This is a genomic window from Paraburkholderia phenazinium, from assembly GCF_900100735.1.
Classification (GTDB): Bacteria; Pseudomonadota; Gammaproteobacteria; order Burkholderiales; family Burkholderiaceae; genus Paraburkholderia; species Paraburkholderia phenazinia.
In genome coordinates this window covers 225,647-282,436 of sequence record NZ_FNCJ01000008.1, presented here as the reverse complement: position 1 = coordinate 282,436, position 56,790 = coordinate 225,647, and the positions used below count along the sequence as shown (strand labels likewise).

53 protein-coding genes and 1 pseudogene (2 of these 54 only partly in view) are annotated in these 56,790 nt (G+C 62.2%); 37 read left to right on the top strand and 17 right to left on the bottom strand.

Annotated elements, in window-relative coordinates; translation table 11 throughout:
• The 3 genes from BLQ92_RS19865 to lra1 form a co-directional block, all read left to right on the top strand.
• Positions 1–976, top strand: the 3' portion of a protein-coding gene (locus BLQ92_RS19865) for an MFS transporter (protein WP_090686240.1). 353 nt of this gene lie to the left of the window's left edge; only the last 976 of its 1,329 coding nucleotides appear in the window; its start codon lies beyond the left edge, outside the window; its stop codon occupies positions 974–976.
• Positions 977–1,022: 46 nt separating this feature from the next.
• Complete coding sequence (gene rhmD / locus BLQ92_RS19860) at positions 1,023–2,201, top strand: L-rhamnonate dehydratase (protein WP_090686239.1); 1,179 nt, start codon at positions 1,023–1,025, stop codon at positions 2,199–2,201.
• A gap of 76 nt (positions 2,202–2,277) precedes the next feature.
• Positions 2,278–3,060, top strand: a complete 783-nt coding sequence (lra1, locus tag BLQ92_RS19855; RefSeq protein ID WP_090686238.1) for an L-rhamnose 1-dehydrogenase Lra1 — start codon at positions 2,278–2,280, stop codon at positions 3,058–3,060.
• 11 nt (positions 3,061–3,071) lie between these two features.
• Here the strand turns inward: lra1 and BLQ92_RS19850 are convergent, their stop codons facing one another.
• Complete coding sequence (locus tag BLQ92_RS19850; RefSeq protein ID WP_244106483.1) at positions 3,072–4,109, bottom strand: LysR family transcriptional regulator; 1,038 nt, start codon at positions 4,107–4,109, stop codon at positions 3,072–3,074.
• A 202-nt stretch (positions 4,110–4,311) separates the two neighbouring features.
• Here BLQ92_RS19850 and BLQ92_RS19845 point away from each other — a divergent pair.
• From BLQ92_RS19845 to BLQ92_RS19805, 9 genes and pseudogenes are all read left to right on the top strand, one after another.
• Positions 4,312–4,506: pseudogene (locus BLQ92_RS19845) on the top strand (L-rhamnose mutarotase); the annotation flags it as partial.
• A gap of 32 nt (positions 4,507–4,538) precedes the next feature.
• The gene (locus tag BLQ92_RS19840) at positions 4,539–5,432 is read left to right on the top strand and encodes an amidohydrolase family protein (RefSeq protein ID WP_090686237.1); all 894 of its coding nucleotides are present in this window, start codon (positions 4,539–4,541) and stop codon (positions 5,430–5,432) included.
• A 77-nt stretch (positions 5,433–5,509) separates the two neighbouring features.
• A complete protein-coding gene (locus BLQ92_RS19835) occupies positions 5,510–7,039 on the top strand; it encodes a sugar ABC transporter ATP-binding protein (RefSeq protein WP_090686236.1) in 1,530 nt (509 codons plus the stop codon).
• Entirely contained in the window at positions 7,036–8,103 is a 1,068-nt protein-coding gene (locus BLQ92_RS19830; RefSeq protein WP_090686235.1) for an ABC transporter permease, read from the top strand. Before BLQ92_RS19835 ends, BLQ92_RS19830 begins: the two co-directional genes overlap by 4 nt.
• Positions 8,096–9,109, top strand: coding sequence for an ABC transporter permease (locus BLQ92_RS19825; RefSeq protein ID WP_090686234.1), 1,014 nt, complete (start codon positions 8,096–8,098; stop codon positions 9,107–9,109). The genes BLQ92_RS19830 and BLQ92_RS19825 overlap by 8 nt, the downstream gene beginning before the upstream one ends.
• Before the next feature lie 100 nt (positions 9,110–9,209).
• On the top strand, positions 9,210–10,217 hold the full coding sequence (gene rhaS / locus BLQ92_RS19820; protein WP_090686233.1) for a rhamnose ABC transporter substrate-binding protein: 1,008 nt from the start codon (positions 9,210–9,212) through the stop codon (positions 10,215–10,217).
• Between the two features lie 172 nt (positions 10,218–10,389).
• Complete coding sequence (locus BLQ92_RS19815) at positions 10,390–10,629, top strand: DUF2442 domain-containing protein (protein WP_090686232.1); 240 nt, start codon at positions 10,390–10,392, stop codon at positions 10,627–10,629.
• A gap of 333 nt (positions 10,630–10,962) precedes the next feature.
• Positions 10,963–12,270, top strand: coding sequence for an MFS transporter (locus BLQ92_RS19810; RefSeq protein WP_090686231.1), 1,308 nt, complete (start codon positions 10,963–10,965; stop codon positions 12,268–12,270).
• Positions 12,271–12,378: 108 nt separating this feature from the next.
• Positions 12,379–13,203, top strand: a complete 825-nt coding sequence (locus tag BLQ92_RS19805) for an NAD-dependent epimerase/dehydratase family protein (protein WP_090686230.1) — start codon at positions 12,379–12,381, stop codon at positions 13,201–13,203.
• A gap of 5 nt (positions 13,204–13,208) precedes the next feature.
• Here the strand turns inward: BLQ92_RS19805 and BLQ92_RS19800 are convergent, their stop codons facing one another.
• Positions 13,209–14,159, bottom strand: a complete 951-nt coding sequence (locus tag BLQ92_RS19800) for a GlxA family transcriptional regulator (protein WP_090686229.1) — start codon at positions 14,157–14,159, stop codon at positions 13,209–13,211.
• 140 nt (positions 14,160–14,299) lie between these two features.
• Between BLQ92_RS19800 and BLQ92_RS19795 the strand changes: the two genes are divergently transcribed.
• The 10 genes from BLQ92_RS19795 to BLQ92_RS19750 all read left to right on the top strand — a co-directional run bounded on the left by BLQ92_RS19795 (position 14,300) and on the right by BLQ92_RS19750 (position 25,630).
• Positions 14,300–15,109, top strand: coding sequence for an SDR family NAD(P)-dependent oxidoreductase (locus BLQ92_RS19795; RefSeq protein ID WP_090686228.1), 810 nt, complete (start codon positions 14,300–14,302; stop codon positions 15,107–15,109).
• A 168-nt stretch (positions 15,110–15,277) separates the two neighbouring features.
• Positions 15,278–16,330 carry a LysR family transcriptional regulator gene (locus BLQ92_RS19790; protein ID WP_090686227.1) on the top strand — a complete coding sequence of 351 codons (1,053 nt, stop codon included), beginning with the start codon at positions 15,278–15,280 and terminating at the stop codon, positions 16,328–16,330.
• A gap of 149 nt (positions 16,331–16,479) precedes the next feature.
• Complete coding sequence (locus BLQ92_RS19785; RefSeq protein WP_175772963.1) at positions 16,480–16,914, top strand: MarR family winged helix-turn-helix transcriptional regulator; 435 nt, start codon at positions 16,480–16,482, stop codon at positions 16,912–16,914.
• 75 nt (positions 16,915–16,989) lie between these two features.
• Positions 16,990–18,096 carry an HlyD family secretion protein gene (locus BLQ92_RS19780; RefSeq protein ID WP_090686225.1) on the top strand — a complete coding sequence of 369 codons (1,107 nt, stop codon included), beginning with the start codon at positions 16,990–16,992 and terminating at the stop codon, positions 18,094–18,096.
• A gap of 18 nt (positions 18,097–18,114) precedes the next feature.
• A complete protein-coding gene (locus tag BLQ92_RS19775; protein WP_090686224.1) occupies positions 18,115–19,689 on the top strand; it encodes a DHA2 family efflux MFS transporter permease subunit in 1,575 nt (524 codons plus the stop codon).
• An 8-nt stretch (positions 19,690–19,697) separates the two neighbouring features.
• Positions 19,698–21,134 (top strand): efflux transporter outer membrane subunit, encoded by a 1,437-nt coding sequence (locus BLQ92_RS19770; protein ID WP_090686223.1) that lies wholly within the window; start codon positions 19,698–19,700, stop codon positions 21,132–21,134.
• 346 nt (positions 21,135–21,480) lie between these two features.
• Positions 21,481–22,650 (top strand): quaternary amine ABC transporter ATP-binding protein, encoded by a 1,170-nt coding sequence (locus tag BLQ92_RS19765; protein WP_090686222.1) that lies wholly within the window; start codon positions 21,481–21,483, stop codon positions 22,648–22,650.
• On the top strand, positions 22,643–23,545 hold the full coding sequence (gene choW / locus BLQ92_RS19760) for a choline ABC transporter permease subunit (RefSeq protein WP_090686221.1): 903 nt from the start codon (positions 22,643–22,645) through the stop codon (positions 23,543–23,545). Before BLQ92_RS19765 ends, choW begins: the two co-directional genes overlap by 8 nt.
• A 101-nt stretch (positions 23,546–23,646) precedes the next feature.
• A complete protein-coding gene (locus BLQ92_RS19755) occupies positions 23,647–24,660 on the top strand; it encodes a GlxA family transcriptional regulator (RefSeq protein ID WP_090686305.1) in 1,014 nt (337 codons plus the stop codon).
• A 28-nt stretch (positions 24,661–24,688) separates the two neighbouring features.
• Positions 24,689–25,630 (top strand): choline ABC transporter substrate-binding protein, encoded by a 942-nt coding sequence (locus tag BLQ92_RS19750; RefSeq protein ID WP_090686220.1) that lies wholly within the window; start codon positions 24,689–24,691, stop codon positions 25,628–25,630.
• A gap of 112 nt (positions 25,631–25,742) precedes the next feature.
• On the opposite strand, the gene BLQ92_RS19745 is transcribed toward BLQ92_RS19750, so the two are convergent.
• From BLQ92_RS19745 to BLQ92_RS19735, 3 genes are all read right to left on the bottom strand, one after another.
• Positions 25,743–26,891 (bottom strand): CmpA/NrtA family ABC transporter substrate-binding protein, encoded by a 1,149-nt coding sequence (locus tag BLQ92_RS19745; protein ID WP_090686219.1) that lies wholly within the window; start codon positions 26,889–26,891, stop codon positions 25,743–25,745.
• A 10-nt stretch (positions 26,892–26,901) separates the two neighbouring features.
• On the bottom strand, positions 26,902–27,477 hold the full coding sequence (locus tag BLQ92_RS19740; protein WP_090686218.1) for an ANTAR domain-containing response regulator: 576 nt from the start codon (positions 27,475–27,477) through the stop codon (positions 26,902–26,904).
• A 288-nt stretch (positions 27,478–27,765) separates the two neighbouring features.
• Positions 27,766–28,995 carry a Fic family protein gene (locus BLQ92_RS19735; protein WP_090686217.1) on the bottom strand — a complete coding sequence of 410 codons (1,230 nt, stop codon included), beginning with the start codon at positions 28,993–28,995 and terminating at the stop codon, positions 27,766–27,768.
• A gap of 300 nt (positions 28,996–29,295) precedes the next feature.
• On the opposite strand from BLQ92_RS19735, the gene BLQ92_RS19730 reads away from it, so the two are divergent.
• From BLQ92_RS19730 to BLQ92_RS19710, 5 genes are read left to right on the top strand one after another with little or no spacing between them, the layout of a single operon-like run.
• Positions 29,296–30,507, top strand: a complete 1,212-nt coding sequence (locus BLQ92_RS19730) for a CaiB/BaiF CoA transferase family protein (RefSeq protein WP_090686216.1) — start codon at positions 29,296–29,298, stop codon at positions 30,505–30,507.
• Between the two features lie 40 nt (positions 30,508–30,547).
• Positions 30,548–31,996 (top strand): MFS transporter, encoded by a 1,449-nt coding sequence (locus BLQ92_RS19725; RefSeq protein ID WP_090686215.1) that lies wholly within the window; start codon positions 30,548–30,550, stop codon positions 31,994–31,996.
• A 10-nt stretch (positions 31,997–32,006) separates the two neighbouring features.
• The gene (locus BLQ92_RS19720) at positions 32,007–32,852 is read left to right on the top strand and encodes a citryl-CoA lyase (RefSeq protein ID WP_090686304.1); all 846 of its coding nucleotides are present in this window, start codon (positions 32,007–32,009) and stop codon (positions 32,850–32,852) included.
• Entirely contained in the window at positions 32,849–33,754 is a 906-nt protein-coding gene (locus BLQ92_RS19715; protein WP_090686214.1) for an SMP-30/gluconolactonase/LRE family protein, read from the top strand. The genes BLQ92_RS19720 and BLQ92_RS19715 overlap by 4 nt, the downstream gene beginning before the upstream one ends.
• Positions 33,755–33,809: 55 nt before the next feature.
• Entirely contained in the window at positions 33,810–34,649 is an 840-nt protein-coding gene (locus tag BLQ92_RS19710; protein WP_090686213.1) for an IclR family transcriptional regulator, read from the top strand.
• Between the two features lie 41 nt (positions 34,650–34,690).
• Here the strand turns inward: BLQ92_RS19710 and infA are convergent, their stop codons facing one another.
• From infA to BLQ92_RS19695, 3 genes are all read right to left on the bottom strand, one after another.
• Positions 34,691–34,963: a translation initiation factor IF-1 gene (gene infA, locus BLQ92_RS19705; protein WP_042325066.1), complete on the bottom strand. Its 273-nt coding sequence runs from the start codon at positions 34,961–34,963 to the stop codon at positions 34,691–34,693.
• Positions 34,964–35,118: 155 nt separating this feature from the next.
• On the bottom strand, positions 35,119–35,400 hold the full coding sequence (locus BLQ92_RS19700) for a hypothetical protein (protein ID WP_090686212.1): 282 nt from the start codon (positions 35,398–35,400) through the stop codon (positions 35,119–35,121).
• A gap of 522 nt (positions 35,401–35,922) precedes the next feature.
• Positions 35,923–36,141, bottom strand: coding sequence for a hypothetical protein (locus BLQ92_RS19695; RefSeq protein WP_090686211.1), 219 nt, complete (start codon positions 36,139–36,141; stop codon positions 35,923–35,925).
• A gap of 126 nt (positions 36,142–36,267) precedes the next feature.
• Here BLQ92_RS19695 and BLQ92_RS19690 point away from each other — a divergent pair, with 126 nt between their 5' ends.
• The 3 genes from BLQ92_RS19690 (at position 36,268) to cysC (ending at position 37,674) form a co-directional block, all read left to right on the top strand.
• On the top strand, positions 36,268–36,459 hold the full coding sequence (locus BLQ92_RS19690) for a DUF1653 domain-containing protein (protein ID WP_090686210.1): 192 nt from the start codon (positions 36,268–36,270) through the stop codon (positions 36,457–36,459).
• Between the two features lie 50 nt (positions 36,460–36,509).
• Positions 36,510–36,704 carry a YqaE/Pmp3 family membrane protein gene (locus tag BLQ92_RS19685; protein WP_090686209.1) on the top strand — a complete coding sequence of 65 codons (195 nt, stop codon included), beginning with the start codon at positions 36,510–36,512 and terminating at the stop codon, positions 36,702–36,704.
• Between the two features lie 379 nt (positions 36,705–37,083).
• A complete protein-coding gene (gene cysC, locus BLQ92_RS19680; RefSeq protein ID WP_175772962.1) occupies positions 37,084–37,674 on the top strand; it encodes an adenylyl-sulfate kinase in 591 nt (196 codons plus the stop codon).
• 173 nt (positions 37,675–37,847) lie between these two features.
• Here cysC and BLQ92_RS19675 read toward each other — a convergent pair whose 3' ends face one another.
• From BLQ92_RS19675 to BLQ92_RS19665, 3 genes are all read right to left on the bottom strand, one after another.
• Positions 37,848–38,150, bottom strand: coding sequence for a 2Fe-2S iron-sulfur cluster-binding protein (locus tag BLQ92_RS19675; protein WP_090686208.1), 303 nt, complete (start codon positions 38,148–38,150; stop codon positions 37,848–37,850).
• On the bottom strand, positions 38,147–39,310 hold the full coding sequence (locus BLQ92_RS19670; RefSeq protein ID WP_090686207.1) for a VIT1/CCC1 transporter family protein: 1,164 nt from the start codon (positions 39,308–39,310) through the stop codon (positions 38,147–38,149). The genes BLQ92_RS19675 and BLQ92_RS19670 overlap by 4 nt, the downstream gene beginning before the upstream one ends.
• A gap of 128 nt (positions 39,311–39,438) precedes the next feature.
• Complete coding sequence (locus tag BLQ92_RS19665) at positions 39,439–41,409, bottom strand: sigma-54-dependent Fis family transcriptional regulator (protein WP_425194970.1); 1,971 nt, start codon at positions 41,407–41,409, stop codon at positions 39,439–39,441.
• A 247-nt stretch (positions 41,410–41,656) separates the two neighbouring features.
• Here BLQ92_RS19665 and BLQ92_RS19660 point away from each other — a divergent pair, with 247 nt between their 5' ends.
• On the top strand, positions 41,657–41,848 hold the full coding sequence (locus BLQ92_RS19660; RefSeq protein WP_090686205.1) for a DUF2964 family protein: 192 nt from the start codon (positions 41,657–41,659) through the stop codon (positions 41,846–41,848).
• Between the two features lie 292 nt (positions 41,849–42,140).
• Positions 42,141–42,431: a DUF1488 family protein gene (locus BLQ92_RS19655; protein ID WP_090686204.1), complete on the top strand. Its 291-nt coding sequence runs from the start codon at positions 42,141–42,143 to the stop codon at positions 42,429–42,431.
• 113 nt (positions 42,432–42,544) lie between these two features.
• Here BLQ92_RS19655 and BLQ92_RS19650 read toward each other — a convergent pair whose 3' ends face one another.
• From BLQ92_RS19650 to BLQ92_RS19630, 5 genes are all read right to left on the bottom strand, one after another.
• Positions 42,545–43,846, bottom strand: a complete 1,302-nt coding sequence (locus tag BLQ92_RS19650; protein WP_090686203.1) for an NCS2 family permease — start codon at positions 43,844–43,846, stop codon at positions 42,545–42,547.
• A 328-nt stretch (positions 43,847–44,174) separates the two neighbouring features.
• On the bottom strand, positions 44,175–44,435 hold the full coding sequence (locus tag BLQ92_RS19645; protein ID WP_090686202.1) for a DUF4148 domain-containing protein: 261 nt from the start codon (positions 44,433–44,435) through the stop codon (positions 44,175–44,177).
• A 112-nt stretch (positions 44,436–44,547) separates the two neighbouring features.
• Complete coding sequence (locus BLQ92_RS19640) at positions 44,548–45,321, bottom strand: slipin family protein (RefSeq protein WP_090686201.1); 774 nt, start codon at positions 45,319–45,321, stop codon at positions 44,548–44,550.
• Positions 45,318–46,817: an NfeD family protein gene (locus BLQ92_RS19635; protein ID WP_090686200.1), complete on the bottom strand. Its 1,500-nt coding sequence runs from the start codon at positions 46,815–46,817 to the stop codon at positions 45,318–45,320. The genes BLQ92_RS19640 and BLQ92_RS19635 overlap by 4 nt, the downstream gene beginning before the upstream one ends.
• A gap of 107 nt (positions 46,818–46,924) precedes the next feature.
• Positions 46,925–47,968, bottom strand: a complete 1,044-nt coding sequence (locus BLQ92_RS19630; protein WP_090686199.1) for an AraC family transcriptional regulator — start codon at positions 47,966–47,968, stop codon at positions 46,925–46,927.
• A gap of 268 nt (positions 47,969–48,236) precedes the next feature.
• Between BLQ92_RS19630 and BLQ92_RS19625 the strand changes: the two genes are divergently transcribed.
• The 5 genes from BLQ92_RS19625 (at position 48,237) to BLQ92_RS19605 (ending at position 56,281) form a co-directional block, all read left to right on the top strand.
• The gene (locus tag BLQ92_RS19625; protein WP_090686198.1) at positions 48,237–49,370 is read left to right on the top strand and encodes an acyl-CoA dehydrogenase; all 1,134 of its coding nucleotides are present in this window, start codon (positions 48,237–48,239) and stop codon (positions 49,368–49,370) included.
• A gap of 105 nt (positions 49,371–49,475) precedes the next feature.
• Positions 49,476–51,194: an AMP-binding protein gene (locus BLQ92_RS19620; protein WP_090686197.1), complete on the top strand. Its 1,719-nt coding sequence runs from the start codon at positions 49,476–49,478 to the stop codon at positions 51,192–51,194.
• 104 nt (positions 51,195–51,298) lie between these two features.
• Positions 51,299–52,102, top strand: coding sequence for an enoyl-CoA hydratase (locus BLQ92_RS19615; RefSeq protein WP_090686302.1), 804 nt, complete (start codon positions 51,299–51,301; stop codon positions 52,100–52,102).
• A gap of 182 nt (positions 52,103–52,284) precedes the next feature.
• On the top strand, positions 52,285–54,231 hold the full coding sequence (locus BLQ92_RS19610; protein WP_090686196.1) for a putative bifunctional diguanylate cyclase/phosphodiesterase: 1,947 nt from the start codon (positions 52,285–52,287) through the stop codon (positions 54,229–54,231).
• Between the two features lie 136 nt (positions 54,232–54,367).
• Positions 54,368–56,281 (top strand): methyl-accepting chemotaxis protein, encoded by a 1,914-nt coding sequence (locus BLQ92_RS19605; RefSeq protein WP_090686195.1) that lies wholly within the window; start codon positions 54,368–54,370, stop codon positions 56,279–56,281.
• 70 nt (positions 56,282–56,351) lie between these two features.
• On the opposite strand, the gene BLQ92_RS19600 is transcribed toward BLQ92_RS19605, so the two are convergent.
• Positions 56,352–56,790: the end of an MFS transporter gene (locus BLQ92_RS19600; RefSeq protein WP_090686194.1), read on the bottom strand. The gene runs 824 nt beyond the window's last position; only the last 439 of its 1,263 coding nucleotides appear in the window; its start codon lies off the right edge, out of view; its stop codon occupies positions 56,352–56,354.

The window sequence follows — 56,790 nt, the reverse complement described above, 5'->3', positions numbered from 1 at the left end:
CGTCGCCGAAGCCGGTTTCTTTCCGGGCGTTATCTATTACCTCACGCACTGGTTTCCGCAGTCGGCACGCGCGCGAGCGGTGGGGGTGTTCTATTTCGGCGCACCGCTCGCATTTATCTTCGGTAGCCCGCTCTCGGGCTTGCTGCTCGATTTGCATGGCGCCGCCGGTCTGGCCGGCTGGCAATGGCTGTTTCTGATTGAAGGCGCCATGGCGGTGGCGGTCGGCGTATGGGCGTTCTGGTATCTGGACAATCGCCCCGAAGACGCCCGCTGGCTCGATATCGCGCAACGCGCCACCCTGCGCGAGGCGCTCGACCAGGATGCCCGCGATGCCTCCGCCCACGGCCCGCGCAACCTGCTCGCCGCATTGTTCGACCGGCGTGTGCTCGCGCTCTCGGGGATCTATCTGCTGATCCAGATGAGCGTATATGGCGTGATCTTCTATCTGCCGCAACAGGTGGCGGCGTTGATGGGCACCACAGTCGGCTTGCGCGTTGGGCTCGTTGCAGCGCTACCTTGGCTGTGTGCGCTTGCTATGACATGGATCGTGCCGCGTCGCGCGGATCGCACCGGTGGGCATCGCCGCTGGGCGGTCGCGTTATTGGCGCTGGCCGGACTCGGCATCGGCGCATCCGGATTGGCGCATAACCCCTTGTTCGCGCTTGCCGCGTTGTGTTGCGCCGCCAGCGGCTTTATCGCCGCGCAGCCGCTGTTCTGGACCTTTCCCACCCGTTATCTGACCGGCGCCGCCGCCGCGGGCGGCATCGCGCTGATCAATTCGCTCGGCAGCCTCGGCGGTTTTATCGCGCCGTCGCTGCGTACCGCCGCGGAACATGCGTTCGCTTCGACCTCGGCGGGCCTGCTGCTGCTCGGTGCAGCGAGTCTGCTGGCCGCGCTGCTGATCGGCACGCTGTTTCGCCGGAATAGTGCGCCAACCGAGCAGCCCATGAAGCCATTGATACACCGCGCCCGCTGATTGATCGACAGCCGCGCTTAACTGCCCTGCAAACGGAGCCTTTCTTATGGCGATGCCTACTATCAAGCATGTGCGTGCCTTTATCGTCCGTGGCGGTGGCGCGGATTATCACGACCAGGCCGACGGTCACTGGATCGACGACCATATCTCGACGCCGATGGCGCGCTATCCCGAGTACCGGCAGAGCCGCCAGTCGTTCGGCATCAATGTGCTCGGCACCCTGGTGGTCGAGATCGAAGCGAGCGATGGCACCGTCGGCTTTGCGGTCACGACGGGCGGCGAGATCGGCGCGTTTATCGTCGAGAAGCATCTGGCGCGTTTCCTCGAAGGCCAGCTTGTCACCGATATCGAGAAGATGTGGGATCAGATGTATTTCGCCACGCTTTACTACGGCCGCAAGGGCGTCGTGCTGAATACGATTTCCGGCGTCGATCTGGCGTTGTGGGATCTGCTCGCCAAAGTCCGCAAGGAGCCGGTGTATCAACTGCTGGGCGGCCCCGTGCGCGACGAACTGGTGTTCTATGCGACCGGCGCGCGGCCCGACCTCGCCAAGGAGATGGGCTTTATCGGCGGCAAGCTGCCCTTGCAACATGGACCGGCCGAGGGCGAGGCTGGACTCAAGCTCAATCTCGAACGCCTCGCCGAGATGCGCAGCCGCGTCGGCGACGATTTCTGGCTGATGTTCGATTGCTGGATGAGTCTCGACGTGACATACGCCACCAAGCTCGCGTACGCAGCGCATGAGTACGGCCTCAAATGGCTGGAAGAATGCCTGCCGCCGGACGACTACTGGGGTTACGCCGAACTGCGCCGTAACGTGCCGCGCGGCATGATGGTCTCGACGGGCGAGCACGAGGCGACGCGCTGGGGCTTTCGCATGCTGCTGGAAATGAACTGCTGCGATCTGATCCAGCCGGACGTGGGCTGGTGCGGCGGCATGACCGAGCTGATCAAGATTTCCGCGCTGGCCGATGCGCATAACGTGATGGTGGTGCCGCATGGTTCGTCGGTGTACAGCTATCACTTTGTGGTCACGCGCCACAACTCGCCGTTCGCCGAGTTTCTGATGATGGCGCCCAAGGCTGATCAGGTGGTGCCGATGTTTACGCCGCTGCTGCTCGATGAACCGGTGCCCGTGAATGGCCGGATGAAGGTGCCGGAGACGCCGGGCTTCGGGGTGCGGCTCAATCCGGAGTGTGCGTTGGTGCGGCCTTATCCACGTTGAAGTGCGCGCGTTGAACTTCAAGCGCCGCACGCAAGACTGAAAGATATCAACCGCCAGACCGACCAAGGAGAACCAAGTGCTGCTCAAAGACAAGGTAGTGATCGTCACAGGCGGATCGCGCGGCATTGGCCGGGCGATCGCCGTGGCCTGCGCACGTGAAGGCGCCGATGTGGCGATCAACTACTGGGGCGATAACGATGCATCGTACGGACGCCGCTCCGCCGTCGAAGAGGTCCTGGCCGAGATCGAAGCACTAGGCCGGCGAGCGCTCGCCGTAGAGGGCAATGTTGCTGCACGCGAGACCGGTACGGAGCTGGTGCGGCGCACGGTGGAGGCCTTTGGCAAAGTCGACGTGCTGGCAAGCAATGCGGGAATCTGCCCATTCCACGCGTTTCTCGACATGCCCCCCGAGGTGCTGGAGACGACCGTAGCGGTCAACCTGAATGGCGCGTTCTTCATGACCCAGGCTGCGGCACAGCAGATGAGGGCGCAGGGCACGGGCGGCGCGATTGTCGCCACCAGTTCGATTAGCGCACTCGTGGGCGGCGGCATGCAGACGCATTACACGCCGACCAAGGCTGGCGTGCATTCGCTGATGCAGTCGTGCGCGATTGCATTGGGACCGTATGGGATTCGCTGCAATTCGGTGATGCCCGGCACGATCGCCACGGACCTGAACGCCGAGGACCTCGCTGACGAAGCCAAGAAAGCCTACTTCGAGAAACGCATTCCGTTAGGCAGGCTAGGGCGTCCCGACGATGTCGCGGACTGCGTGGTGTTTCTCGCCTCGGACTATGCGCGCTATGTCACCGGTGCGGCGTTGCTGGTGGACGGTGGTCTGTTCGTCAACCTGCAGTGAATGCGCGCGACTCAGTGAGCGGGCAGGGGCAGGATAGGGGTAACAGCGGGACCAACGGCGGGGTCAACAGCGCCGCCACCCGCGCTGTCCGGTTGAACGCCTGCTTCACGGGCGAGCTTATGCGAAACGCTGCGAAGCAAGTCGATGAAATGCAGCGCCGGTTCGGCGAGCGGTTCTTCCTTGCGCGTAAGAATGCCGAAGCCGGCGAGGCTCTTGCCGATTTCAACAGGCAGCGCAACCAGCAGCTTGCCGCGCACATGATCGCGCACCACGGATTCGGGCAGCATCGCCACGGCATCGTAGTTTTCGAGCAATTGCAGGGTGGCGAAAATCGACGCGCATTCGGTCAGATTGACCGGGGTGGCGAGCCCCGCACGGGCCAGTTCTTCTTCGAACAACACCCGCGCCGGACTGGTGATGGGCTGAGCGACCCACGGCCAGTCGATCAACTCGCGCAAGCTAATCGCGGCGCGCTGCGCCAGCGGATGCGCGGTGCGCACCACCAGCATCAAGGTCTCGCGGGCGAGCGGCTCGAAGCTGAAATCGTTGTGCTGCAGCGGATTGGTCAACCGGCCGAGCGCGAGATCGACCTCGCGGCGGTGCAGCAACTGGACCACCTGATCGCTGGTTTCGCCGAGGATGCGCACATTGAGGCGCGGCCGTTCGGTTTTCAGCGCGGCTACCGCCATGGCGAGCAGGTCGGGCGCGGCGCCCATGATGGCGCCCACCGTCAATTGGCCATGTCCGCCTTTGCGTTTGACGTCGAGGTCCTCGGCGAAGCGGGTCAGTTCCGCCAGCGCGCGGCGGGCATAGGCAAGGGTGACGACGCCAAGCGGCGTGGGCTGCATGCCGCGCGCGTTACGCTCGAACAGCAGGAAGCCGAACGCTTCTTCGATATCGCCCAACATGCGGGATGCACTTGGTTGAGCGACATTGACGGCGTCGGCGGCCTGATGGAGGTTGCGGGCATCGTCGAGCGCGACGAGCAGCGCCAGATGCTTGAATTTGAGCCGGTTGACGAGGGCGACAGTGGCAGCGTTCTGGCTCATGGGGCAGCGGCGGTGGCGGATGCGTTAGCAGATGCGGATGGCAGCAGCAGGTGGCAAATGCGTGGTCGTGCGATCCGGTTTCTGGATCGCCCAATCCCAACAACGGATTGAGATGCTATCGACCCAGGAATTATAGTCGGTTCAGACGCTTCCCCCAGAAAGCGCCCCGAAGATGAAAAGCAACGACGGGAGACAGGCCGCAATGGAAACAATCGCTTTCCGCATGGTGCTTAACCCAGGCATGCGCGAGGAGTACGAACGCCGGCATCGGGAGATCTGGCCCGAGCTGGTTGTTGCATTGCACGAGGCCGGCGTGCGCGACTACCGCATCTTTTTCGACGCTGGTACCGATCACCTCTTTGCCATCCTGACGCGTACTTCCGATCATCATATGGACCGTTCGGACCGTAGAAGCAGGAGACCCGCCCCATGCAAGTGATCGACCCGCATATTCATCTGTGGGATCTCAAGACGCATCGTTACCCGTGGCTTGAAAATCCGGGCGTGTCGTTCGTCGGCGATGCGCGCGCGCTGAAACACGACTATTTGCTGGCCGATCTGTGCGGCGAAGCGGGCGAGATCGAGATTCTGAAAGTGGTGCATGTGGAGGCGAATCACGACCCGGCCGATCCGGTCGAGGAAACCCGCTGGCTGCAGGGCATCGCGAGCGCGGCAGGCTCGCACGGCATGCCGAACGGTATCGTCGCCGCGGCCGATTTCGCCGCGCCGAATGCCGCGCAAGTCCTCGAAGCGCATGCCGCCTTTGCCAATACGCGCGGTGTGCGGCAGATCCTGAACGTGCATGAGAACAAGCTGTTCGACTATATCGGCCGTCATCTGATGCGCGATTCGTTATGGCGCGAGAATTTTGCGCTGCTGCGCCGCTACGGCCTGTCGTTCGATCTGCAACTGTATCCGTCGCAGATGGATGAAGCGGTGGCGCTGGCCGAGGCTCATTCCGATACGCAGTTCATCGTCAATCATGCAGGCATGTTTGTGGATCGTAATAGCGTGGCGGGATATCGCGCCTGGCGCGACGGCATGCGGCGTCTCGCCGGTTGCGCGAATGTCGCCGTGAAAATCAGCGGCCTTGCGATGTTCGACCATCATTGGACCGTGGATAGCCTGCGCCCCTATGTGCTGGAAACGATCGATGCGTTCGGCGTCGAGCGCGCCATGTTTGCATCGAATTTCCCGGTGGACCGCTTGTTTGGCTCGTATCAGGATCTTTGGCAGGCCTATGCTTCGATTGTTGCCGACGCGAGCATTGCCGAGCAAGACGCGCTGTTTCGCCGTAACGCGGAGCGTATCTACCGGATCTGACCGATTGGAAGTGGCGTAGCAATATCCCCGATGAAACGCGGCACGCAGGTCAAGCCGCACGATGGAGGAGACAGCCAGTGCAGGAACAGACAACCGCTGCGCCCCGGCTTGAACTGCGGCACGCAAGCAAATCGTTCGGCCGGGTCCGCGCGCTATCGGATGGCGACCTAAAGCTATGGCCGGGCGAAGTGCATGCGCTGCTCGGCGAAAACGGCGCGGGCAAATCGACGCTCGTGAAGATTCTCGCGGGCGTGCATCAGCCCGATACCGGCGAGATTACGGTCGACGGCGTGGCGCGGCGTTTTGCGACGCCCGCCGAGGCACGCGATGCCGGTCTGGCGGTGATTTACCAGGAACCCACGCTGTTTTTCGACCTCTCGATTGCCGAGAATATTTTCATGGGACGGCAACCGGTGGACCGTATCGGGCGGATCCAGTACGACGCGATGCGCCGCGAAGTGGACGGCCTGCTGGCATCGCTCGGCGTCGATCTGCAGGCGGATCAGTTGGTGCGCGGGCTGTCCATTGCGGATCAGCAGGTGATCGAGATTGCCAAGGCGCTTTCGCTGAATGCGAACGTGCTGATCATGGATGAGCCGACCGCGGCGTTGTCCCTGACCGAAGTGGAGCGGCTGTTTGCGATTGTGCGCAAGCTGCGTGAACGCGATGTGGCGATTCTGTTTATTACCCACCGTCTCGATGAGGTGTTCGCGCTGACGCAGCATGTCACCATCATGCGTGATGGGGCCAAGGTGTTCGATGCGCCCACGGCCGAACTGACCACGGCGGCGATCGTCGCGAAGATGGTCGGACGCGATCTGGAGAGTTTCTATCCGAAGGCGGAGGTTGCGCCGGGCGAAGTGCGCTTGTCGGTGCGCGGACTGACGCGGCTCGGCGTGTTCAAGGACATCTCGTTCGAGGTCCGCGCGGGCGAGATTGTTGCGCTGGCCGGTCTGGTCGGTGCAGGGCGCAGCGAAGTGGCGCGGGCGATCTTCGGTATTGATCCGCTCGATGCGGGCGAGGTGTGGATCGCCGGCAAGCCACTCGCCACCGGGCGGCCCGCGGCGGCGGTGCGGGCAGGGCTTGCGTTGGTGCCGGAGGATCGCCGCCAGCAGGGGCTGGCGCTGGAGCTGAGCATCGCGCGCAATGCGTCGATGACGGTCCTTGGGCGTCTCGTCAAACACGGACTCATTTCCACCCGCAGCGAAACGCAACTGGCGGCGCAATGGGGCACACGGCTGCGTCTGAAAGCGGGCGACGCCAACGCGCCGGTCGGCACACTTTCCGGCGGCAATCAGCAGAAGGTCGTACTCGGTAAATGGCTGGCCACTGATCCCAAGGTCTTGATCATCGACGAACCCACTCGCGGCATTGACGTTGGCGCCAAGGCGGAGGTGTATAGCGCACTGGCCGAACTGGTCACGAATGGGATGGCCGTGCTGATGATCTCGAGCGAACTGCCGGAAGTGCTCGGCATGGCCGACCGGGTGCTGGTCATGCACGAAGGACGGATCAGCGCCGAGATCGCACGCGCCGATGCGAACGAAGAGCGGATCATGGGCGCCGCCCTCGGCCAGCCCGTCAACCCACTAGGGCACGCCGCATGATGCGCCATTCCCATACTCATCCTCATCCGGCGCCGGTGCAGCCTCCCATCGCTGGCGGCGCTACCCCGACGAAAGCGGGCGGTCTGGTCGCGGCGCTGGCGAAGAGCCGTGAAACCACGCTGTTTGTCGTGCTGGTGCTGCTGATTGCCGGCACAGGCCTCGCGCGGCCGCAGTTTCTGAATCTGCAGAATCTGCGCGACGTGCTGCTGAATGTGTCGATTATCAGCTTGCTGACGGCGGGCATGACGGTTGTGATCCTGATGCGGCATATCGACCTTTCGGTGGGGTCGACGGTCGGGATTAGCGCTTATGCCGTCGGCAGCCTGTATGTCGCGTTTCCACATATGCCGGTGCTGGTGGCGCTGGCAGCGGGATTAGGTATCGGCCTCGTGGCGGGTGGCATCAATGCGCTGCTGGTGGCCGTGGGGCGCGTGCCTTCGCTGGTCGCGACGCTGTCCACGCTCTATATCTTCCGCGGCGCCGACTACGCGTGGGTGCATGGCGGGCAGATCAACGCCACCAGCTTGCCTGATGCGTATTCGCGGCTGGCGACCGGCGTGGTGCTCGGCGTGCCGACGCTGGCGTTGATCGCGCTGTTGGTGCTGGTCGGATTGTCGGTCTATCTGAAGCAGTTTCGCGGCGGACGTGAGCACTATGCGATCGGCTCGAATCCGGAGGCGGCGCGCCTGGCAGGCGTCAATGTCGAACGCCGGGTGATGTCGGGCTTTCTGCTATCCGGTGCGATTGCGGGCTTTGCCGGAGCACTATGGCTGGCGCGCTTCGGCACCGTGGATGCGAGCACGGCGAAGGGCATCGAACTACAGGTGGTGGCCGCCGCGGTGGTGGGTAGCGTGGCGATTACGGGCGGCGTCGGCACCATTCTCGGCGCGACGCTTGGCGCGCTCGTGCTCGGCGTCATCAGCATTGCGCTGGTGGTGCTGCGCGTGTCGCCGTTCTGGGAGCAAGCGATTCAAGGCGCACTGATTGTCGCCGCCATTGCGGCCGACACGTTGCTGGCCCGCTCGGTTGCCAAACGCATGATGAGGAAACGCGATCATGGCTAAACCCGATTCTGCCTTGCTGACCCGCAAACGCGAAACGCCTTTGCGCTGGGAAATATTGCTGGTCATCGTGCTGGTGTTGTCGCTGGCGTTGGGCAGGATGCTGTCGCCAGTGTTTCTGACCGGCGCGAATATCAGCAACGTGCTGGCCGATCTGACCGAGATTGCTTTGATGGCGCTGCCGATGACCTTGATTATCGTGGCCGCCGAAATCGACCTGTCGGTGGCATCGGTGCTCGGGGCCTCGAGCGCGCTGATGGGGGTGCTGTGGCATATGGGCTTGCCGATGCCAGTGGTAATCGGCCTGGTGCTGATAGTCGGCGCACTGGCCGGGCTGTTGAACGGCCTCGTGATCGTCAAGCTGAATCTGCCTTCGCTTGCCGTGACGATCGGCACGCTGGCGCTGTTTCGCGGTCTGGCGTATGTGCTGCTCGGCGATCAGGCGGTCGCGGATTTTCCGGCGGGCTATACGGCGTTCGGCATGAACAATCTCGGCGCGACGTTTATTCCGTTGCCGTTTGTGATTGTGATCGTCAGCGCAGTGCTGTTCACCGTGCTGCTGCAGGCCACGGCGTTCGGCCGCAGTCTCTATGCGATTGGAGCGAATCCGACCGCTGCGACGTTCTCCGGCATCGAGGTTGCGAAAATCCGTCTGCGTCTGTTTGTTTTGTCCGGCTTCATGAGCGCGCTGGCCGGTGTGGTTTACACCCTGCGTTTTACCAGCGCACGCGGCGACAACGGTGAGGGGTTCGAACTGTCCGTGATCGCGGCGGTGCTGTTCGGTGGCGTGAGCATTTTCGGCGGACGCGGTTCGATGGTTGGCGTATTGCTGTCGCTGCTGATTATCGGCGTGCTGAAAAATGCTTTGACGCTCGATGACGTCTCCAGCGAGACGCTTACGATCGTCACCGGCGTACTGCTGCTCGCCTCCGTGTTGATCCCCAATCTGGTGGCTCGCTGGCGGGCGATGCGCGACCGCCGGTTTATCGCAAAGTCTGCTGCTTCGTAGCCTAGCGTTGCCTTGCCGTACGACCGTTGTGCGGCGTGCCGTTCCTGATATCAACAACCCGGACGCTGCAACGTCCGATTATTCAGCCAGGAGACACTTCATGTTCAAACCCCTACGTCAGGCCGGAGCGCTCGCGCTCTGCGTCGCCCTGCTGGGCATCAGTTGCGCGGCGGGCGCAGCCGATATCAAAAGCGGCCTGAAGATTGCCTATATCCCGAAGCAGATCAATAACCCGTATGAGGTGATTGCCGATAACGGCGGCATGGCCGCGATCAAGGAATTCGGCGGTGTCGGCAAGGTGGTGGGCCCGTCGGATGCGGGCGCCTCGTCGCAGGTGCAATACATCAATACGCTGATTACGCAGCGCCAGGATGCGATTGTGATTGCCGCCAACGATGCGAACGCGGTCGTGCCTTACCTGAAAAAAGCAATGTCGCAGGGCATCAAGGTCGTGACCTTCGACTCGGACACGGCGCCGGAAGGACGGCAACTATTTGTGAATCAGGCTAACGCGGAAGGGATTGGGCGTGGGCAGATCCAGCTGGTGGCGAAACTGATGGGCGGCGAGGGCGAGTTTGCGATTCTCTCGGCGACGCCCAATGCGACCAACCAGAACACGTGGATCAAGTGGATGCAGGAGGAGTTGAAAAAGCCCGAGTACGCGAAGATGAAGCTGGTGAAGATCGCGTATGGCAATGATGACGATCAGAAGTCGTTTGTCGAGACCCAGGGCTTGCTGCAGGCGTATCCGAACCTGAAGGCGATTATTGCGCCGACGACGGTGGGGATTGCAGCGGCGGCGCGTTATATCTCGTCGTCTTCGAGCAAGGGCAAGGTGGATGTGACGGGTCTCGGTACACCGAACCAGATGCGTGCGTTCGTCAAGAACGGCACAGTCAAGGCGTTCCAGTTGTGGGATCCGAATCAGCTTGGCTATCTGGCCGCGTATGCCGCGGCGGCGCTCGCTTCGGGCACGATTACCGGTAAGGAAGGCGAATCGTTCGATGCAGGCAAGCTAGGCAAACGCACGATTGGGCCGCAGGGCGAAATTATCCTTGGACCGCCGACCACGTTCGACTCCGGCAATATCGATAACTTTAACTTCTAGCGCGTTTTTTGCGCCGAGGGATGCTTCCGGATGTCAGACAAAAACGCCCTACGGGGCGTTTTTGCGGTGGCGTGGCGGAGTTTGCCTCGTGCTCGTGCCCGCTTTTTCTTCCTTGAATGGCCGGTTTCGGCGCTATACGCTCATAGGGCTTGTCTCTCTCAAGGAGCCGGTCATGAAAGGCGCTGCGGTGAATGTGCATTTCGATGCAAGGTTTATGGTGCTGGACCTGGCCGATGGCCGGGCGGCTCACTTTCCACTGAGCCAGTTTCCGGCGCTGGCGTCGGCCTCGCCGATGGAGCGGGAGCACTTCGCCATCTCGATCGACAAGCAGCGGCTCTACTGGCCGGAACTGCAGCAGGATTTGAGCGTGACGGCGCTGCTGCAGCCGCTGGATGAGAACACGCTGCACTGATTGTGCTTGACTGAGGCATGACACGGCCGGCGCTCGCCGGCCGCTCTTTTGCGTGCAACGGCGGCGTTGCACCGCTCCTGTATGTGTCTTTCTGCTGCGCACCCACAGCGTCTTCTCATGATGGTTGTATGGCAAGGTGTCATGTCGGGTAAACACTCGGGCATCCAATTTGTCCGGTATGTTTTCCTAATTTGCAGGCTAAATCTGCCAAAAAACATAAAACATCCATTTTGCCAAGGCGCGTCAATTTCCATTTCTCTAATGTTGCTTGACAACTATTCCGCCGGTTGATTATCTTGGCGTCCAGCACACGGCGGCACACTGGAGGAGCAAATGGGCAAGGTTAGAGGCATGCGCTGGTGGATGATCGGACTCGTCACGTCGGGTCTGATCGTCAACTACATTGCGCGCAATTCGCTGGCGGTGGCCGCGCCGGAAATGAACCGGCTGCTGAGCATCTCGACGGCGCAGTACTCGTATATCGTCGCGTCGTTCCAGGCCGCCTATATGGTGATGCAACCGGTGGCGGGTTACGTTTTAGACGTGGTCGGCACCAAGATCGGCTTTGCACTGTTTGCGATTGCGTGGTCGGGCGCCTGCATGCTGCACGGCACCGCCAACGGCTGGATTTCGCTCGCGGTGTTTCGCGGCATGCTGGGCCTCACCGAAGCCGCCGGCATTCCCTCCGGCCTCAAGGCCACCTCCGAATGGTTTCCCGCCAAAGAGCGCTCCATTGCTACCGGCTGGTTCAATATCGGCTCTTCGATTGGCGCAGTGATTGCGCCGCCGCTCGTGGTCTGGTGGGTTCTGCACGGCAACTGGCGCATGGCGTTCGTCTCCATCGGCGTGCTCGGCCTTGTGTGGAGCCTGCTGTGGCTGCTGCTGTACCGTGCCCCCAAAGATCAGCCGCGCCTCTCCGATACCGAGCGCGACTATATCCTCGCGGGCCAGGAAGCAAAGCACAAGACCAGCAGCGCAAGCCGGCCTTCGTGGCGCGCCATTATCAAGCGCCGCGCCTTTTGGGGCATCGCGATTCCGCGCTTTCTGGCCGAGCCGGCCTGGCAAACCTTCAACTTCTGGATTCCGCTCTATATGGTGAGCGTGCGTCATATGAACCTGAAGGAAATCGCCATGTTCGCGTGGCTGCCGTTTCTTGCCGCAGACATCGGTTGCGTGCTTGGGGGCTATCTTGCGCCGTGGTATCAGAAGCGCTTTAACACCTCGCTGATTACCTCGCGCAAGCTGGTGGTAGTGACCGGGTCTGTGTGTATGATCGGACCGGCGTGTATCGGTCTGGCGACGAGCCCGTATGTGGCGATCGCGCTGTTTTGTATTGGCGGCTTCGCGCATCAGACGCTGTCCGGCGCGCTTTATACGCTCGCCTCCGATGTGTTCGGCAAGAACGATGTCGCGACTGCCACGGGTTTGACCGGCATGGCTGGCTACGCGGGGGCTACGCTGTTTTCGCTGGCGGTGGGTGTGGTGGTGGCGCTGGTCGGTTATGACCCGCTGTTTGTGGCGCTCGCCTGCTTCGACCTGCTCGGGGCGGTGGTCGTGTGGCTGGTGTTGAAGGAGCCCGCCGAGCCACAAACGCGCGCAGCCGATGCAGTTCCACCCGTTGCCGACGCGGCGCATGCATAAGAAAGGCCGTCGTCCGTCCGGCAACGGCTCGTACTCAACGGGAGCCGCGGGAACAATGGCAGCAACGGGACGCCGAACGGCCGCGGCAGAATCGGAGAAGCAGGCAGGATGAGCAAGCAACAGGAATCGATGGGTAAGCCGTTTCGGCGGCTTTTGCTGACCGGCGCGGCCGGCAATCTGGGCCGGCAGTTGCGCGGCGCGTTGGCGCAATGGGCCGATATCGTGCGGCTGTCCGATATTGTGCCGCTGGGCGAAGCCGCCGCGCACGAAGAGCACGTGGTGCTGGATCTGGCGGACCGTGAGGCGGTGGATGCGTTGCTCGAAGGTGTCGACGCGGTCGTGCATCTGGGCGGCATTTCCGTCGATGCACCGTTCGACGATCTATTGGAAGCGAATATCCGCGGCGTCTACAACCTCTATGCGTCGGCACAGAGGCATGGTGTAAAGCGTGTGCTGTTTGCCAGCTCCAATCATGCAATCGGTTTTCATCCGACCACGACCGTGCTCGATGCCGATGCGCCGTTGCGGCCCGACAGTCTCTATGGCGTGACAAAGTGTTTTGGCGAATCGCTGTCGCGCTACTATTTCGACCGCTTCGGTCTGGAGACGGTCTGTCTGCGTATCGGTTCTTCATTCGAGGAACCGAAGAATCCGCGCATGCTGGTGACCTATCTGAGCTATCGGGACTTTATCGAACTGGTGCGCTGCTCGCTGTTCACGAACCGCGTGGGGCATGCAATCGTGTATGGCGTGTCGAACAATCGGGTCTTGTGGTGGGATAACAGCAAGGCCTCGTTCCTCGGTTACCGGCCGCAGGATAGCTCCACGCAGTTCGATGGGCTGTTTCCGGTTCAGGCGCCGACAGAGGATATCGACGATCCGGCGCAGCGTTTTCAGGGTGGAGCGTTCGTGGTGGGCCTGCCGCTGCCCTGATTGATCTAAGCCCGCTCCTGGTCGCCACCGCGTGCCGCCCGCCTGATCACCTGCGGCGGCTGCCCAAACGCACGCAAAAAAGCGCGCCGCATCCGCTCGCGATCCCCGAAGCCGGTATCCCGTGCGACGATTTCGATGGGATGCAGCCCCGACTCCAGCATCAGACGCGCCGCCTCGATACGCAGATGTTCGACCGCCTTGGCGGGCGACTGGCCCGTTTCCGCGCGGAACGCCCGGCTGAATTGACGTGGGCTCAAATGCGCGGCCTCGGCAAGCTGCTCCACCGATAATTCGGTATGCAGATTGTTCTTCGCATAGGCGAGAGCAGTCTGGATGCGGTCCGAGCGCGGTTCCAGTTCGAGCAGCGCGGAAAACTGCGACTGGCCTCCCGCCCGGCGGTGGTAGACGACCAGCTTCTTCGCCACCGAGCGCGCAACTTCGGCGCCGGTGTCCTTTTCGACCAACGCGAGCGCGAGGTCGATACACGCGCTCATACCCGCGGAAGTCCACACGGGCCCATCGATAATAAAGATCCGATCTTCCTCCAGCTTCACAGCCGGATAGGCCGCCCGTAAGCGGGCCGCGAAGAACCAGTGCGTGGTGGCGCGGCGGCCGTCGAGCAGCCCGGCTTGCGCCAGATTGAACGCCCCCGTGCAGGTTGCGCCGATCCGCCGGCAGGTCTGAGCCGAGCGTTGCAGAAACGCGATCAGCCCGCTACTCGGTTCGATCACCTCGTTATCTCCCACCACCAGCACCGTATCGAAACGGCTGTCGTCGAACGGCTGGGTTTCCACGGAAAACCCGCCCGATGAGCGCACCGGCCCGCCATGCTCGGAAAGCAGGACGACCTCATACAGCGCTTTGCCAGCCGTGATATTGGCAAACTCGAATACGGTGGTAACGGCGAGGTTGATTACCTGGAAGCCGGGATAGAGCGCAATTCCGATCCGCAACATGACGGTGTCCTGGGGAGGAGAAGGGTAATGTTCCAGTCATGGCCTAAAAAGTGGCATCTATGACATTGGAGACATCCCATTATGCGCTTACGCTGCGTTTCATGCAGACCGACATGGGTCGGCGCAACTGGAGAAATCTGATGAACGACACGACACATAAGGGCACGGCCCTCATTACCGGTGCTTCTTCGGGGATCGGCGCAGTCTATGCCGACCGCCTGGCCCGCCGCGGCTACGATCTGATTCTGGTCGCCCGCAACCGCGAGCGCCTCGACGCGCTTGCCAACCGGCTGACCTCCGCGACCGGCCGTTCGGTGGAAGTGGTCCCCGCCGACCTCGGGCTCAAGGCCGATGTACGGCGCGTCGAAGACATTCTGCGGACCGATTCGAGCATCACCATGCTGGTGAACAATGCCGGCATCGGCGGCGCCGGACCGCTGCTGGTTTCCGATGTCGACAAGATGGAAGCCATGATCGAGCTGAATGTCACGGCGCTGACGCGGCTGAGCTATGCCATTGCCCCGGTGTTTGTGGCGCGCGGCAAGGGCACCATTATCAATATCGCGTCGATCGTGGCGGTGGCGCCGGAAGTGCTGAACGGTGTCTACGGCGGCACCAAGGCATTCGTGCTGGCGTTTAGCCAGTCGTTGCATCACGAACTCGGCGGCAAGGGCATCCGCGTGCAAGCCGTGCTGCCTGGCGCGACCCGCACCGAGTTCTGGGACATCGCCGGTCAGCCCGTGGAAAACCTGCCGCAGGGTATCGTGATGAGCGCCGACGATCTTGTCGATGCGGCGCTTGCCGGTCTCGATCTGGGCGAATTCGCGACGGTTCCGTCGCTGCCCGACGCGGCGGACTGGGAGGCGTTCGAGGCGGCGCGTGCGGCGTTGGGCCCGAACCTGTCGCGCAGCCAACCGGCGGCGCGGTATGGGGTGCGCTCGGCGGTGTGACACGGCGCGAAACTCAAGGCGGTGGTTGCCCCCGCCGCCGCGAACGGGATGGCTTAATTCCGGAGCAACTTTGCGGTAATCTCCAGACGCTCAGTCCAGCATTCGGCGGCGCGGGTCCACGAACCCGGCCGCCAACCGCTCGTCGTCGAGCCCACTACGAGGTGCCGTATGGATTATCTGGAGAGTCTGCGGGTGTTCCGCGCCGTCGTCGAGGCACGCAGCTTTACGCGCGCGGCCGATATGCTCGGCCTGACCACGCCGATCGTGTCACGCTCCATCGCTGGACTCGAGCGCCGTCTCGGCAGCCGTCTGTTTAACCGGACCACGCGGCAAGTCTCGCTTACCGAGGCAGCAGAACGTTTCTATGAAGGCTGCGCGCGAATTCTGGACGACCTGGAAGCGCTCGAAGCGGACGCCTCGGCGCAGACGCTCGAGCCGAGCGGGGTGCTGCGCCTTGTCGCGCACACCACGGCCACCGTCAACCGGCTGGTGCCGCTGATTTCCACCTTCAAGCACAAGCATCCCAAGGTGAACCTCGACGTGACGCTCACGGAGCGGCCCGTCGACCTGGTGGCGGACGGCTACGATCTCGGCATCGTGCTGCCCTTTATGCTGAGCTCCGACACGGTTGTCACGCGACTTCTGGAGCGCATGGCCCTGGTGATGGTCGCGAGCCCGGCGTATCTGCAACGGCATTCACGGCCGACCCATCCGTCCGAACTGGCCGAACATACGTTCGTGGTGTTCTCACCGGCGTTTCGCAAACCCCAGTTGACCTTCCGGCTCGGCAACGAGGACCTGGTCGTGCCGCTCAAGTACGACATCGCTTCGAATAACGCGGTATTCAACCGCGAAATGTTGCTGGAGGGATTTGGCATCGGCACGGTGCCGGCGGCGCTTGCCCAGGGCGAACTGGCGAGCGGCAGGCTGGTCGCCATTCTCGAAGAATTCGAAGTGATCGATGCGACGCTCGAGCTCCGGCTCGCGTACAACACGCGCACGCTACTGCCGGCCAAGGTAAAAGCCTTTGTTGAGCACGCGGCGGAGTTCTTTGCCGAAGTGTCGACCGCGAACGCGGCGTCGACAAACGCGGTCCCTGCAAAGGCAGCGCCTGCCAGGGCGGCCCCCGCTGACACGGCCCCCGCTGACACGGCGCCCGCTGACACGGCGTCCGCAAAGGCGCCCCCTGCCAAAGCGTCGCCCGGGTCGAAGCGCAGGTGACAGGTCTGATGATTGGCCGGTCGGCCCACGACGTCTGAGCCGGACCTTCCTGCTAAAGCCCCTCGCTAGCCGCAACTCTTGTCGCGGTCGCAACAATGAGATGTGCCCGCGAGATTGATCCAGAGAGGCGGCGTCACTACTCTGTGCACATGCACACAAACTCACCCGAAAACGACGATTGCTTCGCGATTCGTCAGGCCGCCCGGCATATTTCCCAGCTTTACGAACGCCATTTGTCGGAAGCCGATCTCACGCCGACTCAGTTCAGCATTCTCGGGGCACTACGGCGCGGCGCGAATCTGACGATGCTCGAGCTGGCGCAGGCCATGGTGATGGATCGGACCACGCTAGTGCGGGCACTCAGGCCCTTGCTGCGTAATGGGCTGGTCGCCAACGAAGCGGGTGGGGCAGGTACGCGGCGTCTTCAGTTGGGGCTGACGGCAAGCGGCCACGCCAGACTGGATCGGGCGATGGCGTATTGGCTGGCGGCTCAGAACGAATTTGAGCGCAAGTTCGGGCCGCAGCGGGCGGCCAGTCTGCGACGCGAGCTGTTCCGTGTCACGCGCGAGGTTTCAAAGGCTTAAGGAAAGATTGGGCCAGTGGCCCGCATCGCTCACGCAGCTCTTTATTTAATGTAGTGCATATACACAGGTGAAATCATGTCGACTCCTTCAACGTCCGTCTCCGCCGTTCCTGAGCCGTCTGCGAAAGTATCAAAGGGTGGCCGCATTCCGTGGATGCGCCTCGCCTACGGCGCTGTGGCGGTGGTGCTGGCCGCCGCAGCGGCCTACTGGGTCCTTGTCTTGCGCTTCGAGCAATCTACCGACGACGCCTATGTCGGCGGCAACGTCACGGTGATGGCGCCGAAGGTTACCGGCTTTATCAGTGACATCCTGGTGCAGGACAACCAGCACGTCAGTGCGAACCAGGTGTTGATCCGGCTCGATGCGCGCGACTACGACGCGAAACTGGCTCAGGCCAACGCGGAGGTGGATAGCGCTCGCGCCGCCGTGGTGGAGTTGCAAGCCAAACAGACCTTGCAGGCCGCGGTGATCAACCAGCACCAGGCGGAGGTGCGGGCCTCCTCGGCGGAACTGACGCGCAGCGCCGAAGACCAGACGCGTTACCGCGAACTGGTCAAGGACGATGCCGTCTCCAACCAGATTGTGGAACGGGCCGATGCCGATTTCTCCAAGGCGCAGGCAGCCGTACAGAGCAACAGCGCAGCGGTGCAGGCCGCGCAACGCGAACTCGATGTGCTCGGTGCGCAGATCGCCGACGCCCAGGCACGCGTCAATACCGCGCTGGCAGAGCAACGGGTCGCGCAATTGAACGTCGAGTACACGACGATTCGCTCGCCGGTCGACGGCTATATCGGCAACCGCACGGCGCGGGTTGGCATGCTGGCGAATATCGGCGCACCGCTGCTGACGGTGGTGCCGTCCACCGATCTCTGGGTGGACGCGAACTTCAAGGAAGACCAGCTCAAGAAGATGCAGATCGGCGACAAGGCCGACGTCGCGCTCGATGCCTCTAGCCTGCCGTTGCATGGTTATGTCGAAAGCCTTGCGCCTGCCACGGGCGCCACCTTTAGTGTGCTGCCGCCCGAGAACGCTACCGGCAACTTCACCAAGATCGTGCAGCGCGTACCGGTGCGGATTCGCCTGAATGTGCCGCGCGGCATGGAGAGCGTATTGCGCCCTGGCCTGTCGGCGACGGTCGAAGTACATCTGGCCGACGGCTCGCAAGCGTCGAGCGGTCATTGAGCAGACAGGGCCAACATCATGACAAGCGCTCATCCGCTCGATCCTGCGTCCCAGCCCATGCAGCAACGCGTGTTTGCATTCGCACTCATGTGTCTGGGATTTTTTATGGCAACCCTGGATATCCAGATCGTCGCGTCCTCACTGAGGGATATTGGTGGCGGGCTCTCTGCGAGTCAGGATGAGTTGTCATGGGTCCAGACGGCTTATCTGATCGCGGAAATTCTCGTGATTCCGATGTCGGGCTGGCTTTCCAAAGTGTTTTCGACGCGCTGGCTATTCGTCGCCTCGGCCGTGGGCTTTACCGTGACCAGCATGCTGTGCGGCATCGCCTGGGATATCAATTCGATGATCCTGTTTCGCGGCCTGCAGGGCGCGATGGGCGCCGCGATGATTCCCACCGTCTTTACCACCGCATTCGTGCTGTTTCCCGGCAAGCAACGGCTCGTTGCGTCTACCACCATCGGTGCGCTTGCGTCGCTGGCGCCCGCCATCGGCCCAGTGATTGGCGGCTGGATCACGGATCAATGGTCGTGGCACTGGCTGTTTTACCTGAACCTTGTGCCGGGTGTGGTCGTTGCGGCTTTGGTGCCGAAGTACGTGAATATCGACAAGCCCGACCTGTCGCTGCTCAAGAAGGGAGATTACCTGGGTATCCTGTTGATGTGCGGATTTCTCGGCTGCCTCGAGTATGTGCTCGAAGAAGGCCCGCGCAAGAACTGGTTTGGCGATCACATCATCGTTACCTGTACGTGGATCTCCGCGATCTGCGGCTTTCTCTTCATCGTCCATGCGCTGACGACCGGGGACCCGATCGTGGATCTGCGCGCGCTGAAAGTAAGAAATTTTGGCATCGGTAGCTTGCTGTCGTTCATCACGGGGATCGGAATTTTTGTGGCGGTTTTCCTCACGCCGTTGTTCCTGAGTCAGGTGCGGGGCTTTAGCTCGCTGCAGATTGGCATCGCCTTGCTGTCGGTTGGCGTATTCCAACTGCTCGCGTTGTGTGTCTACGCTGTTGCTACGCGATTTTTCAGCATGCGAGTGCTGTTGCTGTTCGGTCTGATCTGCTTCGGACTGGGCTGTTACCTGTACACGCCACTGACTAACGATTGGGGCTGGCAGCAATTGCTCCTGCCGCAAGCGCTGCGCGGCATCGGTCAACAGTTCGCGGTGCCGCCGATCGTGACCATGGCGCTTGGCTCGCTGCCGCAGTCGCGGCTGAAATCGGCCAGCGGCCTGTTTAACCTGATGCGTAATCTCGGTGGGGCGATCGGTATCGCGGTCAGCGCGACGATGCTTAACGACCGCCTCAATTTCCACTATCTGCGGCTCAACGAAAGCGTCACCGTCGGCCGTCCGCAAGTGGAGTCCGTGTTGTCGGAGCAGACCACGCATTGGTCAGCGGTGGCCGGGGACGTATTGAATGCAACCCAATCCGGGCTTGCCAACCTTCACGCACTGGTGATGCGCGAAGCATTGGTGCTGACTTACTCCGACACGTTCTATGTGCTGTCGCTGTGTTTCGTGGTCGCGATAGCCAGTCTTATCTTTTCCCAACCTATCTCTAGCGCCGCGCCACCGCCGGACGCACATTGAGGCCAATCATGAAAAAGCATTTGATAGCCATTCTGGCTAGTCTTTCGGTGGCCGCATGTGCGGTCCAGCCTGCCGCCCATTCCGACCTGCCGGCCACCGTCAAAACCGTCGCGCCGGTCAACTGGAGCGTTGAGGCGCCGCAGGACGCCGTGGACGCGAAGACCTGGTGGTCGCAGTTCGGCGATCCGGTGCTCGATCAACTGGTGGATTCGGTGCTGACCGGCAACCTCGATCTGCAGGCGGCCGCGGAGCGCGTCAAGCAGGCGCAGGCCATCACCACGCAAAAGCACGCGGTGCTGCTGCCTGAACTCGATGCGACGGCTAACGCTGCGGATAGCCGCATCAATACGCCGCCGCCGCTCGGCTATGTGAAGCAGGGCGGTGTGGGCCTCGCACTGAACTGGTCGCCCGATGTGTTCGGCGGCGAGCGGCTCGATCTGCTGGCGGCCCAGGCGCAACTGGTCGGGCAACGGCATGCCGAGGATGCGCTGAGGCTCGCGCTCGCGGCCAATACCGCATCCGCCTATGTCGATTTGCGCTGGGCGCAGTCGGAGTTGCAGATTCTGCAGGATAACCAGGTAATCCGGCAGCGCGCATTGCAGCTTACTCAGGAGCGTCTGAAGTATGGGTTATCGACGCAACTTGATGTGGCGCGTGCGCAAAACCAGCTGGATGAGCTGCAGGCGCGGATCCCGCGTGCGCAATCGACGATTCAGCACGAACTGAGCTTGATTGCCGTGTATTCGGGTCGCACGCCCGAATCGGTGGATAAGCTGGTTCTGGCAACGCCTGGCCCGATTCCCAATCCGGAAGGCGCGGCGCCCGAGACCTTGCCGTCCGAAGCGCTGTTGCGCCGCCCGGATGTGCTGGTGGCCTACGCAACGGTTGAACAGCGTGCCGCCGAAGTGGGTGTATCGCGGGCGGAGCGTTATCCGAAGTTCACGCTCAATCTGAGTGACGGCTTGCTGGCCGCTTCGTATCTTGGCTTGCCTACGCTGACCGATAACCTGTTTAGCGCGGCGTTGAACGCCACCAGCCCGATTTTCAACGCGGGGCGGATCACGGCCGATATCCAGCAGAGCGAAAGCAAAATGCGCGAATCGCAACTGAACCTGCAGGAGACGATGCTGCAGGCGCTCAAGGATGTGGAAGATACCCGCAGCGATCTGGTCAGTACTACAGCGTCGACGCAAAAGCTGACCGATGCATTGGGCGCGTCGGACCAGTCGCTCAAGCTGGCCAACCAGTTGTATAAGGGCGGTGCGACGGACTTCCTCGATGTGCTGTCCGCGCAGCAGACTTATCTGCAGGACTCCGATTCGCTGAATCAGGCGAAGCGCGAGCATGCGCTGGCTGCGGTGGCGTTGTACCGGTCGCTGGGGGGCGGGTGGAGCCAGGCTGGCGGGCCGGCGCTTGCTTCGAGTGAGCAGGTGGCGGGCGAGTGAGGGTGGCAGGCTGGAGTCGATCCGAACCTGGGTCCGCTCCAGCCGGCAACTACCACCCGCTAGTCAAAGGCTCGACGACCAACCTGCCACCGCCCATCCCAGCATCCCCATTCGGACACCCACCATCCAATACGCGACATCGGCAAACTAGCCACGACGCATTGCACCATCGCCTCAATCCCCCGCCCAGCAAGGCTTCCAGCCTCCCGCTAACGCCCGTGCTTTTCCAGACGTGTCGCATTTCCGCAAGCGTCTGTCGCAATTAGTCGGCCTATCGGGGTTTTTTCTGGCAACTATGTAGGCAGACAGTGCGGGCCGGCGCCTGCACCACGAGGAGATTGACTCAATGAATTCCCCCAAGGTCGTAGTCGAAGGATTATGTAAGGTTTTCGGAGCCAATCCCAAGCTGGCGCTCGATATGCTGGCTAGCGGTTCCACCAAGGACGAAGTGCAGGCAAAAACCGGCCACATCGTCGGCGTTCATAACGTCTCCTTCGACGTGCAGGAAGGAGAGATTTTCGTGCTGATGGGCCTGTCGGGTTCCGGCAAGTCGACGCTGATCCGCCTGATCAACCGGCTGGTCGAGCCGACCGCAGGCAAGGTGCTGGTCGATGGCCGCGATATTGCTGCCGTGCGCCGCTCCGAGCTGACCTCGCTGCGCCGCACCGATATGAGCATGGTGTTCCAGTCGTTTGCGCTAATGCCGCAACGCACGGTACTCTCGAACGCGGCATTCGGCCTCGAAGTGGCCGGGGTGGGCCGCAAGGAACGCGAAAAGCGCGCGCTCGGCGTGCTTGAACAGGTTGGGCTCGCAAACTTCGCACAGAAGCTGCCGGCCGAATTGTCAGGCGGCATGCAGCAGCGCGTCGGCCTGGCGCGTGCGCTGGCCGTCAACCCGTCGCTGATGATTATGGATGAAGCGTTCTCCGCGCTCGATCCGCTCAAGCGCAAGGAAATGCAGAACGTGCTGCTGGAACTGCAAAAGAACCAGCGCCGCACGATCATGTTCGTCTCGCACGATCTCGAAGAGGCGCTGCGCATCGGCAACCGGATTGCGATTATGGAAGGTGGCCGGGTGGTGCAGATCGGCACGCCGCAGGAAATTATCAGCAACCCGGCCGACGATTATGTGCGGGCGTTTTTCGAAGGTGTGGATACGAGCCGCTATCTGACCGCCGGTGATCTGATGCAGACCAACGATATCCCCCTGGTGCGCAATCTGGATCAAACGAGCGTCGCGGCATCGCTCAACGGCAGCGCCGAATACGCGTTCGTGCTCGATGCCGAACGACGGATTCGCGGTTTCGTGACCCGCGATGCAATCGGCAACGCCGCGCCGGATCTGCGCAAGGTGGAGTGTATTTCGCTGGGCGCATCGCTGGAGCATGTGGTGTCGCGCGTTTGCGCGAATGCGACCGCGCTGCCGGTGGTCGATGACGATGAACGCTATTGCGGCTCTGTCAACAAAGCGGCTGTCCTGAAGATTCTTACGCGCAATCGAGGTTCCCATGTCTGAGATGATCCCGCTCGGCCGCTGGGTCGATGATTCCGTTCACTATCTGCTCGATCACGACGCGAATACCTTCGACGCAATCGGTAAAACCATCGAGAGCTTTGCCGCGCTGATCGAACATGGCCTGCAGGCGATTCCGATGTGGGCGTTGATGGCCTTCTTTATCGGTATCGGCCTGTGGCGGGTGGGCTGGCGTTTTGCGTTCTTTACGACGCTCGCGCTTTTGCTGATCTACGCGACCGGCTTCTGGGACGAGACGGTGATTACGCTCGGCCTCACGTTGTCCTCCACCTTGATCAGTCTGCTGTTCGGCATTCCACTCGGTATCTGGACCGCCAAAAACAAGCATGTGGCAATGGTGGTACGGCCGATTCTCGATCTGATGCAGACCATGCCCGCCTTTGTCTATCTGATCCCGGCAGCGATGCTGTTTGGTCTCGGGCGCGTGCCGGGGATTCTCTCTACCGTGATCTTTGCGATGCCGCCGGCCGTGCGCCTGACGAGCCTCGGTATCCGTCATGTCAACCGCGAGATTGTCGAAGCAGGCCAGGCGTTCGGCTGTACGCCGTGGCAACTGCTCTATAAGGTGCAGTTTCCAAACGCGCTGCCGTCGATCATGCAGGGCGTCAATCAGACCATCATGATGGCGCTCTCGATGGTGATTATCGCCTCGATGGTTGGCGCAGGCGGTCTTGGTAACGACGTGCTGGCGAGTATCCAGCGCCTCGATATCGGGCTCGGCTTCGAGAGCGGTCTTTCCGTGGTGTTGCTGGCGATCATTCTGGACCGTATCACCGAAAGCTTTGGCCGCTCGCCGGGCACCGCAATCGCGCCGCGTTTCGCGGGTTTGCGCAATGTCATGCGGGTGCGCCGCGAACAGCCTGCCGTACAAAGCTGATTCTTCGCACCCGAATACAGAAACCTTGGTTAGCTCAAATGTAACTCGTGCATCGCGAAGGCCCTCGGGCCCTCGCGATGGAACAACTCACCCTGAGCATCATGGAGCGCGACGTGACGTTTGCTACGACTGAATTGGCCCGCTCGCCCCGCCTTAGCGCGCCATTGTCGAGTCTTGCGCATTTCGGTTTTCTGACGCTGCCCAGTTTTTCGATGATCGCCTTTACCAGTGCGATCGAAGTCTTGCGCATGGCCAACTATGTGGGCCGTGCACAGCATTACCGCTGGTCGGTGCTGACGCCGGATGGCGTCGCCGCGCGCGCCAGCAACGGCATGACGGTCAAGCCGACCCGCACGCTGGAAGAGGCGGGGATGCCCGATGTGCTGATCGTCTGTGGCGGCACGCAGATTCGCAGCGTGGTCGATTCGGACATCAAGACCTTGCTCGGCGATGTGGCGCAGCAGGGCGTACCGCTCGGCGGAATCTGCACAGGGGCTTATGCGTTGATGTCGGCGGGGCTGCTCGACGATTACCGCTGTACCGTGCATTGGGAGGATCTGTCGGCGTTGCATAAGGAATTCCCGCGCGTGCATTTCGCGGACGAGCTGTTTGTCATCGACCGCGACCGTCTGACCTGCACCGGCGGCACGGCGCCGCTCGATCTGATGCTCAATCTGGTGGAGAGCCGTCTAGGTCAAAGCCTGGCTGCTCAGGTATCCGAACAATTTATTCTGGAGCGGATTCGCAGCGCGAGCGATCCGCAACCCATTCCTGTCGATGCCCGAGTGGGTTTTTCTCGCGCTGAGCTGATCGAGGTGGTGCGCCTGATGGAGGCGAATATCGAAGAGCCGCTGTCGCTGGAGGAACTGGCGCGCCTCGTGCAGCTTTCGCAGCGCCATTTGCAGCGCATGTTCAAGGTCTATCTCAGCGTCTCGCCGACGCATTATTACCTGACGCTGCGTCTGCGCCGTGCCCGCGACCTGCTGCGCACGACCGATGCATCCATTGCGCGCGTGACAACGGTATGCGGTTTTCACTCGCCGTGTCATTTCAGCAAGGCATACCGGGCGCAGTTCGGCCATGCACCGAGTGTGGAGCGTCGTCAACCGAATTAAGTCAACAACAAGCGTGGAGAGAACGGAAATGAATAGAAAGTGCATGGTAGCGGCCTGCGTACTCGGGCTGGCAAGCGCAATGGCTCACGCCGCGGATCCGGCTGTGTGCCGCGATGTGCGATTTGCCGATGTGGGCTGGACCGATATCGCAGCGACCACCGGGCTCGCCTCGACGGTGTTCGAAGGCCTGGGTTACCACCCCACCAAGACGATTGCCTCGGTGCCGATTACCTTTGCGGGGATCAAAAGCAAGCAGATCGATGTGTTTCTTGGCTACTGGGCGCCGACCATGGACCCGATCATCACGCCATTCGTCAAGGCCGGCACGATCAAGGTGCTGGCGACGCCGAATCTGACCGGCGCGAAATACACGCTGGCGGTGCCGGACTATGTGTATAACGGCGGCCTGAAGAATTTTGCCGATATCCAGAAGTACGCGGACAAACTCAACGGCAAGATCTACGGTATCGAGCCAGGCAATGACGGCAATGCGCTGATCAAGAAAATGATCGATGGCAATCAGTTTGGCCTTGGAAAATTCAAGCTGGTCGAATCGAGCGAGGCGGGCATGCTGGTCGAAGTCAATCGCGCAGTCCGCGAAAAGCAATGGATCGTGTTTCTCGGCTGGGAACCGCATCCGATGAATGTCCAGATGAAGATCGATTATCTGGCCGGTGGCGACGATGTATTTGGGCCGAACTACGGCGAAGCGAAGGTATTTACGGCGACGCCGCCTGACTACGCGGCGCGCTGCCCGAATGCGGCGAAGCTGGTGTCGAATCTGCAGTTCACCACCGCAATCGAAAACCATGTGATGGTGCCGATCATGAACAAGACCGACGCAAACCAGGCGGCGCTCGACTGGCTAAAGGCCAATCCGCAAGTGCTGGATCAGTGGCTGGCGGGTGTCACGACGATCGATGGCAAGCCGGGGCTGCCGGCCGTGAAGTCGTATATCGCGTCGCACTGAGGTGTAAGAGAGTCTCCATGTAGTGTCTCCATGTAGCGGGGCGTGTGTTGGGCCGCCGGGTCCTGCATGCGCTCCGCGCTTTTTTATTGTGGCGTGGCTTCGGTTCGCCGCGTTACGCGCGGATCTGGAACCCTGCTGCATATCCGTCCGGATCGCTACCGTCCCATACCCGGCCATCGATCAAAACCTGCGAGACCGTTTCAGCCGGAATCGCAATGCCGATGTGGCTTGCCGCGTCGCGATACAGCCCGGTCTGATTGATCGCCGCAGCAATCTCGCGATAGTCGTTGCGATGCTCGATCATCCCCCAGCGCTCGTATTGGGTCAGAAACCATACGCCGTCGTCGGGGCGCGGATAGTTCACCGTGCCTTCTTCGAAGAACCGCACGGGCAGCCGATTGGGGGCGAGCGATGTGCTGTCGCGGGTCAGGCGCCGCGCGATCAACGCTTCATCAATGCCGATAAATTCCGGGCGCACCAGCCAACGCGCAATCTCGTTGCGATGTCCTTCGCCGTCGAGCCAGCGGCAGGCTTCGAGCATGGTTTGCACCAACGCTTGCGCGGTGTGGGGATGCTGGTTCACAAAGTCGCGCCGGCAGGCGAGGACCTTCTCTGGATGATCCGGCCAGATTTCGCTGCTATAGGCGATTGTGCGGCCGATGCCACGCGCTTGCGCTGCGGCATTCCACGGTTCGCCGACGCACAGTCCATCGAGCCGGTCTTCCGCCAGCGCTGCGACCATATGCGGTGGCGGGATCACTACGCTTTCGATATCGCGCAGCGGATGCACGCCTTGCGATGCTAGCCAGTAGTACAGCCACATGGCATGGGTGCCGGTTGGGAAGGTCTGCGCGAAGACCGGCTTGCGGCCAAGCGTCGCCAGCGCCCGCGGCAGCGTTTGGTGTTCGGTCAGCGCATCGGCCAGACGGTTCGACAGCGTAATGGCCTGGCCATTGCGGTTGAGCACCATCAGCACGGCCATATCCGTTTGCGGACCGCCAAGGCCGAGCTGCACGCCGTATGGGAGACCGTATAACGCGTGAGCTGCATCCAGTTCGCCGGCCAGCAGTTTGTCGCGCAGCGCGGCCCATGACGGCTGACGCGATAGCTCCAGGGTCAGGCCATGTGCATGTCCGAATTCGAGCAGCTTGGCAGCGACGAGCGGCGCTGCGTCGGCAAGCGAGACAAAGCCGAGCCGCAGATGCGTTTTTTCAAGCGGCATCGGCGTGGAGGGTGGGATAAGGGGAGCAGGCTGGTTCATGGGCCACGCTTTATTTTGGCAAATCGGCGGCCATCACAATCTGGCGCGCGACTTCGGCGAGCTTGACGCCCTGGTTCATCGCACGCTTACGCAGGCTCGCATAAGCGGCGGGTTCGGCCAGCTTTTCCTGATCCATTAGCAGACGTTTGGCGCGATCGATCAGTTTGCGCTCGGCCAGTTCGTTTTCGACCTGGGCGAGCCGTTCGCGTAGTTGCGTCTCCTGGGCAAAGCGGGCTAGTGCCACTTCGAGGATCGGCGCGAGCTTTTCGGAGGCGAGGCCCTCGACCAGATACGCGGTGACGCCTGCGCCCACAGCGTCACGAATCAGTTGCTGGTTGCTGTCGTTGCTGAACATTAGCACGGGACGCGGCGCGGTCGCGTTCATTACCGCCAGTTGTTCGAGCGTATCGCGTGAGGGCGATTCGGTGTCGATGATGATCACATCGGGCCGCTCGCTTTCGACCCTGCGGTGGAGCGCCTGCGAGGTCGCCGTACCGGCCAGCATGTCGTAGCCGAGCCGCGCGAGGGCGTCGCGTAGATCGCCTATCGGCTTGTCTGTGTCGGTTACGAGCAATACACGCAGCATGGTTCGCTTGGGGGCAGCGGCATCGGGAGGTTGGCGTCGGTTTTAGAAGCTCTTCGCGCGCTTGGCTTTGCGATGGCTGGGGAGCAGATCGACCTTTAAGCAAGCTGTATGCCATCCGGATGAATTGTTGCGACACCTATGCGGTAGTGGCTTCGCACCCGGCGCGCGGCCTGTTGGAATGCACGGTAGCGGTGCGCGACATATGGGGCGCACAGAAATGGCGCGTGACCAGCGAGCGCCGGTCATGGCGTGTTCGCGACTGCGATGAAATGAATCGCAGCCGGCCGGTTAAGCCGTGTTCGCCTCTGCCTCCGGCCACAGGCGCGGGAAAAGATAGCGGAACAGGCTGATGGGCAGTGCGAGTTCGACGGGGCCCTTCGGTGTCCTGGCGCGGATAATGCCCAGCTTGAACAGATCTGCCAAAGCGCGATCCGCGCTTCGCGCGGGTAGCCCCATCATGCCTTTGAATCTGGCTCGGTCCATTGACCGGACTGTCGCGAGGTAAGCAAGCGGCTGAGCTGCTTCGGTTTTCAGATAGCGGGTGTCTTCCTTGGTGGCCTCGGCCGCCAGCATCTGTGCCAGCCTTGCTTCAAACGCCTGCATTTGCAGCATGCCGTCCATAAACCCGATTTGATCCAGACAGATACTCATAGCGAAGGTGATGAATTCCACCAGTCCGCTTTCGCTCAATACGCCTCTGCCGTCGTAATCCCCCTTGCGACGAGCGTCGGCCCCCACAAGATGGCTGTAGTACGCCGCGTGCTCTCGCGCAAAACCTCGCATGGGTGACCATAACCCTTGCGTCAGGCCCAGCGCGGAGAGTCCGATATGCGTATGCAGGCGGGCGGTACGACCATTGCCGTCCAGAAACGGGTGAATCCAGGCCAATCTATGGTGGCTCGCCATCAGGCCGATCACCGCCGTCTCGCCCGAACGGGTGTAGCGATAGCCGCGATGCCATTCCTCCATAAAGTTTGCCACCGTGGCCGGATCGGGAGGGATATGCACGCCTACCTTAACGCCCCGGTCGCGCCATACACCGGGTGTGATCGTTTCCTCGTTTCCCTCGTCATCCATCTGGATCAGGTCCTCCGCCGACAACTGATCGTGAAGGTGCCGGTGAATCGCTTGCGGGACGGTGCTTTGGAAAAGCGTATCGGAGTCGAAGGACGGAAAGCTTTCCTCGCCCCAACGCTCCGTGGCGATATGAGCGACCGCGATACGCTGCTTACGTGCTTCTGCCGGCTTGCTGGAAAAATCCTTCTGAAGCGCCTGCTCGATCAGCAGCGGTTCAGTGTGCTGGCCTTCTATCTTGTTCGTGTAGTACGAGTTCATGGGGCGCAGCGCCTCACGCAATAGATCGCGCAGATGCGGCATGCCGTGCGCAGCCAGATCTTTGGCTTGCCCGATGACTTCGGCCGCCAGCGGACGCAAGCTATTGAGCTTCGGGTCAGAAGGAAGCAGGGGGTGCATCTGATGGACCGCATGGTACGGGTATTTCGATTCGGTGCTGCTCATGGTCGCTTTCGTGGCGGATCTCGTGGTCGATCTTACAATAAAATTATAGCCTTAAAAATCCTTTTATTACAGATAGATAGAAGTTTTGTGGTCGATCGCGTGGCGGATCTTTTGGCGGATATATTAAGAGATCTCCAGCGACAAAGTCAGCATGCGGCAACCGTTCGCAAGACGCTATCGGCTAAGTGCTAACCCCTATTTCCACCGCCCAATCCCGAGGAATACGATCCGCCTCATCAAATTATAGAACGTCGTTCTATCAGATAGAACGACGACAAGGCAACTCGAAAGAGGCTCGCAATGGTTTCCCTCCCGCTTTCCGGCATTCGCGTGTTGGATCTGTCGAACGTCCTTTCGGGGCCGTTTTGCACTTATCAGCTTGCGCTACTCGGCGCAGATGTCCTCAAGATCGAGAATCCCGCCGGCGGCGATCTGGCGCGCCGTTTGGGCGCCGATCCGCAAGCCTCGGCGCGCAATATGGGCGCGTCCTTTGTGGCAGTGAATGCCGGCAAGGAATCGCTGACGCTCAATCTGAAGCACGAGGCGGGTAAAGACATCTTGCGCAAGCTGGTGGCCGAGGCCGATGTGCTGGTCGAAAATTTCCGGCCCGGTGTAATGGACCGGCTCGGCCTGGGCGCGCAAGCGCTCCTGGAGGTCAATCCGCGCCTCGTCTACTGCGCGATTTCCGGCTTCGGCAACGATGGCCCGCTGGCGCATCGTCCAGCCTACGACCAGATTATCCAGGGCATGTCGGGGGCGATGAGCGTCACGGGCGATGCTGATAGCGCGCCGCTGCGGGTCGGTTATCCGGTGGCGGACACCGTCGGCGGCATGAGCGCGGCACTGGCGATTTGCGCGGCGGTGGTGGCAGCGCAGCGTACGGGCGAGGGCAGGGTAATCGATGTCTCGATGCTCGAGGCGACGCTCTCCAGTATGGGCTGGGTGGTCTCAAACTATCTGAATGCTGGCGTCACGCCCACGCCCATGGGCAATGAAAATTTCACCGCTGCCCCCTCCGGAACCTTTGTCTGCGGCGAAGGCATGCTGAATATCGCCGCTAACGAGACCAAGCAGTTTATTGCGTTATGCGAACTGATCGGCCGGCCGGATTTGCCGCACGACGAACGCTTTAGCGAGCGCAATACGCGCAAGCGCTATCGCCTCGAACTGAAGCGGGAGATCGAAGCGGCGCTCGCCCATGACACCGCCAGCAACTGGGAACAACGCATGACCGCAGCCGGCGTGCCGGCAGGACTCGTGCTCAGCGTGCCCGAGGCGATTGGCCAGCCGCAGCTTGTCGAGCGCGCATTTGTCCATGAGTTGCAGGACGGCGAAACCATCCAGCGTGTCACGCGCGCCGGCTTCCGCTTTGCCGACGCTCACGGCGAAGTATCGAATGGCGCGCCGGCTTCGCGCGCACCGCATCTATCCGAACACACGGACGCGCATTTGCAGCGTCTCGGTTTTGACGCGAGCGCGATTGCGCGGCTGCGAGAAGACGGCGTCATCTAGGCCCGCATCGCGAAGAGACCCGACTGGAGGAGAGGAGTTCATGAGACAAGCATCAAACGCGGTTGCGCGCGCCGGATTTGCGAGCACTGCGGAGCACAACGCCGATCAGGAAACCCAGGCGCGCGGCATTGTCGCGCGGCTCGACCGCCTGCCGGCCACGCGGCATATCTGGACGATCGTGTTTCTGCTGTCGCTGGGCGGCTGTTTCGAGTTCTACGATCTGTTTATGACCGGCTATATCGCGCCGGGGCTGATCGAGAGCGGTCTGTTCGTCAAGACGTCCACGTCGATCTTTGCCATGAACAGTATCGCGGCTTTCGTGGCGGCAACCTTCCTTGGGCTGTTTATTGGCACCATGGGGCTCGGTTTTCTGGCCGACCGTTTCGGCCGCCGACGCATCTTCGTGGTGGCATTGCTGGCCTATACGGCGGCCAGCATCATGATGGCGTTTCAGCAAAGCGCCCTCGGCATCAATATTTTTCGTCTGCTTGCGGGAATCGGACTCGGCGTCGAGATGGTCACCATCAACACTTACGTTGCCGAACTAATGCCGAAGAGTTTGCGCGGCCGGGCCTTTGCGATCACGCAGATCGTGCCGTATTGCGCGGTGCCGGTGGTCGCCTTGATGTCGTGGTGGCTGGTGCCGCAGCAGCCCTTCGGTCTCGATGGCTGGCGTTGGGTCGTGCTGGCGAGCGCGGTGGGCGCGGCGATCGTTTGGGTGATTCGCCTGGGCATTCCCGAAAGTCCGCGCTGGCTGGTGACGCGCGGCCGTCTCGACGAAGCGGCGCGCGTGACGCAGCAGATCGAGCGCGTGGTCGAGCGTCAGTACCGGCGCCCGCTGCCGCCACCTGTGCCGCATACCCATAGCGTGCCCACGGTCGAGCGGCGCTTTCGTGACATCCTGAAAGCGCCGTATTTGAAGCGCACGATCATGATGTCGGTCTATAACGCGGTCTCGGTGATTGGCTTTTACGGCTTTAGCAACTGGATTCCCTCATTGCTGACGAGCAAGGGCATCAATCTCGTACATAGCTTGCAATACTCGTTTTTGATGTCGATTGCGCTGCCGCTTGGGCCAACTCTGTTTTTCTACTTTGCCGACAAGGTCGAACGCAAATGGAGTCTGGTCGGCGCGTCGGGTGCGATTGCGGTGTTCGGGCTCGCCTTTGCGCATCAGACCGGCTCGCTGGGGTTGATTGTGTTCGGCTTCTGCATGAACCTTGCGCTAACCATCATGACTTACTCGTTCCAGACCTATCAGTCGGAGCTGTATCCAACGGAGATCCGTGCGCGGGCCATTGGCTTCGTCTACTCATGGAGCCGTCTAAGCGCGATTTTCTCCGGTTTTCTGGTGGCGTTTTTTCTGCGTGATTTCGGCGCGAACGGCGTGTTCATCATGATCAGCAGTTGCATGGTGTTTGTGATGCTGCTGATCGGCATCATGGGGCCGGCTACCAAAGGTCTGGCACTCGAAGACATCAATCGTTGACATGAGCATCATGACAAATTCACCGCTCGACCCCGCTACCCTTGCCGCCAATTACTGGAGCACCTCGATCATCGATATTCACCCGGGTTCGATCCAGGTGCGCGGCTATCCGATTCAGGAACTGATCGGCCAGATCAGTTTTCCGCAGATGATCTGGCTGATGTTGCGCGGCGATTTGCCGAGCGCGGGCGAGGCGCGTTTGCTGGAGGCGGCGCTGGTGGCGTCGGTCGATCACGGCCCGCATGCGCCGTCGATTGCGATATCGCGCATGGCGGTCAGTTGCGGCTTGCCCCTGAACGGAGCCATGGCGTCGGCGCTCAATACGCTTGACGATGTGCACGGCGGCGCAGGGCAGCAGGCTGTCGAGATTTTCCATGCGATCGAGAAGGCACAGGCCGACGGAGCCGCCCTCGCGGATGCGGTGGAATCCTGTATCGACACCTTTATCGCCGAACACGGCAAATATCTGCCGGGTTTCGGGCACCGCTTCCATCCCGTCGATCCGCGTGCAGGCCGGCTGCTGGGTATGGTGGATGAGGCCGCGGCCCAGGGTGTCGTCTCCGGACGGTACGCTGCGATTGCACGCGGTATCGAAGCGTTACTCAAGGAGCGCAAGTCGAAGCCGATTCCAATGAATATCGACGGCGCCACCGCCGTGATCTACGCCGAACTTGGCTTCGCCCCCGAACTGGCGCGCGGCGTCTTCTGCCTGTCGCGCGCGGTCGGTATTCTGTCGCATGCCTGGGAGCAGCGCGGACGCGGCGAGCGCAACAAGGGGCCGATGCCGCGCCAGATGGCCTATCGCTATACCGGGCCCGCTACGCGCCATCTCGAACACGAAGAGGGCGGGCAATGAACTGGTATCCCGCGCCGCCCGTGCTCGGCACCGCGGTTTATACGACGATGCCGCAAGCACTGCGCCGCCACGAAGTGACGGAATGGTCGCGAGCCAACAAGGGCGGGGCGGTAGTCGATTCGTTTATCGAAGGTCCGTGTTTCGATCCGCATGGCAATCTATATCTCGTCGATATTCCGCATGGGCGCATCATACGGATCTCGCCGGAACTGCAATGGAGCGTGGTCGCCGAATACGACGGGGAGCCGAACGGCTTGGCATGGCATCCCGATGGCCGCGTGCTGATTGCGGACTACAAGAACGGCATTCTCGCGCTTGATCCCACGAACGGCTCCGTGAGCCCAGTAATTGCCCGGCGCAATAGCGAGCGCTTCAAAGGTCCGAACGATCTGATCATCGCCAGCAACGGCGATATCTACTTTACCGATCAGGGTCAGACTGGCCTGCACGATCCAACCGGACGCGTCTACCGCTTGCGTCCCGATGGCCGGCTCGACTGTCTGATCTCGAATGGTCCGAGTCCGAACGGGCTCGTGCTGAGCCCCGACGAGAAGGTGTTGTTTGTCGCGATGACGCGCGACAACTCTGTCTGGCGTTTGCCGCTGCTGGCGGACGGCAGTACGAGCAAGGTCGGACGGTTTGCGCAGTTCTATGGCGTAAGCGGACCGGATGGTCTGGCAATGGATCGCAGCGGCAATCTGTTTGTCGCGCACGCGTCGCTCGGCGCGGTGTTTGTGCTGAATCCACATGGCGAGGGGATCGCCAAACTCGAATCGTGTGCGGGCCGCACGATCACCAACGTCACGTTTGGCGGCGCGCAGCACAGCACGCTGTTCATCACGGATTCGAGCAGCGGGGCGGTTTTGTCTGCGCAGTGGAGCACGCCGGGCTTGGGCGGGTAAAATGGCGTTCTGTCAGGCATAACGCCTGGCGCCCCTTGCCGCTTGCACACCGCCTATGGCCGCTTCCAGATCATCCAAGTCATCCAAGTCATCCAAGCCCTCCAATCCTTCTAGCCCGGACGACGCCGAAGCCGTCGCAGGCCCATCGTCCGCACCGGACGGCGTCGCCGCGCTCGATCGAGCCTTTGCGATTCTGTTTGCGTTCCGCCCCAACGACAAAGGCGTGTCGCTCGCTGAGCTGGCGGCCCGCACCGGGCTCTACAAAAGCACGATCCTGCGGCTGATCGCTTCGCTCACGCATCACCGCATGCTGCTGCGCTCGGACGAGGGCCTCTACTACGTCGGCCCGGCCACCTTGCAACTGGGCGCGCTCTATCAACGCAGTCTGCAACTCGGCGATGTGGTGTTGCCATTGATGCGCCGGCTGCGCGACGAGAGCGGCGAAAGCGTGTCGTTTTATGTGCGCCAGAAGCACCTGCGCGTCTGTTTGCATCGGGTCGATTCGACCCATGCGATTCGCGATCATGTGCGCGAGGGCGACGTCCTGCCCATGGACAAAGGCTCGGGCGGGCGCGTGCTAAGCGCGTTCGACGGCGGGCGGGGGGAACTGTACGAGCGGATCCGTCACGACGGCTATTACCTGTCGCTCGGGGAGCGGGATGCGGAAACGGCGGGTATTTCGACGCCGGTGTTTTCGGCGGCACAGCGGCTTGCCGGCACGTTTACGCTGGCAGGGCCGCGTTCGCGTGTCGACGAAGCATTGATGCTGCGCATGCGTCGGCCAATGCTGGAAACGGCAATTGAGGCGAGCGAGCAGCTTGGCGGAGATGTGACCCCGCTGCGCGCCGCTCTGGCATTGCTGGAGCCGGAGAAGGCGCGCGAAAAGCTACGCTAGCGGGTAGCGGCCGTCACAGCGACGGCAAACCTGCCGCCGTTTTAACGACGACGGAACTGCGTATTGCGGGCGCCGCCGCCACCGGAGGCGCGTTCGTCCTTGTGACGGAAATTGATCCGTCCTTTGGTCAGGTCGTAGACCGACAGCTCGAGCGTCACGCGGTCGCCCGCGAGAATACGAATGTGATTCTTGCGCATGCGTCCGGATGCGTAAGCGCCAACCACGACGCCGTTGTCGAGCGTCACGCGGTAACGGCTATCCGGAAGTACTTCGTCGACGATACCGTCAAGTTCAAGCAGTTCTTCTTTCGCCATGCATAACTCCTGGTCGATGGGGTAAGGGGGCTTTGCTTAACGGCAAAGCGTGTAATGCGGTAGGGCGGACGGCTGGGCAGCACATCCGCTGGAAATGAAGCAGCTCGGCGCGCACGGCGCGCCTTGCGAGGCTGGGGTTGCCGCGCGGTTGCTGATCAAAGATCGGCGACCGACTGGCCGTCTACACGGCCGTCGATCAACTGTTCCGCGTGCGCCATGCACGCGAGGCGGGCCTTGCCCGTGCCTTCGAACGGCCACAGATACGGCAGGCGGAACACCCGGCCGTCGGCAGCCGGATTGGCGCCGACGCGGCAGATGCGCACCGACGCTTCATAACCGGCGTCCGGATTGCGGCTGGTCGTACCGTCAGCGGGACGGCGCGGATACACGAGCGGATGGATTTCGTAGCCTTTGTAAGTCTTGACAACTGAATTCATGTAGTACTTGTCCTGTATTACGTGGCTGCCGTGTCACGCGTGTTACGCGCGGCACAACAGACCCGGCAGCGCTGCACCTTCGGGCGCGCCGCCATGGAAAAAGAGTGGCACAGGCCCGATGGCAGGGGGCTTGAGCGCAGCCGCGCAAATTCGCGGATTCGATGGAGAAGAAACACGCTAATGTCGCGCGGACATCAGGCGCATGAAAAGCTGCACAACTCGCGACGGCGAATGCGTGCTGCACATTGCCGGAGTGACGGGATCGCCGACAGGCGGCGGTCGAACAGTCGGGGGTGGTGCGGAGATGCCCGGGGAAGCCCCGTTAATGCTGCCGGTACTGCGAATGCGGAATACAGCTATTCCAATATGATGCACTAAATGGGGGGGATTGGATAGCAAAAACTGCCAGGCGCGCGGCGCCTGGCGCAAAATTGATGCGGCAAAAGCCCCCGCCGGCCTTGCTGGGCATGGCGGGAGCCATGTGGCACCGGCGTCAGCCGGTAACTCGCGCGGCCTCGCGGTTTAGCGGGTCGTTTCGGCGATGCGTTTCTTCAGTTCGCGCGACGCGGCGAGCGGAATGCGGGCGTCGTCCCACACGGCCAGCCATTCGACTTCCTTCGAGGTGAAAATCTGGCCGTGATTGCGCAGCGTGTATTGCAGTGAATCGATGATGTGATTGCGGATGATTTCGGGCGTGCCTTCATCGTCAAGCACGGCGCGAAACGCTTCTAGCGTGGCCATTCGTTGCTCCGTGAAATAGGTCGTCCATTTATCGCACGAAAAAATTCTGCCCGCCAAGCGAACAAAAATGCAGCCGTGCTACATTTTGCAACCTCTTCAACCGGCAACCACAGAAGGACCCGAACCGTGCGCTATCAGCACTACAAAGGCGGAATCTACGAACTGATTTGCGAAGCGACGCTGGAGTCGGATCCGAGCGTGACGATGATTGTCTATCGCGCCGCAAATGGTACGATCTGGACCCGTCCAGCTTCGGTATTTTTCGAGCTGATCGACCATGAAGGCGGCAAGGTGCCGCGCTTCGCTCCAATCAACTGATCCGGCGCGTCACACAGACAGGCCAGCCGGATGTCATAAGGAAAATCTGCATGCGCCTGCTGCTTGCCATCATCCTGCCGTGGTTCCAGTTCTTTACGATCGGCCGTCCGTTGGCGGGGATCATCTGCCTGATTTTGCAGATCACGCTGATCGGCTGGATTCCGGCGGCGATCTGGTCTGTGTATGCGCTTAGCCAGTACAAGACGGACCAGAAGATCGAGCGCGCGCTCGGTTCGCGGCGCTAAAGCGGCTGCTACGCCTATTTGGCGTTGGTAAACTGGCCGGTGAGCGGATTGATACGACGCGCGAACCCGATCAATGCGAGTATGCCGAGCGGCGACAGAATAAAGAATGCGAGCAGCATGATGGTGTTTGGGATGGTGGAGTGGCGTCAGTGTAGTACGTTGCTTGCATTAGAAAATCACCGGAAAGGACAACACACTGTTCAGTTTGCGCGAACTAACGAATGCGGTGCTCTCGCCCGTCCAGCCTGACGCTGCGGTTAGTCAATGCGGCCTCGCCCGGCGACGTGAAATTTTCTGTAAAGAGATCGCTTTATTAATAGCGACGGAAAAACGGCGCGCAAACGTTAAAGTTAGACCGAAATAGATTGGATGCGACTCCATGGAAGCAAACGACGGATTGATGCCCGCTGATATAGCACCGGTTATCTGGATGACGGGGCTGCCCGGCGCCGGTAAAAGCACGATTGCGCAGGCGCTGCAGGCTCAGTTGCTGAGCGAGGGCGCGAAAGTGGTCGTGCTCGATGGCGATGCACTTAGAACGGGGCTTTGCTCGGATCTTGGCTTTTCGGATCTGGACCGCATCGAGAATGTGCGCCGGATCGCTCATGTGGCGAAGCTGTTTCAGCAGACCGGGCATGTCGTGGTCGTGGCAACCATTTCGCCGCTGGCAACCCAGCGCGAGATGGCTCGCGCGATCGTCGGCGACGGCTTTCTGGAAACCTTTATCTCAGCCTCGGCCGATGTCTGCTCGCAGCGCGATCCGAAGGGCATGTATGCGCAGGCGCGCATCGGCAAGATTGCACAATTCACGGGCGTGTCGTCACGTTATGAGGCGCCGGCTAATCCAGACCTGGTCATCGAGACATCGCATTGCCGCGTCGAGAGTGCCGTTGCAACGATTATTTTGCGTTTGGGTAAAAGCGTTCGAACGGGGGGCATTAAAAGCACGGGCCGACGGTTGGGGGCATGACCCGGATCAAGGTCAGAAGGCAGCGCTTCGGAAAGGACTCTTCCAGACCGAGCGGTTAATCTGCCGGGCGCGAGCCGCTACATTAGCTATGCGTGCTGAAGTCCCGTGCGCGCGAGAGAGTTGACCCCAGCCATCGGTTTCGGTGGCTGGGGATTTTTTTAGACATCGGTTTGTCACGGCGCTGAGCCTATCTCCACCGCATCCGGCACCTCGAGTACCAGATCCGACTCCGCCACCGCCACGCACGGCAGAATCCACCCCTCCGCCTTTTCTTCCCGCGACAATCCGGGCCATTCAATCGTGTACGAGACCGTACCGCTCACCATCCGGCACATACATGTCCTGCACGTTCCATTGCGGCACGAGCGCGGCAAACGCAGATCGGCGAAGCCGGCGGCTTCGAGAACAGTCAGCGAGTCGGGTGCTTCGAAGCTGTGTCCTAGTGGTTCGACGCGAACGGAGAAGGGAGGCTTCATGAAATCGACACCCCGAGCAGCCGCCCCACGCCGAACGTAAACGCCGCGGCAATCAGGCCGATCACAATCTGCCGGAACGCAGAGAACGCCGCGCCGCGGCCGTTAAACAACGAGGTGAATACGCCCACTGCGGCCAACCCAATGCCGCTCAAGCCGATGCATTGCAGAATTGCCGGCAGCCCGTGCGCCCACAAGAACGGCATGGCCGGGAAAATCGCCCCCAGCGAAAACAGGCAAAACGACACGCCTGCCGCCGACCATGGATTGCCGCCGAGCTCAGCCGGATCGAGCCCGAGTTCCTCGCGGGTGAGGGTATCGAGCGCCTTATCCTTGTCGCGCATGATCTGGCTGGCGATGCGGCGTGCCTCGCCGGCCTCGATCCCCTTGGCCTGATAGATTAGCGCGAGTTCGTGACGTTCGGCGTCGGGCGTATGTTCGATCTCGTCAGCTTCCTTGGCGATCTGCGTACGGGCCAGCTCGCGTGCGTTAGTCACGGAGAGCCACTCGCCGAGCGCCATCGAGCATGCCCCTGCAATCAGGCCGGCAAACGCCGTCAAGAGAATCGCCTTGTTGCCGGTGCCCGCGCCCGCCACGCCCATAATCAAACAAAAGTTCGACACCAGCCCGTCGTTCGCACCGAGCACGGCCGCGCGTAAATCGTTGCCCGAGCGCACGCCTTTGTGCCACTCCTCGGCATTGGCGATCTGCGCGCCCTTCGGCTCGTCTTTCGAGTAGACCCTCGAGTTCCCCTTGACCGCCCCGTTGCGGGCCTCTTCCACCACCGCCTGCACGACGTCCGCATGATGCTGCTCCTCAGCGGACAGGCGCGCCGCATCCGGCTGATTCGCGTACTTATTGCGGTCCGCATACTCGGCGGCGGCAAGCGTGGGCAGCACGAACGACGGCCCGAAGGTATGCACCAGGGCGCGCATCAGATGCGTTTTCACGCTACGCCTCGGCAGTCGTGCATGAATGCCATTCGCATGCAGCTTGTCGAGCCATACCTGGGCGTGCTCGCGCTCAGAATCTGCGAGTTGCTGGAACACGTTGCGGCGGGCCGCATCTTTTTCGACGTGGGCGAGCGTCTCGTACAGCGCGGCGCTGTCGAGTTCGTCGGCGAGATTGGCGCGGTAGCGTTTGAGTTCGTGTCGGGAGGCCATGGGTGACGGATTCGCGCGGGGTCAGCTTCGAAGCTTAACCCGGCACGGTGCGTCAGATGGGCAAACCCCCACGTCCCGGTTTGACTGCGAATGCCAATACGTCCAATTGTGCTGCCCGATTGCGGGCCTCAATGGACGCGGCTGCGGCGCAGATAGCGGTACACCGTATTGCGAGCGAGGCCCAGTTCGCGTGCTGCGGCCGAAACATTGCCGCCGTGGCGTGAGAGGGTTTGTGCGATCAACGTGGTCTGCCAGTCCTCCATCCGGGCGGGGGATGAGGGTGGGTCCGAAGCGGCATGGGCCGCGTCTGCCGCCGCATCTCCCGCCGCGTCGGCAACCCCCTCGCAGTCATGCAGGAAATCCTCCGGCAGATGCTCGAGATCGATCTGCGCCGCCCCCTCGGCCATGATCGCGGCCGTGCGCAGCACGTTCGCCAGTTGTCGCAGATTGCCGGGCCAACGGCAGCGCCTGAAAGACTCGAGTACATCCTCGGAGACCCCCATGGGCAGCCGCTCGCCTTCGCGCTGCACGTCGAGGATACGCGTCACCAGTTCGGTCAGATCGGTGCGCTCGCTCAGCGCAGGCAAGCTCACGACGAGTCCGTTGATGCGGTAGTACAGGTCTTCGCGGAAGCTCCCGGCTTCGATCATGGCGCGCAGGTTGCGGTGGGTCGCGCAGACGATCCGCAGATCGACCGGTATTGCCCGCGTGCTGCCAAGCGGCGCCACCGTGCGTTCCTGCAGCACCCGCATCAGCCGTACCTGCTGGGCAAGCGGCATATCGCCGATCTCGTCGAGAAACAGCGTGCCGCCGTCGGCCTGCACGATCTTGCCGACGCTGCCGCGCTTTTTGGCGCCGGTAAAGGCGCCGTCTTCATAGCCGAACAGTTCGGCTTCGATCAGCGTGTCCGGCAGCGACGCGCAGTTGAGCGCGACAAACGGCGCGGCGCGGCGCGGCGAATCCTGATGGATCGCGCGGGCCAGCCATTCCTTGCCGGTGCCGGTCTTGCCGAGCACGAGAATCGGAATGTCGCGGCCGCGGACCTTGGCGACCCGCCGCAGGACCGCCGCCATCTGTGGGTCGCCGGTATCGAGGGCGGCGAGCGTCACCGGCGCGGCCGGGCGGGCGGCGGGGCGTGTCGTGGTGGCCGCGCCGGCGCCCGCTTGCGCCGCGAGACTGCCGGCCGGCAGTAGATGGCGCGGCGCCGCGAATTCTCCGCGCGCGATCACGCGCACGCCGCTTGGCAAGGTGAGGGTGGTGCATTCGCCCGGCGCGCGGAGGGTCTGTTGCAACAAGGCGGGAAAGGCACTGCCGAACAGCGCCTCGAACGGTTGCCGCTGTAACTCCGCGAGCGGTTGTCCCAACTGGAACAGCGCACTGCGGTTAGCGGACAGAAACGTGCCGTCCGGTGCAAACGCCGCGAGCCCTTCATAGAGCGTGCCGATAAATTCGGCGCGAGCGTGAAAGTGGATGCGTACCGCGTCGGCGAACTGGTTGGAAAACAGATGGTTCTCGATCATCTGCGCGGACATTCGCACCAGCGCCAGCGTGTGCTTATGAAACCCGCGCGTGTCGCCGCTCACATCGAGTGCGCCGATCGTACGGCCATAGGGATCGGCGATGGGGGCGCACGAACAGGTCAGAATCCGGTTGGCATGAAGAAAGTGTTCGTCGGCATGCACGACGGTGGGCTGGCCCTCGACCAGCGCCGTGCCAATGGCGTTGGTGCCGCGATCGGCCTCGGCCCATGACACCCCTGGACACAGCGCAACCCGGTTGGCCTTTTCGATAAAGTCGTTGTCGCCGAGGCTATGCAGGATCACCCCGTGACTGTCGGTAAGCAGCACCATGCTTTGCGTATCGACGATCTGCGCATGCAGCGTCTCCATCACCGGCAGGGCATGCGTGTACAACGAATGATTGCGTTCGACAAGACCGCGCAGCGCCGGCTGGCGCAACGGGTGGAAGTCGGGTGTTTCCGTGGCGCGCAGTCCTGTTTCGAGTGAGCGCGCATGAGCCTGCGCAAGCCGTTCGGGCCGGTCCGTCAGTGGGCGGACAGCCATAGGCGCCGTAGTGGGCGTGCCAGGGCGATGGGTCACTGCTCGTCTCCGGTTGGATTTCGACACAGGGGGTACGTTGCCCGCCCGTTGCCATCCTGCAGCGCAGCATGCCGCGCAGCCGAAGATTCATCTTACAGGATTGCGGCGCGCCGCTGCATTGCACCCGCGGGCAACTCCGGGCTTGCGTTCGCGTGCAGAGGTGCAATGATTCAAGATATGGGATGCGCTCGCGCCGCGTCCCGCCGAGGCCTTGCTCGCCTCGACAGCGCCAGTTCGGGAGTACGCCATGGTGCATACGGAATTCAGGGTCGTTCTCGCAGTGTTGGCGACGTTTGCCGCGCTAGTGGGGATAGCGGTAGCGATTCACGGCATGCTGTTCGACGAGGACGAGGTGACCTTGTCCGGCGCCGCGGCAATCGCCGTCGGTATCGCCGCCAGTGCCTTTCTGTTGAATCTCTGGCCAAGGGATCGCGAATAGATACATCGCCTTGTGCGGGCGGGCGGCACGATGCGCGAGGCGCACCGCGCCGGAGGGCCGCTCTGTTGCGACGCGTCAGCGATTGGCCGCAGGCTGCACCAGATTGGTCAATCTGGAAGGAAAACTTGCGGCCCGCAGGAAGTCGTCTAAAGTGAATGAAATCAACCGCATCAAGCGTGTTTGCACACCTTTTTGCGTTTGTTGTGACCCGCGCCTCGACCGTGGAAGGAGGCAACTAAAAACAGGCGTGCGCGGCCTAGCTTGATCCACCCGTCAAACCAAGGCGAATCCCATGCAGATCATTTTCCCGAACGAAACCCCTGAGTATTCGGGGCGCGAACTCACTCTCGCGTTCCCGGCAATGGTCGATGGCGAAAGGGTGGAGTGCATGATTACCGCCGAGGCGCTCGAAGACCACTATGGGGCGGCCTCGTACCGCCTCGAAGACATGATCGGCGCGTTTGCCGCTCATCGGACCCGGATCGAAGCGGCCACGCGCCGCTTGCTGTCGGAAACGAGTGCGCAATGCCTCGTGCTGCGCAGCGGCTATGTGCGCTTCTATGAAGCGAACTGGCGCAATTGACCGTTGCTAAGGGTTGCTAACGGCTGCTGAGTTGGGCTGCTAAGTGTGGGCTATAGGAGCCCACACCGCTTCGACTTGCCGCTGCGCCGGAGCGCAGCAAATCGGCTTGTCCCTTATTCGGAGCCGAGATAGAAATAGCGGAACAGGAACACCGCTGCGATGATCCACACCACCAGCTTGACCTGGCGTGCCCGGCCGGTCAGCAGCTTGAGTCCCGCGTACGAGATAAAGCCGAATGCCACGCCGTTGGCGATCGAATAGGTGAACGGCATCAGCAAGGCCGTCAGCGCGGCGGGGACCACTTCCGTGGCGTCGTCCCAAGGCAGGTCGACCATTTCGCGCAGCATCAGGCACGAGACATAGAGCAGCGCCGGGGCAGTCGCATAGCCGGGCACGACGCCCGCGAGCGGCGCAAAGAACAGCGCGGCGAGAAACAGCACGGCAACCGTGATCGCCGTTACGCCGGTGCGGCCGCCGGCCTGCACGCCCGAGGCGCTTTCGATATAAGCCGTGGTCGACGAGGTGCCCAGCAGCGAGCCCGCGAGGATCGCTGTGCTGTCGGCGAGCAGCGCCTTGTTCAGACGGTGCATCTTGCCTTGGACCAGCAGGCCCGCGCGGTTGGCGACGCCCATCAGCGTGCCGGTTGCATCGAACAGTTCGACGAGGAAGAACACCAGGATGACGTTGAGCACGCCGGTCGACAGTGCGGCGCGAATGTCGAGATGAAACAGCGTGGCGTCGATCGACGGCGGCGCGGACACGATGCCGTGAAACTGGTTGCCGCCGAAGAAGAAGCTGAGCACGGTTACGCCCACAATGCCGATCAGGATTGCGCCGCGCACCCGCAGGAAGTCGAGCGTGACAATCGCGAAAAAGCCGATGATCGCGAGAATCACATGCGGGTCATGCAGGTTGCCGAGCGTCACCAGGGTGGCCGGGTTGCCGACCACCACGCCGGCCGTCTTCAGCGAAATAATCGCGAGAAAGAGCCCGATACCCGCGGTGATGGCAATGCGGATTGAGTGCGGAATGCCGTTGACGATCACCTCGCGCACCCGGAACAGCGTGACGATCATAAAGAGACACCCGGAGATAAACACGGCGCCCAGCGCGGCCTGCCAGGTGAAGCCCATGCCTTTGACCACCGTATAGGCAAAGTAGGCGTTCAGACCCATGCCCGGCGCGCAGGCAATCGGGTAGTTGGCGTAGAGGCCCATGATCAGCGAGCCCAATGCCGCCACGAGGCAGGTCGCCACGAAGACGGCGTCCTTGGGCATGCCCGCATCGCCGAGGATCGCCGGATTGACGAAGATGATGTAGGCCATCGTCAGGAAGGTGGTCAGGCCCGCGAGCAGTTCGGTGCGCAGGTTGGTGCCAGCTTCGTCGAAGCCGAAGTATCGTTTTACGGAGTCCATGAGGCGAGTTCCGGGTCGTGATGAAGTCGTTTGTTATGGTGGTTGTCACGCGCTGCCGCTTCTGATGACGGCAGGCGCGCGCACAGCGCTACGGGCGGATTGTAGTCACGATTACCGGTGAAGTACCGCACGGCCACGTCTGCCGTGGAGCGGATGCAACAGTTCGGGGGCAACCTGACGGCGTCACTCAGGGGTGTCCTCAGGGACGCCGCTTCGGACAGTCACGTCAGGGCGTGGCGTGGGGCCGCCGGTATCGAAGGGGCGAAATGATACCTTGCCGAAGGGGAAGGCGGGCCAACCGCGCGCTGGACGCCTCAAACGAGCCTGCTTACTGCGCGCAGGCCCCGGCATTGCCCGCCGCAGCGCGCTGCTGCGCGACGATCCGGCCCGCGCGTTGTGCGTTTTCCGGGTAGTCGGCCCAGTCGAGCGGGTCATAGCCGGCGGCACGCCACTGCGTCAGATCCGCCCTGACTTCAGCGCGCGTCTTCGGCCCATTCGGGTTGCAAGCCCCTTGTGCCTGCGCAAAAGCGGTTGTGACGCAGCAGGCCGCAAGCAGCGCAGCCAAGCTAATGTGAGAAATGGCTTTCATAACACGCTCCAATCGAGCAATCAGGATAATCCCTAAATTTTAGGGTTCGCTTCCCCACCTCAGAAGGGGGGAATCTGCAAAGCATCATTGCGTGCTGCGGAATAAGCGCGGCTCACGACACGGATGGCTTGCCGAGCCGGTCGAGCACGGCATTCAGCAAGTCGATCGGCAGCGGAAACACGATGGTCGAATTCTTGTCCGCGGCGATCGTCGTAAGCGTCTGCAAATAACGCAACTGCATGGCCTGCGGTTGCCGCGCCAGCGTCTGCGCCGCCTCCAGCAGGTGTTGCGAGGCCTGCAACTCGCCCTCCGCATGAATCACCTTGGCGCGCCGCTCGCGTTCGGCTTCGGCCTGGCGCGCGATGGCGCGGATCATCGTTTCGTTGATATCCACATGCTTGATTTCGACGATCGCCACCTTGATGCCCCAGGCGTCGGTTTGCGCATCGAGCACCTTCTGGATATCCGCGTTGAGCTGTTCGCGAGCGGCCAGCAGATCGTCGAGTTCGTGCTTGCCGAGCACGGCGCGCAGGGTGGTCTGCGACAATTGGCTGGTCGCTTCGAAGTATTTGGCAACCTGAATCACGGCGCGCTCCGGATCGACCACGCGGAAATACACCACGGCGTTGACCTTGACCGAGACGTTGTCGCGCGTAATCACGTCCTGCGGCGGCACATCGAACACGACGGTGCGCAGATCCATCCGCACCACTTGCTGGACGATCGGGATAATCAGCACCAGCCCGGGGCCCTTGACCTTCCAGAAGCGCCCGAGCATAAACACGACCCCGCGTTCGTATTCACGAAAGATGCGGATCGACGAGGCGATCAGGATCGCCGCCAGTACGATCAGAATGCTGCCGAAGCCGAATGTGAAACCGATCATGAGCGTTCTCCGTATTGTGATTTTTGTGGTCCCTCAGTCGGTACGACGGTGAGCGTCAGGCCGCGCCTGCCCGTCACGCGCACCGCGTGGCCCGGCGCAAGCGGCGCCGCGCTGCACACCTGCCAGCGCTCGCCATGGACCCGCGCCCAGCCTTCGCCCGCCGCCGAGTTGCCATGCGGCACGAGGCCGCCGTCGAGCACCACGCCCACGCTGCCGATCAACGCCTCCGAACCGGTCACCACCGGCCGGCGGCGGGCGCGCATGGCCACGCTCGATACGGTGAAAACGAATAGCGCACTGAACGCGGTAACGGCCGCGATCACCGGCAGCGGAATGCCGTAGCCGGGCACGTCGGTATCGATCAGCATGAGCCCGCCGACCACGAAGGCCACAATGCCGCCAAAGCCGAGCGCGCCGAAGGTAGGCAGAAACGCTTCGGCAATCAGGAAGGCGAGGCCCAGAAAGATCAGGGCGAGACCCACGTAGTTGATAGGCAGCATCTGCATCGCAAAGAGGCCGATCAGCAGGCTGATGGCGCCCACCACCCCGGGCAGCACGAAGCCCGGATTGGCGAACTCGAAGAACAGGCCATACATGCCGATCATCAGCAGAATCAAGGCTACGTTCGGGTCCGTGATGACGGCAAGGAAATGGCTGCGCCAGTCCTGTTCTAGCGTGGTGATGGGCGCATTGGCCGTGTTCAGCCGCTGGTCGCCCGACGCGGTATTGACCGTGCGGCCGTCGAGCTGGCGCAGCAGGTCGGGCACGTCGCGGGCGGTCAGGTCGATCACATGCTGCGCCAGCGCTTCGTTGGCCGACAGGCTCACGGCTTCGCGCACGGCATGTTCGCCCCAGTCGGCGTTGCGGCCGCGCAGTTGCGCGAGACCGCGGATATAGGCGGCTGCGTCGTGGACCTGTTTGCGGGTCTCGGTCGATTGGCTGTCGGTTGGCGCGGAGCTTTGGCCGGGCGGTGCGGCGTTCTGGCCCGGCGGCTCGGCGCCGCCCATACCGAGCTGGATCGGCGTCGCGGCGCCGAGATTGGTGCCTGGCGCCATCGCCGCGAGATGGCTGGCATAGACGATATAGGTGCCCGCGCTCGCGGCGCGTGCCCCGCTTGGACCCACGAACGCCGCCACCGGCACGGGTGAGCCCAGGATCGCCTTGATGATCTGCCGCATCGAGGTATCGAGGCCGCCGGGGGTGTCGAGTTGCAGCACCACGAGTTGCGCCCGCTCCTGCGCGGCGCGTTGCAGGCCGCGCACGATAAAGTCGGCGCTAGCCGGGCCTATCGCGCCGTTGACGGGGATGACCACCACGCTGCCGGGCGCTGCCGCGGCCTCGAGGCGGGGCGTGGAAGCGCTAAAGAGGGTGCCGGCGAACGCCAAGAGGAGGCCTAGCGCGGCAATGCCGCGCAGGGACCGGAGCGCAAGACCGCCGGGGATACGCCGGCGGCGCGGGCCGGATTGCCGAAACGGGAGAAACGGGTACTTTCTCATCGCGAACGGCCGGGGCGCCGCATCGACGGTGGCCGGAGCTTACCAGGCCTTATCGAACCCAATCGAGCGGCGCGGGCCGGAAAAAGGGCGGGCCTGCTGTTTATAGCTTAGTCCGATTCAGCCGGATGCGTGAGATTGCCCCGCGCCAGCCGGTAGTCGGTCGGCCGCATGCCGGTCCATTTGCGAAACGCGCGATGGAACGCACTCGGCTCGGCAAAGCCCACCCGCGCCGCAATCTCGGCAATCGTGCGCCCGCTGTCCTGCAGTTCGCCGATTGCGATGTCGCGCCGCAGATCGTCCTTGATCGACTGGTAGGTGTAGCCCTCTTGCTTGAGATGCCGCCGCATGGTCGCTTCGGCCAGATGCAGGCGCTGCGCCATCTCGTCGGCAGCCGGCCAGCCGGCCATCGGCAAGGTGCGCAGCAGCTTGCGCACCCGCGCGGCCAGCGAACCCGGATTGCGGTACTTGACCACAAAGCTGCCTGGTGCATCGCGCAGAAACGGCTTGATCGACTGCGTCGTCTGGATCACCGGCAGTTCGAGAAACGCTGGCGCCAGGTCGACATAGGTGGTGTCCTGGTTAAAGCGCATGTCTTCGCAGAACATCAGCCGGTATTCTTGCGCCGCGGCCGGTTCGGCACAGCGAAAGCGCGCGGTCAGCAACGGAATGCGCCGGCCGACCAGCCAGCAGACCAGCCCGTATACAAGGATGAAGTAGGTCGCGTAGGCGAACATGGTCGGCTGCGGCGTGCCTTCGCGATGACTGAACGTGAGGCGCACGCGCTCCGGCTCCGAGCTGAGCTGCGCGCTCAGATCGTCGAGGATCAGACGCATGAAGCTGAGCGCCCGGGTCAGCGCATGGGCGCCGTCGCGCGCCGTCAGGGCGCACTGGGTCATGGCGATAAAACTGCCGCAGCGCATCGGGTGCGAGTCCTGGCCGAAAAATTCGTCGTCGAGCGCCCGGGCAATGCCGGCCCAGAGCGCGCCGTATTGCGCCGAGGAGACCCGGCTCCTGGGCGCGTTGAGTATCTGCGGCGCGATGCCGGCCGCATCGATCAGCGGCAGCACGTCGAGCCCGCGTGCGCGCGCCAGCGCGAGGGTCTCTTCGACGAGGCTCAGCGAGATCGTCCCTTTATGGTTTTTCGGAGTCATCGAGTCAAAGCAAAGTGCAGGGCATGGGCTTGGTGGCCGGGTGGAAAATGCGGCGCGCCAAACACGGGGCGGCAACCGTGGCGTGGCAAACGCGCTCAACCATCCCTTGGCTGGATAATGCAATTCTCATAACGGCATGCCGGTCCAGCTTGTTCAACCATGCCGGGATGGCAAATGCGCTCACGCAGAATGATCGGGCAGAGCATCGAAGCTGTCCAGTAGCTTGCCTACACTTGTCCACACCTGGACGGAGACGCAAGCCTGAATCATGGACAATTTCTACACTGACGACCAACGGATGATCCGCGACGCGGCACGCGACTTTTCAGTCGATTGCCTTGCACCCCACGCGGCGCAATGGGACCGCGAAGCGAAACTGCCGGACGAGGTGGTCAAGCAGATGGGCGAGCTGGGCTTCCTCGGCATGATCGTGCCGTCCGAGTGGGGTGGTTCGTACACCGACTATGTGGCCTATGCGCTGGCGCTCGAAGAGATCGCCGCCGGCTGTGCCTCCTGCGCGACCCTGATGAGCGTGCACAACTCGGTGGGCTGCGGCCCGATTCTCAACTTCGGCAACGAGGCGCAGAAAAAAGAATACCTGGAGGATCTCGCCACCGGGCGTCGGATTGGCGCTTTCTGCCTGACCGAGCCGCAGGCCGGCTCGGAGGCCAACAACCTGCGCACCCGGGCGGAGCTGCGCGACGGCAAGTGGATCCTCAACGGCAGCAAGCAGTTCGTGACCAACGGCGCGCGGGCCAATATCGCCATCGTGTTTGCCGTGACCGACCCGGAGCTCGGCAAGCGCGGCCTGTCGGCCTTCATCGTGCCGACCGATACACCCGGTTTCAATGTGGGCCGGCCTGAGCACAAGCTCGGTATCCGCGCCTCGGATACCTGCCCGATCTCGCTCGACGACTGCGCCGTGCCCGAGGCCAATCTGCTGGGCCAGCGCGGTGAAGGGCTGCGCATTGCCCTGTCGAACCTCGAAGGCGGGCGCATCGGCATTGCTGCGCAGGCGGTGGGTATCGCGCGGGCGGCTTTCGATGCTGCGCGTCTCTACGCCAATGAACGGACCCAGTTCGGTAAGGCTATTAAGGAACACCAGTCGGTCGCCAATATGCTGGCCGATATGACAACGCGTCTGAATGCGGCGCGACTCCTGGTGCATCACGCGGCGCGGCTGCGCAGCGCGGGCAAGCCGTGCCTGTCCGAGGCCTCGCAGGCGAAGCTGTATGCTTCCGAGATCGCCGAGGAAGTCTGCTCGCACGCCATCCAGATTCACGGCGGTTACGGCTATCTCGAGGACTATGCGGTGGAGCGCCATTATCGCGATGCTCGTATCACGCAGATTTACGAGGGCACCAGCGAAGTACAAAGAATGGTGATTGCGCGGCAGGTTTAGGCGCAGAATAAATCGCCAATAGAGCGCATCCGCGCCACCTTGCAACAAGTTGCATGGGACGGGAGTAATCGCTAAAGCGCTAACTCCCGTCGACAGGAGACAACGATGACCGTGCCGGCCCTTTCGACGCAGCGCTTTCTCGACGCCCGCGACCTGTTGTTGCGTCATCGAACCGACTATGAGCGCGCCTATCGCGAGTTCGCGTGGCCGGCGCTCGACGAGTTCAACTGGGCGCTCGACTATTTCGACGCGATCGCGCAGAACAACGACAAACCGGCGCTATGGATCGTCGACGATCCTGCCAGCGCGGGCACCCAGTATTCGTATGCGCAGATGTCGGAGCGCTCGGCGCGCATGGCGAATTTCCTGCGCGGTATCGGCGTGGGGCGCGGCGATCGTCTGCTGTTGATGCTGCCCAACCGCGTCGAACTTTGGGACGTGATGCTGGCGGCGATGAAGCTCGGCGCCATCGTGCTGCCCGCTACCACCCAGCTTTCCGCCGACGATGTGCGCGACCGCGTGCAGATCGGCGAGGCAAAATTCGTCGTGGTGGACAGCGCGGAGCTGGCGAAATTCGAGGGGCTTGAGATCCCGCTGACGCGCGTCTGCGTCGGCACGCCGCGCGCAGGCTGGATCGATCTGGCCGGCGCCTACGATGCCGCGCCGCACTTTACGCCAGACGGCCCGACCCGCGCCACCGATCCGCTGCTGTTGTACTTCACCTCGGGTACGACGTCGAAGCCTAAACTCGTCGAACATACGCATCAAAGCTATCCGGTCGGCCATTTGTCGACGATGTACTGGATCGGCCTGCAACCCGGCGATATCCACTGGAATATCAGCTCGCCCGGCTGGGCCAAGCATGCATGGAGCTGCTTCTACGCGCCGTGGAATGCACAGGCTTGCGTGTTCGTTTTCAACTACGCGCGCTTTGTGCCGCGGGAAACCCTCGACGTGCTGGTGCGCTGCAGCGTGACGACGCTGTGCGCGCCGCCAACCGTCTGGCGCATGCTGGTGCAGGAGCCGCTCGCAGATTATCCGGTCAAGCTGCGCGAGATCGTTGGCGCGGGCGAGCCGTTGAATCCCGAGATTATCGAACGCGTGCGTCATGCCTGGGACGTAACGATCCGCGATGGCTTCGGCCAGACCGAGACCACCTGCCAGATCGGCAACTCGCCCGGGCAGCCGGTGGTGGCCGGCTCGATGGGGCGGCCCTTGCCCGGCTACCGGATCGAACTGGTCGACGCCGACGATCACCCGGCGAGCGAAGGCGAAATCGCCTTGCCGCTGGCGCACCGTCCGCTTGGCCTGATGACGGGCTACGCGAACAACGCCAACGCCACGGTGCAGGCGATGCGCAATGGCTACTACCACACCTCCGATGTGGCGATGCGCCGCGACGATGGCTACTACGTGTATGTGGGCCGCGCCGACGATGTGTTCAAGTCGTCCGATTACCGGCTCAGCCCGTTCGAGCTGGAGAGCGTGCTGATCGAACACGACGCGATTGCCGAAGCCGCAGTGGTGCCGAGTGCCGACGCGGTGCGCCTGTCGGTACCCAAAGCCTTCGTCACGTTGCGGCATGGCTATGAAGCCAGCCCCGAACTGGCGCGCAGCGTATTCCAGTTTTCGCGCGAAAAGCTCTCGCCGTACAAGCGGATCCGGCGCCTGCAGTTCAGCGATTTGCCCAAGACCATCTCCGGCAAGATCCGCCGCGTCGAACTGCGGCGCCGCGAACTGGAACGGGAGACTCAGCCCGCCCGCGAGCCCGGCGAGTACTGGGAAGAGGACTTCCCGGATCTCTCCAGTTCGAACGGTAAATAGACAGGCAGCCTGCCGTGTGACGGCAGGCTGCCGTGCAGTCACGACTTCGACGGGCCGCTCGCTCGCGGCGGCCCTTGCCCTGACATTCCACCCGGAAACCGATGATGATCGAACTCGACTACGCCAACCAGGGCGCCATTGCGCTCTTGACCCTGAAACGCCCGCCGGCGAATGCCTTTACGCCGGATGGCCTGCTGCAACTGCAGCACACCGTCGAACGCCTGAATGCCGATGAGCGGGTGCGCGCCATCGTCATCACCGGCGACGGCCCGAAATTCTTTAGCGCCGGCGCCGATCTGAACACCTTCGCCGATGGCGATCGCGAAGTGGCGCGCACTGCCGCGGCACGCTTCGGCGCCGCCTTCGAGACGCTGCAGAACGCGCGTGCCGTGGTGATCGCCGCGATCAACGGCTATGCGATGGGCGGCGGACTCGAATGCGCGCTGGCCTGCGATATTCGTATCGCCGAGCAGCATGCGCAGCTCGCGTTGCCGGAAACGGCAGTCGGCCTGCTGCCGTGCGGTTGCGGCACGCAGACGCTGCCGTGGCTGGTCGGTGAAGGCTGGGCCAAGCGGATGATCCTGACCGGCGAGCGTGTCGACGCCGCCACGGCGCTGCGCATTGGCCTCGTCGAAGAAGTGGTGGAGAAGGGCGCGGCGCGCGAGGCCGCACTGACGATGGCGACCCGTGTCACCACGCTCAGCCCGCAAGCCGTTTCATTCAGCAAGAGCCTGATTCACCAGGCCCGTCATGGCGTGCCGCGCTCGGCGGCGCTGGCAGTGGAGCGCGAGCGCTTTGTCGATCTGTTCGACGGTCCGGATCAGCGCGAAGGCGTCAACGCGTTTCTCGAAAAGCGGCCGCCGCAATGGCATGTGACGCAGACTGGCCACGCGGACGCCAGCGAGTAAGAATGGGTAGTACGACTATGCATTGGTAGCGCGTCGAAGCGGTGGCGTCCAGGTCGACCCATTCGTTGAGGTAAAAGAGCGCGCTGCCCCTTCAGCACGCTCTTTTTACCTCATATTTAACGTTTACGTAATAATCGGAGGAGTGGCCGTCTCGATCCATCAACCGTCAAAAGTGCGCAGGCATGGCTTTCAGTGAACCAAGGTCTCCATTTTTGAAATGGACCGTCTCCTCCGCCCAGCACCTGAGCGCCGACAACCGGCAGGTATTGCTCGCCAATCTCTTCACGCGAACCTCCTCGATTGTATTTGCGGCGATTTGCGAAATCAGCGTCTGCGCGACGGCTTACTACCTTCATCCGAACACCCTGTACGCCTTCTGGTTCGGCGCGGTCGTCGCACTGCTGATGACCCGCCTGACACTGATTTATCTGTGCTCGCGCCGTAGCGAGCACGGTCAGCCTACGCCGACCTCGGCATTTCTGGTGGCAAGCATTCTCTGGAGCGCGCTGTTCGGCTTTGGCAGTTTTCTGTGCAATATCAGCGGAGATCAAACGCTTTTCCTGCTCGGCAACGTTTGCGCGGTCGGTTTGATCGGTGGCCTCGCCGGGCGCAATGCCGGCACGCCGCGTCTCGTGCTGATCCAGATATCGCTGATTCTCGGGCTCCTGGGGTTGGGTGCGGCGCTTTCGCCGGGCAACGGCAAGCTCGTCCTGCTGTTCCAGGCACCATTCTGCGCGGCCGGTTTCTTTACGGTTGCGCTACGCAGCAATCGCGACACGGTCGCGTTGCTGATGGCGCGTGAAAGCAGCCATCGCCTTGCGCGCCACGACAGCCTCACCGGCCTGCCTAATCGCGCGCATATCAACGAACTGCTGCTGGAGCGCACCGAAGCGGGTTCCGCAAGCCCGGATCACGCGTTTGCGGTTCTGCTGATCGATCTCGACGGCTTCAAGGCCATCAATGACAGCCTCGGTCATGCGGCCGGCGATCAGATACTTCAGGAAGCCGCGCTGCGCCTGCGCGAGATCGTGCCGAGCGGAGGCCTGATTGGACGTCTGGCTGGCGACGAATTCGTCGCCATCTCCGACGGTGCGCCGCCTGCTCACGAGGTCCGTTCGCTGGCAGACCGCATCGTCAAGACGCTGGCGCGCCCCTTTGCGCTTAACGAAGCGCGCGTGCATATCGGCGCGAGCGTGGGCATTTCGCTGTTTCCGGAGCACGGCAAGACGGGGCCGCAGTTGCTGATTTGCGCGGATCGCGCCTTGTACGCAGTCAAACGCAACGGCAAGAGTGCGTTTGCCGTGTTCGACGCCGACAAGCACGTTTCTGACGAAAGTTTGAGCCTGCTGCGCAGCGACCTGGAAGGCGCCATGCAGTCGTTTACCGGTCTGCGGATGGAATATCAGCCGATCATCGATCTCAACGACGGCACCATCTCGGGCCGCGAGGCCTTGCTTCGCTGGACGCACCCGACGCGCGGCGAGCTGTCCCCAGTGGCCTTTATTCCAACTGCCGAACGAACCGGTCTGGTGCTTGCACTGGGGGAGTGGGCGCTGCTGCGCTCCTGCGACGAGGCGGTGGGCTGGCGCGATGGCGCGCCTGTCGCGGTCAATGTGTCACCGGTGCAATTGCGCGAGGAATCGTTCGCCGCGACGGTCGAAGCAATCCTTCGGAAAACGAAATTGCCACCCGAGCGCCTGAATATCGAGGTCACGGAGACCGTGCTGCTAAGCGACGATATTGCCACCCGGCGCAACGTCGCAAGGTTGCGCGCCTTGGGCATCGGGCTGGCGCTGGATGACTTCGGAACCGGATTCTCGACGATGTCGACGCTGGTGCGCTTTTCGTTCGACAAGCTCAAGATCGACAGCTCGTTCGTCAAGGAAGCGGTGCACCGGCGTGAATCGGCCGCGGTGGTTCGCGGCATTGTGGCATTGGCCCGGGAAATGGGCATGCCGACTACCGCAGAGGGCATCGAAACACCGGAGCAACTGGAGTTCGTCCGCGCCTGCGGCTGCACACACGCCCAAGGCTTCCTGCTAGGCAAGCCGGAGCGCGGCGGCGAAATTCCGCGTATTGAAGAGGGGCTGGCCGCACAGGGCGCCGACGAAGGCCGGGAGATCGGCTAGCGCTAACAAAGTATGCAATGCACATATTCGATTGCGCGTCTCCAGGGTAACTCCTCGGTGGAAATCAGCGGCATCAAATAAAGTTAGACGCTCTGCGTGCCGTAAAGCAGGGGTAGCGATTAACTCTGGAGATTCGATGCCCACGCAAATGTCGACGCAAACGCGTTTTACCTTGATCGCCTGTGCTTTCTTTGCGGCGATGATATTAGGCACGTTTGCCGTGATCCGGCTATTCGTCACACCTGATCTGGCGACGCTGGAAGGCAAGGTGATTGGCAGCGACGTCGACCAGATTTCCATTCAGATCAGCGAGCAGCTGCGCCAGGTGGAAGCCCAGCAACGCAGCATCACCCAGACCGTAGCGGTGCTGGATAGTGACCAGATCGACAAATTGCAGCCGGCACTGGTCGACCAGTACGGCGATCAGAATGTCTTCGGCGGCGGCATCTGGCCGTTGCCTAATAAACGCGAGCAGGGCCGCGACAAGTTCAGTACCTTCTACGCGCGCGACGCGGCAACCGGCAAACTGGTTGTCAACACGCACTGGAACTCGCCCGAATCCCTCAACTACTGGGAGCAGCCGTGGTACGAGAACGGCAAGACCGCGCCCAAAGGTCATTGCAAGTGGGCGAAGGCGTATCAGGACGATGCCAGCCCGCAGCCGCGCACCAACTGTGCGATGGCCATCTATAAGGGCGATGAGCTCTACGGCGTCGCCACGATCGACGTGACGCTGGGCTTTTTCAACCACCTCGTCGCGGACATGGAAGACAGGATTCACGGTCAGATCCTGATCGTGGAAGCGGACGGCAAGATCGTCAGCAATAGCTCGAAGATCAGCAGCAATATCGTGCTGAAGAATGTTTCCGATATCGCCTCCAGCTCGCCGATGGCCGCGGAAATCCAGCATCTGCTGCCCGATGTGCAAGGCGGCAGTGCCACCCAAGGCACATTCGACTCGCCCGACGGCGCACAGACGCTGTTCCTCAAGCCGATTCCGGGCAGCCCGTGGTTGATCGCAACCGCGGTGCCGTCGGCGTCGCTGGCGGTCAACAGCAACCGGATTCTTGCCAAGCTGGCGTCGATCCAGGTGCCGATGGCAATCTTGCTGCTGGCGCTCGTGCTCGGCGGCATTCACGTGTTCATGAAGCGCCTCGCCGTGCTCAAGGGCAATATCGACGACCTGTCGGTAGGCGAAGCGGATCTGACCCGGCGTTTGCCCGAAACCGGCGGCAAGGAGTTTGGCGAGGTCGCGGCAAGCTTCAACCGCTTTATCCAGCGGCTGCAGGGCGTACTGACTCAGGTGGTGGCAGGCGCTTCGTCGCTCACCGAAGCCTCGCACGAGATCTCCAGCGGCAACAAGGATCTGTCGGCCCGTACCGAGAGCCAGGCAGCGTCGCTGCAGGAGACGGCCGCGTCGATGGAAGAGATCACCGGCACTGTCAAGCAGAACGCGGGCAACGCCAATCAGGCCAACAAGCTGGCGACGGATGCCTCGAAGGTCGCCTCGCGCGGCGGCATGGTGATTGGCGAAGTGGTGGAGACCATGGCGTCGATCAGCGAGTCGTCGAAGAAGATCGTCGACATCATCGGTGTGATCGATAGCATTGCGTTCCAGACCAATATTCTGGCGCTCAATGCCTCGGTCGAGGCGGCGCGTGCCGGTGAGCAGGGCCGGGGCTTTGCGGTGGTGGCGAGCGAAGTGCGCAACCTTGCGCAACGTGCAGCCGCAGCCGCGAAGGACATCAAGTCGCTGATCTCGGACTCTGCCGCCAAGGTCGATTCGGGCAGCACGCTGGTTGCCAATGCCGGTTCGACCATGGGCGAGATCATTTCGACTACTGCGCAAGTCGCCACGATCATGGACGAAATCATGAATGCGAGCGAAGAGCAGAGCCGTGGGATCGAAGAAGTGGGCCGGGCAATTACGCAACTGGACGGCACGACCCAGCAAAACGCCGCGCTGGTGGAGCAACTGGCCGCCTCGGCCATGTCGATGCAGGACCAGACGACCAAGCTTCGTCAGGTGATCAGCGAGTTCAAGCTGTAAAGCGCTTCTGCCGCGGTGTTGTGGCAGACATGAGGGGGCGGCCAGTGGCCGCCCCCTCGTTGCATCGGGATCAAGCTTCGCTCAGCGGCTCCGGATGGAACTCCGTCGCCGGGTTCGGCGGCGCTTTGGCGGCCGCTGCCTGCACCCGGCCGACCCACAATATCCCCACCATTGCGATAGCCACCGCGACCCAGCCGACCGTGCCATAACCGGCAATCTGGCCGCTCGCCGTATTGGTCAGCATCAAGCCACCGAGCCACGCGCCGCAGCCCATACCCAGTGCCTGGATCGCGCTATTGGCGCTCAGAAACGCGCCGCGACGGCTCGGCTCGGGCACCGTGGTGAGAAGCGCTTGCATCGGCACGATCCGCCCGGACACCGCCACCATAAAGAACGGGAAGAACAGTACCACCGCTATGAAGGGCAGGTCGGGCAGATGGGTGACGAACAGCACCGGCAGCATCGACACCAGGGCAATAATGCGAAACACCCGGTGCTTGCCGTAGCGG

Coding starts and splice junctions, on each gene's coding strand:
- rhmD (WP_090686239.1), top strand. CDS start 1,023: ATGGCGATGCCTACTATCAAGCATGTGCGTGCCTTTATCGTCCGTGGC.
- BLQ92_RS19850 (WP_244106483.1), bottom strand. CDS start 4,109: ATGAGCCAGAACGCTGCCACTGTCGCCCTCGTCAACCGGCTCAAATTC.
- BLQ92_RS19840 (WP_090686237.1), top strand. CDS start 4,539: ATGCAAGTGATCGACCCGCATATTCATCTGTGGGATCTCAAGACGCAT.
- BLQ92_RS19830 (WP_090686235.1), top strand. CDS start 7,036: ATGATGCGCCATTCCCATACTCATCCTCATCCGGCGCCGGTGCAGCCT.
- BLQ92_RS19825 (WP_090686234.1), top strand. CDS start 8,096: ATGGCTAAACCCGATTCTGCCTTGCTGACCCGCAAACGCGAAACGCCT.
- rhaS (WP_090686233.1), top strand. CDS start 9,210: ATGTTCAAACCCCTACGTCAGGCCGGAGCGCTCGCGCTCTGCGTCGCC.
- BLQ92_RS19815 (WP_090686232.1), top strand. CDS start 10,390: ATGAAAGGCGCTGCGGTGAATGTGCATTTCGATGCAAGGTTTATGGTG.
- BLQ92_RS19810 (WP_090686231.1), top strand. CDS start 10,963: ATGGGCAAGGTTAGAGGCATGCGCTGGTGGATGATCGGACTCGTCACG.
- BLQ92_RS19805 (WP_090686230.1), top strand. CDS start 12,379: ATGAGCAAGCAACAGGAATCGATGGGTAAGCCGTTTCGGCGGCTTTTG.
- BLQ92_RS19800 (WP_090686229.1), bottom strand. CDS start 14,159: ATGTTGCGGATCGGAATTGCGCTCTATCCCGGCTTCCAGGTAATCAAC.
- BLQ92_RS19795 (WP_090686228.1), top strand. CDS start 14,300: ATGAACGACACGACACATAAGGGCACGGCCCTCATTACCGGTGCTTCT.
- BLQ92_RS19790 (WP_090686227.1), top strand. CDS start 15,278: ATGGATTATCTGGAGAGTCTGCGGGTGTTCCGCGCCGTCGTCGAGGCA.
- BLQ92_RS19785 (WP_175772963.1), top strand. CDS start 16,480: ATGCACACAAACTCACCCGAAAACGACGATTGCTTCGCGATTCGTCAG.
- BLQ92_RS19780 (WP_090686225.1), top strand. CDS start 16,990: ATGTCGACTCCTTCAACGTCCGTCTCCGCCGTTCCTGAGCCGTCTGCG.
- BLQ92_RS19775 (WP_090686224.1), top strand. CDS start 18,115: ATGACAAGCGCTCATCCGCTCGATCCTGCGTCCCAGCCCATGCAGCAA.
- BLQ92_RS19770 (WP_090686223.1), top strand. CDS start 19,698: ATGAAAAAGCATTTGATAGCCATTCTGGCTAGTCTTTCGGTGGCCGCA.
- BLQ92_RS19765 (WP_090686222.1), top strand. CDS start 21,481: ATGAATTCCCCCAAGGTCGTAGTCGAAGGATTATGTAAGGTTTTCGGA.
- choW (WP_090686221.1), top strand. CDS start 22,643: ATGTCTGAGATGATCCCGCTCGGCCGCTGGGTCGATGATTCCGTTCAC.
- BLQ92_RS19755 (WP_090686305.1), top strand. CDS start 23,647: ATGGAGCGCGACGTGACGTTTGCTACGACTGAATTGGCCCGCTCGCCC.
- BLQ92_RS19750 (WP_090686220.1), top strand. CDS start 24,689: ATGAATAGAAAGTGCATGGTAGCGGCCTGCGTACTCGGGCTGGCAAGC.
- BLQ92_RS19745 (WP_090686219.1), bottom strand. CDS start 26,891: ATGAACCAGCCTGCTCCCCTTATCCCACCCTCCACGCCGATGCCGCTT.
- BLQ92_RS19740 (WP_090686218.1), bottom strand. CDS start 27,477: ATGCTGCGTGTATTGCTCGTAACCGACACAGACAAGCCGATAGGCGAT.
- BLQ92_RS19735 (WP_090686217.1), bottom strand. CDS start 28,995: ATGAGCAGCACCGAATCGAAATACCCGTACCATGCGGTCCATCAGATG.
- BLQ92_RS19730 (WP_090686216.1), top strand. CDS start 29,296: ATGGTTTCCCTCCCGCTTTCCGGCATTCGCGTGTTGGATCTGTCGAAC.
- BLQ92_RS19725 (WP_090686215.1), top strand. CDS start 30,548: ATGAGACAAGCATCAAACGCGGTTGCGCGCGCCGGATTTGCGAGCACT.
- BLQ92_RS19720 (WP_090686304.1), top strand. CDS start 32,007: ATGACAAATTCACCGCTCGACCCCGCTACCCTTGCCGCCAATTACTGG.
- BLQ92_RS19715 (WP_090686214.1), top strand. CDS start 32,849: ATGAACTGGTATCCCGCGCCGCCCGTGCTCGGCACCGCGGTTTATACG.
- BLQ92_RS19710 (WP_090686213.1), top strand. CDS start 33,810: ATGGCCGCTTCCAGATCATCCAAGTCATCCAAGTCATCCAAGCCCTCC.
- infA (WP_042325066.1), bottom strand. CDS start 34,963: ATGGCGAAAGAAGAACTGCTTGAACTTGACGGTATCGTCGACGAAGTA.
- BLQ92_RS19700 (WP_090686212.1), bottom strand. CDS start 35,400: ATGAATTCAGTTGTCAAGACTTACAAAGGCTACGAAATCCATCCGCTC.
- BLQ92_RS19695 (WP_090686211.1), bottom strand. CDS start 36,141: ATGGCCACGCTAGAAGCGTTTCGCGCCGTGCTTGACGATGAAGGCACG.
- BLQ92_RS19685 (WP_090686209.1), top strand. CDS start 36,510: ATGCGCCTGCTGCTTGCCATCATCCTGCCGTGGTTCCAGTTCTTTACG.
- cysC (WP_175772962.1), top strand. CDS start 37,084: ATGGAAGCAAACGACGGATTGATGCCCGCTGATATAGCACCGGTTATC.
- BLQ92_RS19675 (WP_090686208.1), bottom strand. CDS start 38,150: ATGAAGCCTCCCTTCTCCGTTCGCGTCGAACCACTAGGACACAGCTTC.
- BLQ92_RS19670 (WP_090686207.1), bottom strand. CDS start 39,310: ATGGCCTCCCGACACGAACTCAAACGCTACCGCGCCAATCTCGCCGAC.
- BLQ92_RS19660 (WP_090686205.1), top strand. CDS start 41,657: ATGGTGCATACGGAATTCAGGGTCGTTCTCGCAGTGTTGGCGACGTTT.
- BLQ92_RS19655 (WP_090686204.1), top strand. CDS start 42,141: ATGCAGATCATTTTCCCGAACGAAACCCCTGAGTATTCGGGGCGCGAA.
- BLQ92_RS19650 (WP_090686203.1), bottom strand. CDS start 43,846: ATGGACTCCGTAAAACGATACTTCGGCTTCGACGAAGCTGGCACCAAC.
- BLQ92_RS19645 (WP_090686202.1), bottom strand. CDS start 44,435: ATGAAAGCCATTTCTCACATTAGCTTGGCTGCGCTGCTTGCGGCCTGC.
- BLQ92_RS19640 (WP_090686201.1), bottom strand. CDS start 45,321: ATGATCGGTTTCACATTCGGCTTCGGCAGCATTCTGATCGTACTGGCG.
- BLQ92_RS19635 (WP_090686200.1), bottom strand. CDS start 46,817: ATGAGAAAGTACCCGTTTCTCCCGTTTCGGCAATCCGGCCCGCGCCGC.
- BLQ92_RS19630 (WP_090686199.1), bottom strand. CDS start 47,968: ATGACTCCGAAAAACCATAAAGGGACGATCTCGCTGAGCCTCGTCGAA.
- BLQ92_RS19625 (WP_090686198.1), top strand. CDS start 48,237: ATGGACAATTTCTACACTGACGACCAACGGATGATCCGCGACGCGGCA.
- BLQ92_RS19620 (WP_090686197.1), top strand. CDS start 49,476: ATGACCGTGCCGGCCCTTTCGACGCAGCGCTTTCTCGACGCCCGCGAC.
- BLQ92_RS19615 (WP_090686302.1), top strand. CDS start 51,299: ATGATCGAACTCGACTACGCCAACCAGGGCGCCATTGCGCTCTTGACC.
- BLQ92_RS19610 (WP_090686196.1), top strand. CDS start 52,285: ATGGCTTTCAGTGAACCAAGGTCTCCATTTTTGAAATGGACCGTCTCC.
- BLQ92_RS19605 (WP_090686195.1), top strand. CDS start 54,368: ATGCCCACGCAAATGTCGACGCAAACGCGTTTTACCTTGATCGCCTGT.